Raw genomic sequence first — 56,447 nt, 5'->3', positions numbered from 1 at the left:
GGGGCGGTCAGGTCCATCGTTACGATATGATGTTCGCGCTTGGCATGGGGTGCGACATTCATCCAGACCATCGCGGAGAACAAGGCGCCGACTGCCAACGCCGAGGCCAGCATCGCGCCGCCGCGCGGGCGTTGCGCCTGCTGGGCGTAGCGGGCGCTGGGCACAAAGGGGGCAGCCGGAGCCGGAGCGGCAAAGCTGAGTCGCGCCTCATGGCCAAGCGGGCCGTAATGGGCGGAAAACTCGGCTTCGTCAGTCACTCGGAAGGCGTACATGGGCTGCCTCATGGGGTCGTTGGATGCTCGCTATTGCTAACGATTAGCAAAAGTACCTCGTCCCAGCAAGGCTTATTGCATCTAATTCGCAATCATATCGACCAATGTCGCGCTCAACACCTCGCTCCCGTCCTCCATCACCCAGCGCACTGAAAGCCCCCGTCGATCCGCCAGTTCCCGCCCCCGGTCCGGCCCCAGCACGCTCATCGCGCTGGCCCAGCCATCGGCGATCATCGCCTCTGAGTGGATCACGCTGCAGGCCAGAACCCCGCTTTGCGCCGGGCGACCGGTGGCCGGATCCAGATTATGCCCGCCGCGGACATAGGTGCCCGAAGTGGCCACCGCCAAGCCATGCAGCGCGATTCGCAAGGGCGCCACGCCCGCCGGATTTTCCAGATCGACCCACCATGGCTGGCCATCGCTCTGCACGCCCCAGCCGGACAGTTCCCCGCCAACCTCGACCAGCCCATGCCGCACCCCCATCGCGCGCAGCATTGCGGCCAGCGCATCGACGCCGTAGCCTTTGGCGATGCCCGACAGGTCGAGCGACACGCCCCCCGGTTGGCGCAAGCGCGCTGCCGCCCCATCCCACGCCAGGCGCGAAACATCGCAACTGGGGCGCAGCGCGGTAATCTCCCCATCACCGGGCGGCGCGGCCACAGGGCCGGGCGGGCCAAAGCCCCAGCGATCAACCAGCCGCCCCATGGCCGGGCTGAACGCGCCCCCGCTGGCCTGCGCCAGATCGAGCGAGGCGGCCATCACATGGGCGAAATCCGGCGAAAGGCTCGCCCATTCCCCGCCTTGCAAATTGTTGAAAAGGCAAAGCTCGCTGTCGGCCTGCCAATGGCTCATCTGGCGCACCAGATCATCGAGCCGCGCGGCAATCGCCTCGCGCAAATCCGCCGAGTCTAGGCCTTGGGGCCAAACCGCGCGAACCCGCCAGACCGTCCCCATCGTCTGGCCCGAAAGCGCCACCACGGGCGCCTTCGGGTCCAGACCGCGCAGGGCATTATCATCAATGACTGGCGGCAGGGCGACACGGATCATCAGGGCGCCATCACCTCGACCGTGGCGGTGTAGGTCATCCGGCGCTCGGTGGCGCGCGGGGTGGTCGGCTTGTTGTCGGTGGCGCTGATGGTCATCCAATACATGCCCGCGCCGGTCCATTTGACGGTGGCCACGCCATTGGCATCGGTGGTGACATCATAGCCGCCCTCGGCATCGCGATAGCGCTTGCCGCCCGGAATGACGGTCAGCTTGAGACCCTTGGCGGGCTGGCCGTCGATCAGGAAGCGGAACTTGCCCGGTTCATTGGCCACCAGATCGTCGGGATGGGTCAAGGGATCGAATTCCAGACCCTTGCCGCTGGGCTTGAACAGCGCAGTGGTGGGCGCGCCGCGCGTGACGAAGATCTCGTTGCGGCTGATTGCTTCGGTCAGCTTCAGGTCGGTGGCATTGGCCGGGATGGCATCAAGCGCGACCGATTCCACCGGCGCGCGGCCCGGAGCACCACCCGGCCCCATCGCGCCCGGCGGCGGGCCGGGGCGACGGCCGACGCGCTTTTCAACGCCGTCCACCTTGAAACTGCCCATCACGTTAAATCCCTCGGTGCCGATCTTCCACGTGCCCGGCTGGGTCAGGTGAACGTCGAAGGTGCTGCGATGGCGAGCGGTGATGCCGTGTTCGATGGCGCCTGCTGTGCCGTCCGGCGCGGTCACCTTGATCTGCGCCAGTTGTATCGGGAAATGGTCGGGAAAGAACAGGTCGTTTGACACGGCGGCATCGACACTGGCCCAGGGATCTTCGCCCGAATAGGTGGTGGCCACCGGCAAAAGCCACTGACGATGAGCCGAAGCCGTCATCGGCAGCGCGAGGGCAGAGGCGCCGACCAGCAGGGCAAGCGACTTGAACATGATGAAATTGGCCATGGAGAAGGCTCCTGTGGGGAAGAGACGGATCAGGGGAGGGTGACGGCAACCGCGCCGATTTCGCCGCCCGCGCCATTGCCCGCGCCCTTGCCGCCGGTGCGCGGCAGGGTGAAGGGCACGCTGACCAGTTCGCGCCCGCCGGTTTCGCGTGCGGCCTCGACCTTGAGCGTATAGACGCCGGGTTTCAGATCGGCGGGCAGGGGGATCGTGTGGTGGCCCGGCGCGCGGGTGGCGCCCGAAATGCCGGAGGGCGGCGTGCCGATATTGCGCCCGGCCACGCGCCACCATCCGCGCAGGTCCGACAGCCATTTCGTGCCCGGATCGCCGCGATGGTCGGCGTCATACCAGACGGCCACGGTGCGCGGCTGGATGCCTGCGCCCTCGATCCAGATGGCGACATAGGGGCGGTGATATTCGGCCACCGACAGGCGCGACAGGTCGATAGAGATCGAACCGGCCATGGCGCTTGCCGGGGCAAGAGCCAGCACGGGGGCAAGCAGGGAGGAGGGTTTCATCGGATATTCCTTTTAGGGAACAAGGAAATGGACAAGCAGCAGCGGCACGATCAGCCCCAGCCCGACCAGCGGCCATGTCGAGGGGCGGCGCTTGGAATGGAGATGCAGCAGCAGCAGGCCGGTGAGCGTAAAGACCACGCAGGCCACCGCGAAAATGTCCAGGAACCACACCCACGGCCCGCCCGCATTGCGCCCCTTGTGCAGATCATTGGCCAGCGAGAGCAGGCCCCGGTCGGTCAGTTCCGCCGTAATCGCGCCATCGGCCGGGTTGATCGAGACAAAGCCGTCGCCGCCCGGACGGGGCAGGTTGACCGTGATCGCATCCTCGGCCCATTCGGCGTCATGGCCCGAAACATCAATGTGGACGGCCTGTTCGACCGCGGCGGCGACCGGCGCGGGCAGGGGAGCGTTGGGGCCATGGTGCGCGCGCAGCAGCACCAGCGCGCCGACCGACAATTGCCCGCTGCGTTCGACCACCTTGGGGCTGGCGGCAAAGGCGCCCGCATGGTTCAGCGTGATCCCGGTGATGGCGAAAAACAACATGCCGATCAACGATATGGCCGCGCTGATCCAGTGCCATGTGTGAAACTGGCGCTGCCACCACTGTTTGGCCGCGCCATTCTTTTTCCTGCTCATGCCGGGGCCATGTCCGTCGATAGAATCTGGGCGGCAAACCGACGCAGCCATGCTTCCTCGCGCCCGTTCAGCCACTGGGCCATCTGGCGGCGGAACCGTGCATGGCCAAGGCGCGCCGCCTCAGCCAGCCAGCGCTGCGCCGAATCCATCCGCCCATGCGCGATTTCCATGCGGGCATGGTTGAAACAGCCGCGAAAATCGCCGCCCTCGGCCGCGCGGGCATAGTGATAGGCAGCCACGTCCAGATTGACCGGCACGGCCCAGCCATCCTCGTGGAACGATCCGATCATGTTTTGCGATTTTGCATGGCCCATGGCGGCGGCGCGGCGGAACAGGACCAGCGCCCGCGCCCGGTCCTGCGCCACGCCCCGGCCCAGCGAGAGCGCGGTGGCGTAATTGTAGAGGCCCCAGGCATCGCCCTTGTCAGCGGCGGCGGCAAACCATGATGCGGCAAGGCGTGGCGTCTCATCCACGCCCCAGCCCTGATCGAGGCAGCGGCCCACCATGTTCATCGCCGGTGCCAGACCCGATTGTGCGGCCTGAACAAACCAGCGGAAGGCGCCTTGCGGATCGCGCGCCACGCCGCGCCCGTCCAGCAGGCATTGCCCGTAATGCAGCGCGGCATGGGCGTCCCCGCCGCGTGCCGCATCAAACAGCGCAGCGGCGGCGCCGGCAGGATCCCCCGCCAGCACCGCCTGCCACTCTTCCACCGTCAGCGGGGAATGGCTCATGCTCAATACTTCAGGCTCAGGCTGGCCAGAATGGTGCGGCCCGCCGCCTGATGGGCATAATGGCTGACATAGGTGGCATCGTAATAGAGCTTGTTGGTCAGGTTCAGCGCCGAGACCTTGACGCCGATATGGTCGGTCAACTGATACGCGGCATTGGCATCAAAGCGCCAGTAGGACGGCGTATAGACCGCGCGCACCGTCGAGGCCGTGCTGCCGAAGGAATAGCCGCCATACACCTTGCCCATATAGATCGCGCCGCCGCCAAGCGTGAACTTGGGCGTGACCTTGTAGGTCGTGGTCAGGCTGATGCTGTCGAGCGGGGTGTTGGGCGCGCGCTTGCCGGTGATGGCGGCGGGCACATAGGCGGTGCCCACCAGCGTATAGCCGCCGTTGAGCATGACCGAGGGCATATGCGCCCAGCCGCCGAACAGGCTCCACTTGTCGGTGATATTGCCGCTGATGCCCAGTTCGATGCCGCGCACCCGCTTGTCGCCGATAAAGCCCACCGTGCCGTCGCCCAGATTGGCGCGCACATTGGTGGTGCGCGTCTGGAACACGGCCAGCGAGAGCGACAGGTTCTCGTCAAACAGGTTCCACTTGGTGCCCGCCTCATAGGTTGTGCTCTTTTGCACTTTCAGCGCGTCCACACCGATGGTGGTGGCGGTCAGCGTGTTGTCCTCCAGCCCCTGCGACAGGAACGAGCCGGGCGCGATGGCCGAGGTCGAGGTCGAGATATAGAAGCTGCCGTTCGGGCGCGGCTTGTAGACCAGACCGGCCTGATAGGTGAACAGATCGTCCACCCGGCGCTGCCATGTGCGCGCCGCCGTATAGGGCGCGGCCGAACTGGCGCTGACATGGGTGAGATAGCGGTCATAGCGCCCGCCCAGATTGATCATCCACTTGTCCGACAGCGTGATCGTGTCAAACACATAGGCCGACAGCGTGGTCCAGTCCGAGAAGGTCTGGGAATTGTTCGGGCCCTTGACGACGGGCACGTTGAAGGCGTCAAACGGATTGGGGTTGGAAGCGCTGGTGCAGATGCCGTTGGTGCCCGTCGTGGCCGTGGGGCAGGCAATGGCCAGCGCGACCGCCGTGCCGCTGGTGTCGGACAGGTAATTGCCGATGGCCGATTTCTGCCAGTTGAACTCCAGCCCGGCGGCGAAACTGTGCTGGATGCCGCCGGTGTTGAACTTGCCCGACAGGTCGAGCTGATCGACCAGCCCGTCCTGTTTGCTGTAGCGTGCGTTCACCCGGCGCGAGATCGTGCCATAGGAATAGAGATTGCCGCGCGAGTCATCGGGCAGGGTCCAGAGATAATCCTGCTCGGTGTTGCTGTAGCGCACGGTGTTGCGGATTTTCAGGTCCGGGCTGATCTTGTGTTCAAAGCGCGCGGTGAAGGCGTCGGTGTTGCTGGTGCGGAAATCGCGGTTGACGAGGCCATAGAACGTGCCGCGCTGGCGCTGGACGGTGCCGCCATTGGCCGTGGTGAAAGGATCGGTGCCCAGCGGGGCGACTTCGTAATAGCCGGCGCCAAAGCTGGAGGCGATCCGCGTATAGGGGATGCCCTGATCGGGCAATTCGCTCGACTGCATGTGATACCAGTCCAGTGTCAGGCTGGTGGGGCCGGTCATGCCGATCTTCAGCGAGGGCGCGATGCCCCAGCGGCGTTGCCACACGTAATCGCGGCCCGCGACGCCCTGATCGTGATACATGCCCGACACGCGCAGGCCGACGAAATCGCTGATCGGCTGGTTGATGTCGGCCGTGAAGCGCTTGTAATCCTTGGTGCCATAGGTGGCGTCCGCATTGATGAAGCGGCGCTTTTCGGGGCTCTTGGACACGATATTGATCGAGCCGCCCGCATTGCCCGAACCATTGGTGATGCCGTCCGAGCCCTTGGTAATCTCGATGGATTCGACCGCAAAGGTTTCGCGGCTGGTGGCGGCAATATCGCGCACGCCGTCCAGATAGATCGCGTTCGACGAATCCGAACCGCGCAGGAAGGGACGGTCGCCCAGCGGGTTGCCGCCTTCGCCCGAACCCAGCGTGATGCCCGGCACCGTGCGCAGCGCCTCGGCCAGCGTGGTCGAGGACGTGTCCTCCAGCACCTGACGCGTCACCACCGTGATCGAGCGGGGCGTGTCGACCAGATCGGCGGTCGCCTTGGGCGAGGACTGGCGCTCGGTCTTGTACGTGCCGCCCGTGACGGCGGTATCGGTGACGGCAAAGCTGCCCAGATCGGCCTGCTGGGGCGTTTGTTCGGCGGCCAGCGCGGGATTGGCGATGGCAGGCGCAATCAGCGATGCGGCGCCGAGCAGGAGAGGTTTGCTGCCGGAGTTCATGAGCTTTCCTTATTGCGATTAAGTTGCAAGAGCCTATTGAGCAAATGCGAATGCGTTGCAATAGGAAAAATGAATAAAAATTCATGGCCCTTTCCCCGCCGGAGCGCCCCCAAATTTTAACGGGCGATAACCAGCGCCACCCGCGCCCTGTGCGAAATCGGTGCCGAACAGGGCTGCTGGCCGCTCGTTTTGCGCAACAGCCGCCAAGGGTTTCTGCCTAGATCCAGCCCCTTCGGATTTTAGAAATTTGTCGCCAATTGCGAAGTTTCGCGTCGCAACTCAGACAAAAGTCCACACAGACCCATGCTCAAACGGATTGATCCCCAGCAGGCGCAACTTGGCATGTTCATCCACAAGCTGGAGGGCAACTGGTTCAGCCATCCCTTCTGGCGGGGGCGCTTTTTGCTGGTGGACGAAGACCGGCTGGCGCGGCTGCGGGCCAGCGATGTGGCCGCCGTGATTATCGATACCGCGCGCGGATGCGATGTGCCCGAGGGCGAGCCTTTGGCCGCGCTGCCCCCGGTCACGCCCCGGCGGCGGCGCCAGATGTTGCTGGAGGAGCAGAAGGCCGACCGGCGCCAATCCGCCCATACGCTGACTCCGCGCAGCATGGCCCGCGAATTCGGTCGCGCCGAACAGGCCGCCGACATGGGCGTCAAAGTCATCTCGCGCGCCTTTATCGAGGCCCGGCTGGGCAAGGCGATCCAGCCTGAGGTGGTGGCCCCGGTGGTCGAATCGGTCTTTGCCTCGGTTCAGCGCAACCCCCATGCCTTCAACGGGTTGATGCGGTGCAAGCGCGACATGGAATATCTGTTCCGCCATGCGCTGGCCACATCGGCGCTGATGATCTCGCTGGGGCGGCAGATGAAACTGTCGCATGAACAGATGCATGATGCCGGCCTTGCGGGCCTGTTGATGGACAGCGGCATTGCGCTGCTCCCCATGCCCGAGCGATGGCAGGGCGACTGGCGGGATCTGCCCGAGCGGGCCGTGCGCGAGCATGTGTTGTTCGGGCGCGATTTCGTGGCGACGGGCGGTTTTGACGAAGTGGTCGTGCGCGCCTGCTATGAGCACCACGAGCGGATGGACGGCGCGGGCTATCCCGAAGGCGTAGCGGGCGAGGGGATCAGCCTGCTGGGCCGGATGGCGGCGATCTGCGATGCCTATGACGATCTGGCCAATCCGTTTGACGGGGACGGCGTATCGGACCCGGCCCGCGTGATCGAGATGATGCAGGCCGACGCAGGGGCGTATGATCCCGATATTCTGCGCGAGTTCATTGTCGCGGTCGGGGTCTATCCGGTGGGGTCGATCGTGCTGCTGGCCTCGCATCGGCTGGCGATGGTGGTGGACCAAAACCCCGACGATCCGGCCATGCCCACCGTGCGCTGCTTCTATTCGCTCAAACTGGGCCGGGCGGTGGCGCAGGAGACGGTCGATCTGGGCAATTGCTACGGCAAGGACCGCATCGTGGGCGCGGCCGACAGCGCGCTGCTTGCGCAGGCCAATCTGCCCAATCTGAGCCAGATGCGGATGAAATTGCTGGCGGCGGCCTGCGCTGGATAAACGGGCTATTTCTGATAGGCCAGTGCGGCAAACCCCTGCTGGATTTCGCCCAGCACCAGATCGGCGGCATAGGACAGCGTGCGCGATGTGGCCGTGGTCATGGCCAGCACCAGAGGTTTCAGGATCGGATCGGCCAGAGGGGTAAAACAGAGCGTTCCGGCGCGCACCTCGCTGGCCACATCGACCCATGACAGGACGCCCACGCCGACGCCTTCCTGCACCAGACTGGCGATCATCTGGATATTGTCGGATGTGAAGATGCGGTTGAGCGGCACCTGCGCCGCGCCTTGCAGAACGGCCACCTGATCATGCACCGCCAGAGGCCGCGCGGGCAGGATGACCGGCAGATCGGCGGCCATCGAAAAGCGCGCGCGGGGCAATTGCGCGATCGGGTGGCCGGGCAGAGTAATGAAGCCCAGCGGCACATCGGCAAAGGCGCGCACGGTCAGGTCGCGGATCGATTGCGGTTCAAAGCCGATGCCGAAATCGACCTCGCCATCGGCCACCGCATCGCGCATCGCCGCGCTGTCCAATATGCGCAGCGCCACGGTGATCCCCGGATAGCGCCGGTGGAGCGCGGACAATACCTGGGGAATATAGCCCTTGGTCAGCGCATGGATGACGGCGATCTCGACATGGCCGCGTTTCAGTCCGCGCAGATCCTCGATCCGCGCCCGCGCATCGGCCAGCGATTTTTGCCAGTTGCCGCCCGCCGCCATCATGATCTCGCCCGCGGCCGTCAGGCGCAGGCCCGAGGGCAGACGCTCAAACAGCGGCATACCGATCTCGGCCTCGGCGTTCAGGATTTGCCGGTCGATGGCCGAGGCGGAGACATGCAGTTCATCGGCTGCCTTACGAATGGAGCCGGTACGGCCCACCACCATGAAATAGCGCAGGAAACGGGAGAAGGCGGGCATGGATGGACTCCGGGAAGGGTGCGCTCATTTTTGCAACGCTGCGTCTAAATCATTGCGTTTGATTGTTGCACGTCAAGCCCTAAATTCGCCGCCGAAGGGGTCAGGGGACCCTTTGACGGGGACAAATCTTGAACATTTCCGGTGGCAGGCGGCGGTTGGGCGCCTCGACCTTGCGTATGCGCCGGTCTTTGGGACTTTGCATACTGGCCGGGGCCGCGCTCCTCCCTCACGCGGTTCTGGCCGGAACCACCGCCGCCCGCGCCCATTCCTCTCCGCAGCGCGAGGCGGCGGTGGCGCAGATGATGGCGCGTGCGGCGCAGAGCCCGACGCAATTGCGCGTATTCCTGCGCGCCATGCCCAAGGGCGGCGATCTGCATAACCACCTGTCGGGGGCGATCTGGGCCGAGGATTATCTGCTCTGGGCGGCGCAGGCGGGCTTTTGCGTCACGGCCGATGGCTTGAGCGTCGAACCGCCTCCGCCCGGCGGATGCGCGAGCGAACGCCGGATTGAACGTCGCGATGGGCAGGAAGCGCCCTCCTATGCCCGGCTGGTCGATAGTTTCTCGACGCGCGGCTGGCAGGCGGGCGTGGGGCGCAATGAACGTTCGGGTCATGCGCAATTCTTTCAGACCTTTGCGCGTTTTGCCCCGATCGCCGCCATCTCGACCGGGCCGATGCTGGCCTCGGTGCGGCGCCATGCCGCGCTGGACCGGGTTGGCTATCTGGAGCTGGATCACAACACCAACGCCTTTTCCCATGCCATCATGGCGGCGGGCGATGCGCCGATGGGCGAGGGCGATATTGCCGCCGCCTTTGAGGCTGACCGCGCCCTAATAGAGCCTTTGCTGGCGCAGGCGAGCGCGGAATTGACCCGCGACGAGGCGGAGGCGATCCGGATCCTGCAATGCGCCACGCCGCAGGCCGAGGCCGGATGCAAGGTGCGGGTGCATTATCTGTTTCAGGCCTTGCGGGCGCTTCCGCCGCGCATGGTGTTTCGCTCGCTGGCGGCGGCCTTCATGATGGCGGACCGCGATCCGCGCTATGTCGGCATCAACATCGTCATGCCCGAGGATCATCCGCTGGCCCTGCGCGATTACACGCTGCACATGGCGATGATCCGCTTTCTGGCGGCGCGTTATCCGCGTGTTCATCGCACGCTGCATGCGGGCGAGTTGGGCGCGACGCAGGTGCCGCCTTTGGCCCGTACCGACCATATCGCGCAGGCCATCGCGGCGGGCGCCCAGCGCATTGGCCATGGCGTCGATATTGCCGGAGAGGAAAATGCCGCCACCATCATGGCGCGCATGGCCCGCGCGGGGATTGCGGTCGAAATCAATCTGACCAGCAATGATGTGATCCTCGGCGTAAAAGGCGAAGCGCATCCGCTGGGGCTCTATCGCCGCCATGGCGTGCCCTTTGTGCTCAGCACGGATGATGCGGGCGTTTTGCGCGGCGACATGACCGGCGAATACGTCCGCGCCGTGCGCGAACAGGGGCTGACCTATCGGGACCTCAAACAGGCTTCGCGCAACAGCCTGACCTATTCTTTCCTGCCGAGCGATGAAAAGGCGGCGGCGCTGGCCGCGCTCGACCGGGAATGGGACACTTTTGAGCGAGACCGGATGGCCGGGGCGCCATGATGCGGATCATCACAAAATAAGCCGGACAGGCATCGGGAAGAGGACAGGGAACAAACACAGGGCAGGCGGCGCAAGGGCGCGGCCGGCCATCACACATGGGGGCAAGTATGATGGAATCCAACGAGAAATTACGGCTGCGTCGCGTGACATTGGCGGCCGTTCTGCTGGCCGGGTCGGTGCTGTCGACCACCGCCTATGCCGCCGACGAACCGGCCGAGGAAAAGAAGGAAATCGTCGTGCAGGGCTCGCTGGGCGCGCTGCCCCTGAAGGATGTCGGCACGATTTTCGGCTTCAACAAGAATCTGGTGGAAACGCCGCGCTCGGCCTCGACCATTTCCAAGGAGCAGATGGAGCGGTTCGGCGCGACCGAGATCTATGACCTTGTCGCGCAATCGCCGGGCGTGTTCACCAACTCGTTCTTTGGCGTGGGCGGGGCGCTTGATATTCGCGGCACGCCGGGCGAAATCTATTTCCGGGGGATGCGCCGTCTCGACAATCCGGGCAATTATCCCACCCCGCTGGGCGCATCGGACCGGATCGACATCGTGCGCGGGCCTTCCTCGCCGATCTATGGCCCGTCCAAGACCGGCGGCTATATGAATTTCGTGCCCAAGTCGGCGCGCGCAGGCAAGGGCAAGTTCCTTGACCATGCCGAGGGCGAGGTGAACTACACCGGCGGTAGCTGGAGCAAGAATGTGCTCTCCGCCTCCATCCGCGGGCCGGGCCATGTGGGTTCCAAGGAATTCGGCTACAGCCTCTATGGCGAGGTCGAGGACAGCGGCTCCTATTACCGGAATATGGGGACCAAGCAGACGATCCTTCAGGCCAGTTTTGAAATGGACCTGACGCCCACGCTGCGCCTCGAATTTGGCGGCATGTATCACAATTACAAGGGCCAGCAGAACGGCGGCTGGAACCGTCTGACGCAGGCGTTGGTCAATAACGGCACCTATATCACCGGTACGGCCAAACCGCTCGACACCAATGGCGACGGCCTGATCCAGGCCAGCGAATTTACCAGCGTGGGCAATTTCAACCCCTTCTTCCCCAATCCGGCCAGCGTTACGAACAATAGCTTCAAAAATCCGGATGGTTCGCTGATCTATCCCTGGCTGGCGCTCAACAATGTCGGCACCGCCACGCTCAGCCGCAAGAATGTGCTGACCGGGCCGAATGACAAGCTGTGGAACAAGGCGATCACGCTTTATGCGGATCTCATCTGGAACCCGTCCGACACGCTGGAAATCAAGAACCAGCTTTTCTATGACGGCTATGACAACATCAACGAGAACGCCTATGGTTTCTCGCAATTCCACAATTCCTATGTGATCGAGGACAAGATCGTCGCCACCAAGACGGTCGAGAACAGCGCGGGCAAGTTCCAGCTCCAGCTCAGCCCCTCGGTGCGCTATACCGATTTCCTGCATGGCGATGATTTCACGTTTGAATATTTCCACCGCGTCGATCTGACGCAGGGCTATACCGCGCTTTCCGCGCGCCGCCTGTCGACCCAGTGCGATTGCGAATATTCAAACTATGTGCGCGGTTATTACACCGATGCGGCCTTTGCCGCGCTTGCCGATCTGGATTTCAAGTTCGGCCTCGATATCACGTTGGGCGGCCGCTATGACAGTATCAACGTGCGCACCAGCAATGACCTGAGCAAGCTGCGCGTGTCGGCGGGCGTGACGCCTTCGGCCTCGGCCACCAACGGCATCTGGAGCTGGACCGCGAGCGCCAATTACAAGCTGCCCTTCGGCCTGGTGCCCTATGGCACGGTGTCGCGCCAATCGACGGTGATCGCCGGGCAGGGTGCGGAAATCTACACCTCCAACGTGCTGGGCAATGCATGGACCACCGCATCGCGTATGTGGGAGGCCGGGATCAAGGGTTCGTGGCTGGGCGGGCGCCTCTATGCCGCGATCGACACCTATAACCAGAAGCGCACCGATTTCTCGATCCAGTCCTCGACCGTCAACCAGTCGGTCGAAACGCGCGGCATCGAGGCCGAAGTGCGCTGGTCGGTGGACAAGCACCTGCTGATTTCGGGCAATTACACCAAGACCAAGGTGTACAACCTGTCCTTCCTGAATGCGGGCAGCACGTTCAGCTTCCTTGGCATCGAGGACTTGAAGGGCGTTGACCCCTCGCTGATCCTTGGCGGTCAGCCGGGCGGGTTGATCTCCACCAATACGATGGACAAGTCGCGCCGGGCGGGCATTCCGACCAACACCTATTCGGCCACGGCCACCTATGCTTTCGACAATGGCCTCGCCTTTGCCGTCAGCGCTTCGGCCTTCGATTCGGTGTTTTCGGGCCAGTCGCAGGCGGTGCGCCTGCCCGCCTATACGCTGGTCGATCTCTCGGCCAGCTATAAGACCGGGCCGTGGCTGTTCCGTGTGGTGGTGAAGAACGCCACCGATGCGACTTATTTCCGCGCCAATTTCACCGAATTGTTCGGCTCGACCATCGTCCTGCCGGAAAAGCCGCGCAGCGTGCAGGGTTCGGTGGTTTACAAGTTCTGATGATGGGACGGGGCGCTCGGACCTTTGGCCTGCGCGCCCCGTTCGTTTGGGGAAGTGATTTATGGTAATGGCCCGTTACAAGGCTTTGTTTCTGGCGCTGACGGCTGCTCTGGCGGGGCCGGTGGTGGCGGCGCCTGTGTCTCCGCGCGCCGCCTTGGGGCAAATCGCCAAATGCGCGCCCGCCGCGCCTTGCGCCGCGCATCTGCCGGTGCGGGTGGTGGTGGTCACGCTGTTTGAAATCGGCAAGGACGAGGGCGACCGGCCCGGCGAGTTCCAGCTCTGGAAAGAACGGGCGAAGCTGACCGAGCGAATCCCTTTTCCGCAGGGCTATCACGACCTCTATTACAATCCGGACACGCAGGTTCTGGGCATTGTGACCGGCATGGGCAATATCAAGTCGGCCACCGCCGCGCTGGCGCTGGGGCTGGATCAGCGGCTCGATCTGTCGAAGGCCTATTGGCTGGTGGCGGGCATTGCCGGTATCGATCCGGCGGCGGGATCGGCGGGCAGCGCGGCATGGGCGCGCTATCTGGTCGATGGCGACATGGCGCATGAGATTGACGCGCGCGAAATCCCCAAGGGCTGGAAATATGGCTATTTCCCGATCCACGGCTCGACCAGGGTGGAGGGCGACCCGCTGGCCGGGCCTGCGCCTGTGGCGGCCAATGGCGAGATGTTCGCGCTCAACGCCGGGCTGGCCCAATGGGCTTACGGACTGACCAAGGATCTGAAACTGCCCGACGATGCCTCGATTGCCGCCCAGCGCGAGCTGTACAAGGATTTTCCGGAGGCTCAGAAGCCGCCCCACGTGATGATGGGCGATCAACTGGCCGCGATGACCTATTGGCATGGCGAGAAGATGACCCAATGGGGCCGCGACTGGGTCAAATACTGGACGAATGGCAAGGGCACTTTCGTCACCTCGGCGATGGAGGAGACGGGGATTATCCAGAGCCTCGAATATCTGACCAAGGTGGGCAGGGCGGATCGTAATCGGGTGATGGTGCTGCGCGCGGGGTCGAATTTTACCATGCCGCCGCCGGGCATGGGCGCGGCGGAAAACATGGCGCGCGAGAATGCGGGCTATTCGGGCATGACCGCCGCGCTGGAGGCACTCTATGCCGCCGGGTCAAAGGTGGTGGGGGAAATCACCACGCATTGGCCGCGCTATGAAAAATCCGCGCCTTCGGCCCCTTAACCCTTGCGTTTGAAAAATCCCTCGGCGCGGGCGGCGAAATCCGCCCCGTCGAAGGCGGAGGCGAACAGGGCCAGCGAGGCTTCGTCCTCCTGCCTTTGCCCGGCGATCACCCGCGCGATGGTGTGCAGCGTGGCGCCATGGGTAAAGGCGGAATTGGCGGCGATGGCGCGCAGAGGGTCATGCGCGCTTTCGGCGATCTCCTCGATCAATCCGATGCGCAGCGCTTCCTCCGCCCCGATCAACTGGCCGGTCAGCATCAGCCGCCGCGCCTGACCCGGCCCGACCAGATCGACCAGCAGCGCGGTGTCATGCAGCGGATAGGCCAGCCCCAGCCGCGCAGGCGTTATGCCAAAGCGCGCTCGCGCGGTGGCGACCCGCATATGGCAGGCCAGTATCAGCCCGCATCCCCCGCCGATCGCATCGCCATCAACCATCGCGACCAAAGGCTTGGGGCATTGCGCCAGCGCCGATTGCGCCTCATTGATCGCCCCCTGCGTGGCGGCGCGCAGCACCAGATCATCACGCGCGGCCAGCATTTCGCCAATATCCGCGCCCGCACAAAACAGGCCCGGCGTGGCCGAGGTCAGCACAATCGCGCGCACATCCGCGTCATCCACTGCCTGCGCCAGCAAAACCGGCAGCGCCTGCCACATGGCAAGGTTCATCGCATTGTGGCGCTCGGGGCGGTCGATCAGCAGGCGCGCGATGGCGCCATCCTTGTCCAGTTTCAGCATGGGCGCCTCTTATCCGATCATGCGCCCCGGCAACAGCGCGCCGATAGTCGCAGCGCGGATAGAGGCTATGCAACCCCTCAACTCATCGCCAGCACCATATTGCGCACCTGCGGATAGACCTGCTTTTCCCATTTCGATCCGGCAAACACGCCGTAATGGCCCACGCCCGGCTGCAAGTGATGCCGCCGCAGATGGGGGCGCAGCGAGGAGCACATCTGATGCGCGGCGGCCGTCTGGCCCACGCCGCAAATGTCGTCGCGCTCGCCCTCGACCGTCAGCAAGGCGGTATGGCGGATTGTCGCGCAATCAATGCGGCGGCCGCGGTGCATCATTTCGCCCCGCGCCAGAGACGCCTGTTGAAACACCTGATCGATGGTTTCGAGATAGAATTCCGCCGACAGGTCCAGCACCGCCATATATTCATCATAGAAATCGGCGATCTTCTTCGCCTCGGCCTCACGCTCGTCGACAAGAGCCTGATAGAGCTTGCGGAATTGTCCGAAATGGCGGCCAAGGTTCATCGACATAAAGGCGGTCAATTGCAGGAAGCCGGGATAGACCCGCCGCCCCGCGCCCTTATACCGGGAAGGCACGCGCGAGATCAGATTGGCCTCAAACCAGTCCAGCGTATTGGCATTGGCCAGTTCATTGACCACCGTGGGCGCCTCGCGCACATCCAGAGGCCCGCTCATCAGCGTCAGGCTGCGCGGGGTGCATGGATCGCGTTCGGCGCTCATCACCGCCACCGTGGCCAGCGCCGATACGCAGGGCTGGCACACGGCCAGCATATGGCTGCGCGGGCCCAGTTCGCGCAGGAAATGGATCAGGTAATCGGTGTAATCCTCCAGCCCGAACCGCCCCTCGGCCAACGGCACATCGCGCGCGTTCTTCCAGTCGGTCAGATAGACATCGTGATCGCGCAGCAGGACCTCGACCGTATGGGAGAGCAGCGTGGCGTAATGGCCGGACAGGGGGGCAACCACCAGCATCTTGGGCTGGGGCGTCATCACCTCGTCCTTGGCGAAATGGATCAGATTGCCAAAGGGGCGCTCAATGGCCACTTCCTCACGCACGGCTACGCGGGCATTGCCCACCCGCACCTCCTCAATCCCAAAGGCGGGGCGGCTGTGGGTGATGGCCGAGAGCTTGTGAGTCGTGCAAAGCGCATGGATCCGGCGCGGCCAGCCCCATACATCGGCCCATGGCCACAGGCGGTCGCGCGCCTCCAGCGCCAGCGCCGCCATCCGCCGCGATGGCTCCATCATGTCGCAATAGGTCTGATAGGCCTGATAAAGCATGGGTTCGGTTCCGCCAATCTTTCCGCCCGGTGCATGATTCGCATGAGTGCCGGGATGAAATAATAGGGTGATGCTGCGCTGCGTCATTGCGCTTGGCAAGAGTTTATGCTGCAAAAGCGAGAACAGCCTAGAGAGGAAGCGAGTCATGGCCAAGGCAACGCTCACCATTTCCAGCAAGACCTATTCGGCATGGTCGCTGCGCGGCTGGCTGCTGACGCAATTGGCCGGGCTCGAGGTCGATGAACAGCGGGTGGAAAATGACGCGGCCGACCGCGCCGAACTGCTGCTGCTCAGCCCATCGGTGCTGGTGCCGCGCCTGACGCATGAAGGGGCGAGCGTTTGGGATACGCTGGCGATTGCCGAATATCTCAACGAGCTTTACCCGCAGGCCCAGATGCTGCCCGCCGACCGGATCGCGCGCGCCCATTGCCGCTCGATCAGCGGCGAGATCCATTCCGGCTTTACCAATCTGCGCTCGGCCCTGCCGATGAACCTGAAGGTGCAGCACGAGAAATTCCCGGTCTTTTCCGGCGCCCGCCCCGATATTGAGCGGATCGAGGTGATCTGGCAGGAGTGTCTGAGCAAATATGGCGGTCCGTTCCTCTTCGGCGCCGCGCCCACGATTGCCGATGCGATGTATGCTCCTGTCACCACGCGCTTCCTCTCCTATGCGGTGGGCCTGAGCGCGCCCAGCGCCGCCTATTGCCAGACCATCGCGGCATGGGCGCCGATGATAAAGTGGCGCGAGGCCGCGCTGGCCGAGGCCGAGGAGTTCGAAGATCTGGATGTCGAATTCTGAAACGAGCCTCCCGATAAAACTACGCAGGGGTCATCCTCCGGCATTTTAGGGCTTTGGATTGTAGCATTGCCCCCCTAGAGAGCGCGCCCATTGGGGGGAATGTCGGGTGATGAAATTCAGGGTTCTTGCCGTATTGGGCCTGTTGGGCTGGTCTGCGGATGCGCGGGCCGATGACGGCGTGCAAATTTCGGGCAGCATTCGTGCGCGTTACGAAACCATCGAGGGGCAGGCGCGCGCAGGCGTGAATGCCAGCGACCAGTTGCCGGGCCTGCGCACCACTTTGCGCGCTGAATGGAAACATGGGCCGATCCAGCTTGTCGGCGAAATCTATGACAGCCGCGAATGGAACGCCAATCCGGGCACGCCGCTCTCCACCAATGATGTCAATGTGATGGAGCCTGCGCAGGCCTATATCATGGCCAATCTGGGCTCCACCTTTGGCAAGGGCACCAAGACCACCATTCAGGCCGGGCGCATGATGGCGCGCATCGGTTCGGGCCGCCTGATCGCCTCGGACGATTATCGCAATTCCACCAATTCCTATACCGGCGCGATTGTGACCACGGCAATGCCGCGCGGCTATACGTCCACGCTGATCTATCTGATGCCGCATCTGCGTCTGCCCGATGATGGCGTTTCCTTGCGCGACAACCGTTTTGCGCTGGATTCGGAAAATGTGAACATCGCGCTGACGGGCGGATTGCTGGCGCATCAGGCCAAGGGCAGCCCGTTCCTGTCCGAAATCAGCTTCATCCATTTTGGCGAGCGCGACGCGCCCGGCCACCCCACGCGCGACCGTTCGCTCAATAATCTGGGCCTGCGCGCCAGTGCGGACCCGCGCCCCGGCCATGTCGATGGCGGGGTCGAGGGCATCTATCAATGGGGCCATGTCAGCGCCAGCACCGCCGCCAACGCCGCCATGCTGACCGCCAGCGCGACCTTCGTGCGCGCCCATCTGGGCTATAGCTGGGCGGGCAAGTGGAAGCCGCATGTGCTGGCCGAATTCGACCGGGCCAGCGGCGACGGCACCTCGGGCACCTATGGCCGTTTCGACACTTTGTTCGGTTTTCGCCGCGGCGATCTGGCGCCCAGCGGCCTGTACAATGCCATCGGGCGCGCCAATATCCTCTCGCCCGGCCTGCGGATCGAGGTCACGCCCAGCGCCCGCGTGGATGCGTTTATCGGCTGGCGCGGCATGTGGCTGGCCGACAGCCATGACAGTTTTTCGACCACCAACGTGCGCGATGCGTCCGGGCGCAGCGGCAATTTCGCCGGGCATCAGTTCGATACGCGGCTGCGCTATTGGATAAAGCCGAAAAAGCTTCGTTTTGAATTTGATGGGGTCTATTTGGCGCGTGGATCGTTTATGGAAAACGCGCCCAATGGACGGCGCGGCGATACGCGCTATGTGTCGTTCAATCTGACCGGATTTTTCTGATTCTGGCGGCATGGTCGGGCCGCCTGTCGCAGGGGGCTGTTAAGACATGTCGGTGGGTTTGATCGCGCTGCTCGATGATGTGGCGATGATTGCCAAGGCGGCGGCGGCCTCGCTGGACGATATGGCCGCCGGCGTGGCGCAGGCGGGCAGCAAGGCGGCGGGCGTGGTCATCGACGATGCGGCGGTGACGCCTGCCTATGTCGCCTCGTTTACCCCCGACCGCGAATTGCCCGTCATCGCCCGTATCGCGCGGGGCAGCCTGTTCAACAAGCTGGTGATCCTGCTGCCGGTGGCGTTGGCGCTCTCGGCGCTGTTGCCATGGGCGATCACGCCGCTGCTGATGCTGGGCGGGCTGTTTCTGAGCTATGAGGGCGCGGAAAAGCTGCTGGAGAAGCTGGGCGGCGAGGGACATGGCGAAACGCCCGACGGGCCGGTGGCCGATGGCAAGGCCTTTGAGGCCGCGCGCGTCAAGGGCGCGGTGCGCACCGATCTGATCCTCTCGGCCGAAATCATGGCCATCGCTCTGGCTGAGGTGGCGGATAAGCCCTTGGTCGAGCGGGCGGTCATTCTGGGCATCGTGGGCGTGGGCATTACGGTGCTGGTTTACGGCGTGGTGGCGCTGATCGTGAAGGCGGATGATATCGGCCTGCATCTGGCGCGGGGCGGAACGGGGCTGCGGCTGACCATCGGGCGGGCGCTGGTGCAGGGCACGCCGCCCTTGCTCACCCTGCTGGCCAATGTGGGCACGGCCGCGATGCTGTGGGTGGGCGGCGGCATCCTGCTGCACGGAGCCGAGCAACTGGGCCTTGCCGCGCCCGCCCATTGGCAGCATGGCGCGGCCCATGTGGTCGAAATGGCCGCGGGCGGAGCGCTGGGCTGGATCGCGGGGGCAGGGATTGCCGGGCTGGTCGGGCTGGCGATCGGCATGATCGTGGCGGGGGTGCTGCACGGGCTGCCCGCTCTGTTGCGGCGGGCATGAAAAAGGGGGCTCTTGGCCCCCATTGATCAATTCGGCAATTCTTCGCTTTCCTCGCGGTCATAGCGATTGTTGATTTGCGTCAGGCGGTCGGTTTCCGACCTTTCGCGCTGGCTGGCATGGCGCAGCACCAGTTCCTCGAAAATATCGGGATGCAGCGGCCGGTCGAATTCCAGCCCCGCGCTCTGTCCCATCAGCCACACCACAGTCGCCTCCTTGGGCGCCAGCGAGGGCAGGCACAGCGTCACCTTGTCTCCACAGCGCAGCCCTGCGATGCCTTCGACCCGCGCCCCGCCGCAGGTCAGGTTCTTGAGCAGGGTTGGCCCGCGATCCTCGCCGAACCGGTAGCGGACCATCAGGTCAAAGCTGATACGTTCGGCGCGGGGGACGTAAACTACTGTATCGTCGATCGTATTGAGCAGCATGGTGTGGCTCCGGCTTTTCCTCTCGGCATGGATAGAAACGGGGATCGGCGGGGAAAATTAAGATCGGCGCCATGATTTTTGGGCCTGCCGGGCCAGTGCTCAGAATTCGGCCCAGTCGTCGGCTTCATTGGCCGCCTCGGGCGTCGGCTGAATGGCCAGCGCGCCCTCGCTGCGCGGCACGGGGACCAGTTTGGGGGGCGATTTGGCGCGGTGCAGGGGGATCGGGGCGGGCGACAGCTCGGCCAGCGAGGTGAGGCTACTGCCCGCCGTGCGCTCGATGCGGAAACGCGCGACCAGTTGGGCCAGCTCCTGCGCCTGCGAGGCAAGGCTGCGCGCGGCGGCGGTGGCTTCTTCGGCAATGGCGGCGTTGGCCTGGGTGTTGCGGTCGATATCGCCCACCGATTCGTTGATCTGCACCAGATTGCCCGCCTGTTCCCGGCTCAGGCTGGCGATGGTGATGGCAAGGCTGGCGATATCGGCCACCTTGCCGGTGATGCGCGTAAAGGCCTGGCCCGATTGATCGACCAGCGAGACGCCGCGCGTCACCTGATCGACGCTGGTGCCGATCAGGCCGCGAATGTCCTTGGCCGCCTCGGCGCTGCGCTGGGCCAGCGCGCGCACTTCGTTGGCGACAACGGCAAAGCCCTTGCCCGCATCGCCCGCGCGCGCCGCCTCGACGCCCGCGTTCAGGGCGAGCAGGTTGGTCTGAAAGGCAATGCCGTCGATGACATTGATGATCTGGGTGATCTCGCGGGCCGAGTTTTCGATGCTGGCCATGGCGTCCACCGCCTCGCGCACCACTTCGCTGCCCTTTTGCGCCTCGTCCTGCGCCTCGGAGACGCTGGCCTCGACCCGGCTTGCGCCTTGCGCGGCATCGCTGATGCCATGGGTCAGGCTGTTCATCGCGGCGGTGGTTTCCTCCAGCGTGGCGGCCTGATGCTCGGTGCGGGTTGAAAGATTGTCCGACGCGCTGCGGATTTCGGCCGAACCGGCGCTGATCGTTTCCACCGCCGCCGTGACGCCATTGAGCGCGGCATTGACCGCGCGGCGCATGGCCTCAAAATCTTCCTGCAATTTGGCATAGCCGGGCGGCAGGTCGGTCAGCGAATGGGTCATGTCGCCATTGGCCATGGCCTCCAGCGCATGGGAAAGGCTGTCGACCACGCTCTGGCGCTTGGCTTCCTCGGCGCGGAAATAGGCGCCCAGCGCGATATCCATGTCCATGATCGCCAGTTTCACCAGCGTGGCAATATCCTGCGCCATCGCCCGCCCGCCCAGGCGACCTGCCAGCGATTGCCCCACCATGCCCTTGATCACATCCTGAAGGATCGTGGCATAGGCGCCGGTGTACCATGTCGGCTCCAGCCCGATGCGGGCGTGGACATCGCCAATATGGCTGGCGCGCTGGAAATAGGATTGGGATAGCCCCCCGGTGTTCTTTTCAAACAGATCGACCCAATGGGCATATTGCTTGTCGCGCGCGCTGCGGGCCGAAGTGCTGGTAGGGAAAAAACTGGCGATGGCCGGGGTGTTGGCCACGCGGCCATAGAAACGGTCCAGAGCGGCCGGAGCGAATTTGCGCAGCGATCGGGCGATGCGGGAAAACGCACCGTAATCCTCGTGCCGCACCTCAAAAAACTCGACCCTCAATTCGAGGGTTTCGGTTGCGCTCTTCGGATGGTTTGACCGGGGATCGTTCATCTCTTTTCCTTGCGATCAATCGTTTTAAACGAATGGATTTCCAAAAGGAGCGCGTTTTAAACGAAAGGGTTGGTCGGGTCGGAAATCCTTTACAGTAATCGCGTTTAACATCCTTGGGGCGCGTTTTACGGGTAATTGCCCAGAGCGGCGGATTTTCCCCATTCTCCAAAATACGCTGGAATACCGAGTTCGTGTTCAGCCGAATGTAAAAAGCCAAAGGGTTACTCAGGCGCAGCAACAAAGAGTGCAGACTTGCGAAGGGGAACCTAATGGCCCTGCCATCCAAATCGGCGCCATGCTGGCAAAAATTGGCCAATGGCGGATTGAAAAAACTGCGCACCACCAATCTGGGCGCGCAAATGCTCAGCCAACGTCTGGAAATGAGCAAGCTCACGCCCGCGCAAAAAGCTGATGAAGTTTATGATTTCTTTGTAAAATGGGAAAGAGGACTGGCCAATGAAATCGCACAGCTTAGCTCCATCTGACTTCGCTGGCGCGATGGCCGGGCGCATCAATGCGCTGGTTGCGCTGGACGATGCGATTGCCCTGATCCGCGCGGGCGCGCCTTTGGCCATCGCTGGGCGCAAGGAAGCGCTTGACCAACTGCCCGCGGGCAACTGGATCGGGGGCACAACGCCCTATTTCCTGACCGCCGAGGGTGGCGAAATAATTGATGCCGGGAGGGTTTTCGTTACCGATTTCTCGGGTCTGGGCGCAGTCACCTCGCATCATTACGGCGCCGATGCGCTGCAGGATATCACCGAGGAAGCGCCCGAGCATGGTTTTGCCCTGGCCATCCTGCCGTTTCAGTCGCAGGCCCATCAGCGCTTTGCCAAGGAAGCGGGCCAATATCCGCTGGCTTTCCTCAAGCCCACCGTGGGCTGGATCGCGGGCTTCGACCTGGGCGAGGAGGGGGCCGGTGCCTATGTCTATGACGGATCGGGCAGCGGCGCGCAAAGCGATGGCGCGGCGGTGCTGCAAATCCATCTGCCCGAAGGCATGATGCCGATCGTCGAGATCGTGAACATCTTCTCCTCCGACGGTGTCGACATCCTGCGTTTCGAAGAAGCCAGTTTCTCACCCCATGACGTGATCGTGAACGGGCAAAAGCGCCTGTTTGCCGACTATATCCGCGAGCGCGGGTTTGAAGGCGGGCAATTGCCGCTGGTGGGCGATTATTCGGGCGCGCGCATCAATGCCTCGCTGCGCGCGGTGGGTGACAAGACGGTGGATCTTTATGCCCCGGTGTTTCCCGGCATCGATTATGCCTTTGCCGCCCCGGTGGAGGATTATCCTTCCGCCTTTGCCGCGCAATTTGCCGAACATGACCATGATGGTGCGATGTGGTCGTGCAACTGCATCCTGAACTATCTGTTCGGCGGTCTGGAAGGCAAGACGGTGGGCGGCGTGGCCGGTCCCGTTACCTTTGGCGAAATCGCCTATCAACTGGTCAATCAGACACTGGTGCAGGTGCGCGTCATCTGAACCCTTGCATCTGATGCGAAAAGGGGCGCGGGACTGTCTCCCCTCGCGCCCCTTTTTTGCATTTCATCCAATCTGTTCCAGCAGGTTTTTGGCAAAAAGCGTGAGCGTGTCGTCGCGCGCGCCCATCACCACGATACGGTCGCCCGGCCGCGCCTCCTGCGCCAGATAGGCCGCCACGTCATCACGCGCGGGAATATAGCGCGCCCGGCCCCCGATCAGATCGACGATCCGCTGTGAACCCTGCGTACGGTCCACCGTTCCGCCGAAATAGACCGGATCGCACAGGATCACCTGATCCTCGCCCTCCAGCAGGCGGGCGAAGGTCTGGGCCAGTTCATGCCCCATTTGCCGCAGCGGACCATAGCCATGCGGCTGGAAAAACGCCAGAATACGCCCCGGATGCGCTTTGAGCGTATGCAGCGTGGCGCTCACCTTGTCCGGGTTATGGCCGAAATCGTCGATCACGGTGACGCCGTTCGCGCTGGTGCCGACAATATCGAACCGCCGCGCAAGACCTGTGAAGCTCTCGATGGCGGCCACGCCTTGCGCCAGCGCCACGCCTGCCGCATCCGCCGCCGCCAAGGCCGCCAGCGCATTGGCCAGATTGTGCCGCCCCGGCACGCGCAGCGCCAAGGCATAGGTCGCCCCATCGCGCCGGTCGATCAGCGTGGCGGCGATCGTCGTGGGCGTTTCCGCAATCGATCCGGGCGCGATGCCAATATCGGCCTGTTCATTGCTCAGCCCGAATGTCACCACGCGCCGCGCCCGACCGATCAGGGCCGCGCTTTCCGCATCGTCGATATTGACCGCGGCCACATCGGCGCGGGCCAGAAAATCGCCAAACAATTCGCGCAATTCTTCCAGACTCTTGTGATCGAGGCTGACATTGTTGAGCACCGCCACGGTGGGATTATAGAGCGCGATCGAGCCGTCGCTCTCATCCACCTCCGACACAAAGACGCCGCCCGCACCCACTCGCGCGCTGGCAAAGGGTGCATCGGGGGCGACGAAATTCTTCATCACCGCGCCGTTCATGATGGTGGGGTCGCGCCCGGCCTGCGTCATGATCCAGCCCGCCATGCCGGTGACGGTCGATTTGCCGCTGGTGCCGCCGATGGCGATGCGTGCGGGCGCCGCGTTGAACAGGGTGGAGAGCAGCTCGGCCCGGCTCATCCGCGCGCAGCCCAATTCGCGCGCGCGCACCACCTCGGGCACGCTGTCCTCCACCGCCGCGCTGGCGACAAGGATCTGCGCCCCATCCCGCATCCCGCTGCCGTCCTGAGGGAACAATTCAAACCCAAGGCTTTCCAGCCATGCGAATTTTTCCGGGGTGCGGCCCTGATCCCGGCTGCGGTCGGACCCGGCCACCTGCGCCCCCATGCCGCGCAGGATCAGCGCTAGCGGCAACATGCCCGATCCGCCAATGCCACAGAAAAACCACAGGGTCGAAATGAGCGCGTCCTTGTCCATCCGCGCGGGTTAGGATGTGGCGCGAACAGAAGCAACCGGCGTCTTTGCCTGTCACATCGCTAAAGGCAAAAAACCGGTTCCCACTTTTTTGCGCGATGCTTTATGCCCTCGTCCATGACCCGAATTGCCATTTGCGCCCCCGCTTGCCCGATCACGCCTGAAGATGCCGCCCGCGTCGAGGCCATCGCGGGCGATTATGGGGTGAGTGCTTATTTCCACCCGCAATGTTTTGCCTCGGCCGGGCATTTCGCGGGGGATGACGCGACCCGGCTTGCCGCCTTCCTCGATTGCGCGAATGATCCGGGCTTTGATGCGGTCTGGTTCGCGCGCGGCGGCTATGGCAGCAACCGCATCGCCCAGAGTGCGGTGGCGCAATTAAGCGCTGCTGCGGGGCATAAGCGTTATATGGGCTATTCGGACATGGGCTATCTGCTGGGCGCGCTCTATCGCGCGCGGGTGGGATTGGCGTGCCATGGCCCGATGGTGGCGGATGGTCGTCGCATGGGCGGAGAGGCCGCGCTGCGCCGCGCACTGGGCTTTTTCGCCGGGGAAAAGCAGGGGCTCGAACCCTCGCTGGCCGGAGAGAGGCATCCGGTGGTGGCCCTCAACCTGACCACGCTAGCCATGCTGGCGGGCACGCCGATCATGCCGGGGCTGGCCGGTCATGTGGTGATGATCGAAGAAGTCAGCGAATATCTCTATGCCATTGACCGGCTGATGTTTCATGTGACGGCGCATTTGGGCGGTGTGGCGGGGGTCCGGCTGGGGCGGGTGTCGGATGTGCCTGATAATGACCGGCCCTTTGGCACGGATGCACAGGCCATCGTGGCCGACTGGTGCGCGCGCCATGCCATTCCGTTTCTGGGCGAGGCGGATATCGGCCATGATGCGGACAATTGCATCGTGCCCTTTGGCACGCAGACATAAGGCGTGCCGTTTGGCCTTGCTTCTGGCGTCCATCCGCAATAACCCGCGCCCACTTTGCATTTATCAGGGATTATCGCGCAATGCGGGCTTTCGTTTTTCCGGGTCAGGGCAGCCAGAAGGTTGGTATGGGCGTCGAGCTGGCGGCGGCCAGCGCTGTGGCCCGCGAAGTGTTCGAAGAGGTCGATGACGCGCTGGGCCAGAAGCTCTCCGCGATCATGGCCGAAGGGCCGGAAGACGCGCTGACGCTGACCGAGAACGCGCAGCCCGCGATCATGGCCAATGCCATCGCCACCTTGCGCGTGCTGGAGGCCGAGGGCGGCATCCGTCTGGCCGACAAGGCCGATTTCGTCGCGGGCCATTCGCTTGGTGAATATACGGCGCTGTGTGCGGCGGGGGCTTTCTCGCTGGCCGATACGGCGCGGTTGTTGAAGCTGCGCGGCCAGTCGATGCAGGCGGCTGTGCCAGTGGGCGTGGGCGCGATGGCGGCTCTGTTGGGCGCGGATATTGAAAAGGCGTCCGCTCTGGCGGCGGCGGCTGCCGAGGGCGAAGTCTGCACCGTGGCCAATGACAATGATCCGGGTCAGGTCGTCCTTTCCGGCCACAAGGGCGCGATTGACCGCGCCATCGCCTTGGTGAAAGAACATGGCATCAAGCGCGGCGTGGCGCTGCCGGTGTCGGCGCCTTTCCATTGCCCGCTGATGCAGCCTGCTGCCGATGCCATGGCTGATGCTTTGGCGCGCACCGCGCCGGGCGCGCTCTCGGTCGCACTGTTTGCCAATGTGACCGCCGATGTCGTGACCGATCCGGCCTTGGTGCAAAAGCTGCTGGTCGAACAGGTCTGCGGCCGGGTGCGCTGGCGCGAAAGCGTAATCGCCATGCAGGCAGCGGGCGTCACCGAATTCGTCGAACTGGGCGGCAAGGTGCTGGGCCCGATGATCGGGCGCACCGTCAAGGATGTGAAGATTACCAGCGTGGTGACGATGGCCGACATCGAAGCGCTGCTGAAGGAGATTTGAGCGATGTTTGATCTGACGGGTATGACCGCGCTGGTAACGGGCGCGAGCGGCGGCATCGGTTCCTCGGTGGCGAAGGCTTTGGCCGGGCAGGGCGCGCGTCTGGCGCTGTCGGGCAGCAATCAGGCCAAGCTGGAAGCCTTTGCGGCGGAGCTGGCCAAGGACTCTTCAGCCGATCACATCTGTCTGGTGGCCGATCTGTCGGACAAGGACAGTGTTGAGGGGCTGATCCCCGCCGCTGTCGCTGGTTTGGGCAAGCTCGACATTCTGGTCAACAATGCCGGGATCACGCGCGACAATCTGGCTATGCGCATGAAGGATGATGAATGGGATGCCGTCATCCGCATCAACCTTGAAGGCGCCTTCCGCCTGATGCGCGCTGCCACCAAGCCGATGATGAAGGCCCGTTTCGGCCGCATCATCAACATCACCAGCGTTGTGGGCGCCACGGGCAATCCGGGCCAGATCAACTATGCTGCCGCCAAGGCGGGCCTTGTTGGCGCGTCGAAATCGCTGGCGCAGGAATTGGCGAGCCGCAATGTGACGGTCAATTGCGTTGCCCCCGGCTTCATCCGCACGGCGATGACCGATGTCCTGCCCGATGCGCAGAAGGACGCGCTGAACAGCCGCATCCCGATGGGCCGCATGGGCGAGGGCGAGGATATCGGCGCTGCTGTGGCCTTCCTGGCCTCGAAGGAAGCAGGCTATGTGACCGGCCAGACGCTGCATGTGAATGGCGGCATGGCGATGTTTGCCTGATAGGCTGATGTTTGCCTGAGATTTGGGGCGGGGGCGTTTGCGCGCTTCCCGCCCTATTCCTTTCTGACGCTGCCCTCGGCCACGTGCCACTGTGCCGCCTTGCCCTTCAGCGCATCAAAGGGCGCCAGTTCCGTGCCGGTCATCCACACCTGCGCCGCGCCTGCCTCCAGTCTTTCGAACAAGGCGCCCCGCCGGATCGGGTCAAGATGGGCGGCCACTTCATCCAGCAGCAGCAGGCGCGGGCGGTCTGTATCCCCCGACAATTCCGCATGGGCCAGCGTGATGGCGATCAGCATCGCCTTTTGCTCGCCGGTCGAACATTCGGCGGCGGGCTGATTCTTGGCCGCCATGGTTACGCCAAGGTCATCCCGATGCGGGCCGGTCAGTGTGCGCTGCGCCGCGCGATCCCGGCGGCGTTGCTCGCGCAGCGCCTGCGCCAAGGCGTCCACATCAGTCGGTCCGCCCGCCTGATAGATCAACGCGGGCCGCGCAAAGGGCGAGGGGGGCAGGGTTTCGAGTTTGGCGTTAAGCGCCTCGATCAGCCGCGCCCGCCCGCTGGCCAGCGCTCCGCCCGCCTCGGCAATCTGCGCCTCGATAGCATCCAGCCAGCGCGCATCAGGCTCCTGCGGGGCGGAGAGTAGGCGGTTGCGCTCGCGGATCGCGGCCTCGGTGCGGGCGGCATGGGCGGCATGGGCCGGGTCCAGCGCCAGCGCCAGACGATCGACAAAGCGCCGCCGCCCGCCCGGCGAATCCATGAACAACCGGTCCATCGCCGGGGTCAGCCAGAACAGGCCCAGCCATTCCGACAGCGACAGCGCGCTGGCATCCGCGCCATTGACGCGCACGATGCGGCGGCCCGGCTTGTCCGGCGCGGTGCCTGTGCCAAGGCGCACGCCCGCGCCATCGCGCAGCAGGTCCCCCGAGACCGCAAAGGCGCCGTCGCCGGCTTGCCCGGCCATATCGGGCAGGGCGGCCCGGCGCAGGCCGCGGCCCGGCGCGAACAGTGAGATGGCCTCAAGGATATTGGTCTTGCCCGCGCCATTCTCGCCCACCAACAGGTTGAACTTGCCCGTTCCCTCCAGCGCGGTGGCGCGGTGGTTGCGGAACCAGCCCAGACGGATGCGATCAAGCGCCATGGGCCGGGCTGTAGCCGGATTGGGCCGCCGGGGCCAGCCTTGGTGAAAAATGCGAAGGCTTGGGATTTTGCGCCATATAGGATGCCGCAGGAATGGCCGTTTTTCGGGCGTTTCGCCAATTGGCACGGGCCATGCAATTCCCTCTGCACAGGCGGCGGCCACCGACCGGCCCCGCACCAAGGAGAAAAACCATGAACAATTACGACCCGATCCGCCCCACGAATGGCTTTATGCTCGACCGCCGCAACAAGAAGATCTTTGGCGTCTGCTCGGGGATCTCGGCCTATTTCGGGCTGGATGTGACGCTGGTGCGCGTGGCCTTCGCGCTGGGGGCGATCCTGGGGTTTGGCTCGCTGTTTCTCGTTTATCTGGCGATTGCGTTGATTGCTGATTGATGGGTGGGGTTTGGAGGAGTGCATTGCCTCCGGCGGGCAAAGGGTCTCGACCCTTTGCAATCCCGTTACTGTCTATAGTGTGTTTCGGGTTTGGCGGAGGCTGAAATTTGCAGCGTTTGAATGGTAAAGCCTGCGGCGCTGAAAAGCGTTTCCTAGCCGCGCCGCAGGCTTGCAAAGCCCAGCTCTAAACATCATGTTACCAACACCACCCCATTAATGGGATTGCAAAGGGTCGAGACCCTTTGCCCGCCGGAGGCAGACTCTCTTTAAACCTTTAAACCTCCGCCGCCTTGGCAAAGGGCGAGAATTTGGTGTCCGTATCGAACACTTCCACCCCTTCGCGCTTTTTGAGGAAGCCCACGACCCAGTAGGTCGCGGGTGTCAGGATCACTTCCCAGCTCACCTTGATGGCCCATTGGGTCCATGCCACCTGCATCACCTGCGCGCCGGTCCAGCCATCGGCGGCGTAGAAGGCGAGGGGGTAGAAGAGCGCGCTGTCCACCGCCTGACCAAAGACAGTAGAGCCGATGGTGCGGGTCCACAGCTTTGATCCGTTGGTCAGGATCTTCATCTTGGCAAGGACGAAGGAATTGACGAATTCCCCCGCCCAGAAAGCCGCGACCGAGGCAAAGACGATGCGCGGGGTTTGGCCGAACACGCTTTCATAGGCGGCTTGGCCGGTCCATCCCGCGTCGGGCGGCAGGGCGACCACGACCAGGCTCATGAACACCATGAAGAGCAGCGCCCAGAAGCCGACCCAGATGCAGCGGCGCGCATTGGCATAGCCATAGACCTCGGTCAGCACGTCGCCGATGATATAGCTGATGGGAAAGAACATCACGCCCGCGCCAAACGGCCATGGGCCGATAAAGGGCAGATCCACCACCGCGCGCTTGCCTGCGCCGATCAGGTTCGAGAGCAGCAGGATGGTGACAAAGGCCGCCATCACATAATCGAAATAGCGGAAGTGGCGGCGCGCGCCTGCGCTGCCTTCGAGGCGGAAGAGGGGGGATTGGCTCATGGCGCCAAGCTAACCTGCAATATTGCGTTTGCGCAAGAAAAAGGGCGCCCCGGATGGAGCGCCCTTTGGTTCATCAACCCTGATCCGTCATCAGAAGTTGAAGCGCACGCCCCCGGTGAACCGGCGGCCGAAACGTTCCCATTCGGTGGTGTAGTTCTGGCTGAAGCCGGCCGAACCGCCGCTGGCGTTGATCAGCCCGCTGGGATCGACAAAGCGGCGGCCGGGCTGGTTGAGCAGGTTTGAGGCATCGAAATAGATCGAGAAGCGCTTGTTGATCTGATAGCGGGCCGAGAAATCCATTTCATCATCCGCCGCCCAATAGCTGTCGCCGCCCGCCGAGAGATCGTCGCCAATGGCATCGAGCCATTTCGAGCGATACTGATATTGCAGGCGCAGGGTCAGGCCGTATTTCTCATAATAGCCGCCAAGGTTGTAAACCATGTCCGAGGTGTTGGGCAGGCGCACCTTGCGGGCGGCAAAGCCGTCATAGGCCGCCTTGGTGACCGAACTGTCGTTCAGCATCAGGTTGGCGTTGATGCCGAAACCGCCCATCCAATCGGGCAGGCCCGCCTTTTGCGTCCAGGGTTCGAGACTTTGCTGAAAGGCCACTTCCAGACCCATCAGATGGCCGCTGCCCGCGTTGTTGATGCCGCGGAACGTGTAGTTCGAACGGTCCACCCCGCCGCTGTTGAGCGAATCCGAGCCATAGGTCCGCACCGAAGTGTAGAGGACGTTCTCGACCTTTTTGTAATAAAGGCCCGCCATCAGGAAACCGCTGGGGCGCATATACCATTCGAAATAGGCGTCCACGCCATAGGCGCGCTCGGGCTTGATGGCGGGATTGCCGCCCGAAATGGCCTGATTGGTGTCGCTGATCACCACGTTGGGGCGCATCTGGTCATAATCGGCGCGCGCGGCCCCGGTGGTAAAGGACAGGCGCAGCTTCTTGGTCTGATCGACGTTATAGTTGAGATGCAGGCTGGGGAAGGCCAGCAACTGGCTGGATTTGGCGTTCAGGTCGCGGGTGCTGACCGCGCCGGTGGTGCTGGTGATCGTGGCCACGGCATTGCCGGTGTTGGTGATGTTTTCAAGGCGCACACCGGCAAGGATGCTGCCCCAGTCATAGCGCAGCGTGCCCATCAGGAACCCGGCATAGACCTGTTCACGCACCCGGTAATTGTTGTCGGTTACGGGCACGCGGGCATAAAGCTGACGCGCCTTGTTCGAGGCGTCGCGCATCTTGGCGGTGTCGAAATAGTGGAAGGTGTAACCCATCGCGATCTTGCCCATAAAGGGCTGATTGGACAGGAAGCTGCTGTAATCGCTCAGCCCCAACGCGGCCAGATTCGAGGCGCCCGAGACCGAAATCTGCATTTCATTGGCGGTCTTGGTGCGCTGGTCATACTGGAAACCGGCCTTCAGCGTCAGATTGCCGCCCAGAAACTCGGTCTGCTTCGACAGGACCAGGCGGCCCGTATAGGCGCGGGTCATGTCGATGGCGTCCAGCAGAGTGAAGGAGGAAGCCGGTTTGGTGAACGTGTCGATGTCGGTCACGCGCGTGCCCGCCGAGAGCAGGCCGCCCGAGCTGTTGGTGGTGTAAAGGTTGAGCGTCGAGATATTGGGATTGGTGTAATCATAGGACACGGTCGGCCGCGCGGTCAGCGTGCTGGGGCTGTCCCAACCCACTTCGCCCACGACCGAGCGGTCATCCTTGCTCTCGGTGTAATTGCCCGCCCAATTCAGTTTCCAGCCGCCGTCGAATTCATGGCTGCCTTCCAGCGTGTTGGTGAAGATCGACTGGCGATAGGCGCGCAGGGTGGAGCGCTGGCGGATGTCGATGCCATAGATCGTGCCCTTGGTCGGCGTGTTGCCCGAGCAGACATCGGCATAGGCCGAGGTGGCATAGGAGGTCTTGACCGACGTGTCGCAGGCCGCGCTGGCGTTACTCAGCGAGGATTGCTTGTCATCCATGTCGAAGCGGTAATTGTCGCGCGCCTCGTCATCGGAAAAGATGGTGTAGATGCTGCGGAAAGAGATCGTGTTGCGCTCGTTGGGCTTGTAATCCAGCCGCCCCGACACCGACCAGTTCTTGCGCGTCAGGCGATAGAGCTTGTTCTCGCTTTCGGCCACCCAGATGCGGTTGGCATTGCCGGGGCGCTTGTCCTGCGACACGTTTTCCCAGTCATTCTCGAAATTGTCGGTCACCATGTCGCGCTGGTAATAGCTGCCTGAGAGCAGCACGCCCAGTTCGCCTTCGCCCACCTTGAAACGGTCGGAAAGCACCAGCGAGCCTTCATATTCCGGCCGGCCGCCATATTCCTGCTGGCCATACCCGGTCTTGCCGTTGATGTGCAGACCATTGAAATCAAAGGCCGAGCGCGTGACGACATTGACATTGCCCGACACGGTTTCGCCCGGCATTTCGGGCGTCACGGCCTTGTTGATGATGATCTTGCCCGCAATGGCCGAGGGCACCGAGTCAAACCGGCTGTCGCGCCCTTCGGGGCTGACCACATTGATGCCGTCGAACGACAGCGTGGTCCAGTTCTTGGGCCCGCCGCGCAGGGAGATGTAGCGCGCCTGCCCCTGATCGCGCTCCACCGCCACGCCGGGCAGGCGGCCTGCGGCCTGGGCGATGTTCTGGTCGGGCAGGCGGCCCACCGCGTCCGATGCGGCCACGGTCACCAGCGAATCGGACAATTGCTGAACCTTGAGCGCGGCGGCTTCGGATTCGGCAATCGGGCGCGCGCCCTGCACCACGATGGACTGGCCATTATCGGCGACATCGGCGGCGGCGGGATTGGCTTCGGCGGCCTGCGTTGCCATCGGAAGGAACATGGCCGAGCAGAGCAAGGCAAAGCGCGCGCTCCGCATGGCGCGGCGCGCGGTGAAAACAGACGTCATGATATGCCCCGTTATTTGGTCAGAACTCGAGCGGGGGGCTAGGGATGGATTTTGACAATTCTGTTCCGGTCCTGTGACAGGAAATGTCATAAAAGATGATTTTATGATCTTTATATATTGTTGAATTTATATGTTTTTTATAGTAAAGGCGCCAGTGTCCACATCGGGTCGCGATCCACCTTTGCGCATTGCCACCTTTGCCGCTATGGGGAGGGCGTCATGCGGCGATCCGCCCGTTCATGACATGCGCGCCCGTAGCTCAGCTGGATAGAGCACGAGCCTTCTAAGCTTGGGGTCACAGGTTCGAACCCTGTCGGGCGCGCCAATTTCAAAGGGTTAAGTTCAACTGGTCAGGCGCTGAACCATCGCGCGGATGACCGACAATTGCGCCCCGTTCTGCGTCTGGAAATTCAGCCCGCTATAGCCCCACCAGTCCCAGCAGCCCTGCGGATTGGCCGGAAAGGTGCTCTTGTTGACCTGGGGATAGAGCGTGATGATGCGATTGGCATCGGCCCACGCGTTATAGCCCAGCCGGTTATAGACCGCATCGCCCACCAGATCCGCGCTCTGCAGACAGCCATGGAAGACGACATGCACCGCGCAAGGGCCGCCGCCGTCGCGGCAGGCGGAGGGCACATAGACATAACCGGTGGGCGCCATGCCGCTGCCGGTGGCGCCGGGAAACTCGCTCTGGTCAAAGGGGATGGGCTGGGCCGAAAGGGTCGCGGGTTTGGGGCGCAGGGGGCCGTAAATATGCGATAGGATTGCGCCGGGTTGATCGTAATACTGCGCGCCCACCTTGCATTCATTGACATAGGGCGCGGCATTGGCTCCGCAGACGCTGCCGAAATTGCCCGACAGGAAAGCATGGCCCGCGGGCGTATTGCGGACATAGCGCAGGCTGGCCGCAGGCACGCGCGCGGCGGCGTAAAAGTCGCGCACCGCATTCATCGCGCTTTGTTTGACCACGATGTCCTTGGTGCCGCTGAACAGATAGACTTTGTGTTTGGCGATATTGGCCACAGGATCGACCATGCCGATGGCGGCAAAGCTGCTGGCCGCGCCATAGGAGGCCGCGCCGCTGGGGGCGCCCTGCATACAGGTGGTGATGCCGCCCAGATTGACCCATGCGCAATTGTATGGCCCTCCGGCGACCACGCCGACGCCGATCACGCTGCCTGAAAAGGCGACATCATATTGGACCGCCATGAAGGCGCCCGAGGACAGGCCCGAAACCGAAACCCGCGCCGGATCGGCGTGAAGGGCGGGCAATTTATCGGCCGCCGCCGCCATGGAGGCAAAGGGAAATAGAATGAAAAAGGCTGTTCGACCCATGCGCATGATGACCTCCACAAGAAAAGGATCAAGGTTGCAGGTAATTCGATTCGCCGTTTCATCCATCCTCTTATGGCGCCAGAGTAACACCGGCCCATGACGGCACAAATAAGGGAATGCGCCCCGCCCTTGTTAACTGAGCGCGGCGGCTTCCTCCCATCGCGCGGGCAGGGTGATGCGTACCCGCAGGCCCCCTCTGGCGCGGTTTTCGGCAGTGATCGTGCCTTCATGCACGATCACCGCCCGCTGCGCGATGGCCAGGCCAAGGCCAAATCCGCCCGTCTCGCCTTCGCCCCGGTGAAAGGGTTCGAACAGGCGGTCGATCTGATCGGGGGCCACGCCGGGGCCTTCGTCCTCGATGGTGACGACGATCCGCTCGGGTTCCTCGGACAGGGTGACGCCGATCGTGCTGTCTCCGGGCGAAAAGCGCAGCGCATTGCGCAACACATTTTCAAACGCCCGGCGCAGCAATTCGGCGTCGCCCGTCACATCGGCATGGAAACCCTCGGGCATGCTGGCATGGCGCGACAGGTCGATGCGGACATTCTTGGCCTCGCTCTCAAAGCGGACATCGGCCAGAATATCCTCGATCAGCGCGCGCAGATGGACGAAATGCTCCGGGCTGGCGCTGGCGCTTTCCAGCCGCGAGAGGGTGAGCAGACTGCCCGCCATGGCGTCGAGACGGCGCGCTTCCTGCTCGATCCGGTCCAGCGCCGTGACCGCCCCTTCGGGCTTTTGCCGCGCCAGCGCGATGGCCAATTGCAGCCGGGCCAGCGGCGAGCGCAATTCATGCGACATGTCGTCAATCAACTGGCTGCGCGAAAGCACCAGTTGCTCGACCTTTTCGGCCATGCCGTCAAAATCGCGCGCCAGATCGGCGATTTCGTCGCGCCGCCGCCCCATCCGCGCGGCCAGACGCACCCCCAGATCGCCGCGCGAAAACCGGTCGAGCCCCTCACGCAGCGCCCGGATCGGCAGCGAGAGATAAAGCCCCAGAATGGCCGCAAAGATCAGTCCGGACAGGACGCCGCTGATATAAAAGATCAGGGGCGGGGCAAAGTGGTCCTTGTCGAACCTTTGCGGCAGGCGATAGAAAATGCGCCAGCGGCGGCCATCGGGCGCGGTGGCCTGCGCCGTGGTGGCGCGCACGCCTTGGGGCGCCCGCACCCCATCGGGCGCAATCACCAGCGTGGGCATCGGCCCGTTCAGCAAGCCTGCCGGGATGGCCTGCGGCCCCTCATGCGTGATGATTGCGGCGGCCATCTGTTCCAGCCGGGGCGCGGCATAGCGTTCCAGATTGTCGGCCCAATAGGGATGATCGCGTTCCAGAACGAGGAACAATGTCCAAAGGCCTGCCAACTGGGCAAAGAACACACAGCAAAAGGCGGTGAAGATCTTCCAGAACAGCCGCCCCTTCACGCCGCCTGCTCCAGCCGCCAGCCGATCCCGCGCAAGGTGGCGATGCGCAGGCGCTCACCGCTCGCCCGCTCCAGCTTCTGGCGCAGGTTCGAGATGTGGACGTCGATAGAGCGGTCATAGCTTTCCCGCCGCCGCCCCAGCAGGCGCAGCGACAATTCATCCTTGGTCGACACCCGTTCGCCCGCGCGGATAAGGATTTCGAGCAGGTTGAACTCGGTCGCCGTCAATTCCAGCGCCATGCCCTCCCACCCGGCCCAGCGCCGCGCCGCATCCAGCGAAAGCGCGCCCAGCCGCAGATGATCGCCATTGGCCGCCCGCCGCGCCGGGCGGCGCAGCACCGCGCGCAGCCGCGCCACCAGCTCGGGCGGGAAATAGGGCTTGGCCACATAATCATCCGCGCCCAGCTCCAGCCCGATCACCCGCTCCGTATCGTTGCTTTTCGCCGTCAGCATGATGACGGGCACATCGCTGGTGCCCCGGATATGGCGCAACAGGTCGATGCCATTGCCGCCCGGCAGCATCACGTCGAGGATCACCGCATCATACAGGCCCGACAGCGCCGCCTCGCGCCCACCCGCCGCATTGTGCACCGCGCGGCAGGCAAAGCCTTCGCCCTCCAGATACTCGGCGAGCATCTGGGTGAGGGCGGCATCATCATCGACCAGCAGAATGTTGAAGGCGGGTGTTTCCATGCGGCTTTGCTTTTGACGGTTTGCATCGCGCTTGTCCCGCCCGATTTACACAAACCTTACACTTCACTTGCGAAGTCCTGACCCGCAAGGCCCGCGCGCGCTGGCATAAGCGGCGCCATGATGCGACGTATTCCATCCCTCCTGACGCTGCCTGCGCTCGCCCTGCTGGCCGGGTGCAGCGCGAGTTCCGTGTCCCGGCCCAACCTGACGCTGCCCCAGCGATTCGCCGCTCAGCCCGAGGCCCATGCGCCCGGCGCCGAGGCGCTCGACCGCTGGTGGCTGCTGTTTTCCGACGATCAGCTTGCCGCGCTTGAAGGGGAGGCGCTGGCCCATGCCCCCGATGCGCGCTCGGCGCTGGCTGTGCTGGACGAGGCGCGGGCGACCCGGTCCAAGGCTCTGCTGGCCTATGACGTGCAGGGCAATGCCTCCGGCTCGATCACGCGGGGCCAGACCACGATCAGCGGAATGAGCGGGGCGGGGGCTTTCCTGATGACCCCCACCGGCGCGACCACCACCAGCGCGGGAAGTTTCTCACCCTCGTGGGAGGTGGACCTGTTCGGCCGCCGCGATGCCGCGCGTCAGGCTGCCGATGCCGACTTGACCGCCGCCACTTTCACCTATCACGCTGCGCTGCAAAGCCTGACCGCACAGGTGGCCAGCAATCTGTTCCAGGCGCGCGGCCTCTCGCTGCAACTGGCCGAGGCGCGCGACAATCTGCGCGTGGCGCGCGAACTGGCCGATATTGGTCAGCGCAAGGCCAAGGCGGGCATCGGATCGCAGGTTGACGCCGACAGCCTGCTGGCCGACCGCGCCACCGCGCAGGCCAATGTGCTCCAGCTTGAGGCGCAACTCTCCGTCTCGCGCCGGACCTTGCTGGTGCTGATCGGGCGGGCGGGGGCGGCTCCTGAAACGCTGGCGGTCGATGGCGCGCTGGGCGCTCCGCCCGATGTGCCCGATGCCACGCCCGCCACGCTGCTGGTGCGCCGTCCCGATGTGATGCAGGCCGAGGCGCGGCTGCGTTCGGCCATGGGCACGCTACGTCTCGATTCGCTGGCCCTGCTGCCCAAATTCACGCTGCAAGGCACCACCAGCATCAGCGCCATTGCCGGGCCTGCGGGCTATACCACCTCGCTGTGGTCGCTGGCCGCCGGGGTGGCCATGCCGGTGTTCGACCGCGCGCGCCTGCTGGGCGAAAGGCGGGCGCAGCGGGCAAGGGCCGAGCAGGCCGCCATCGCCTATGAAAAGGCCGTCCAATCCGGCTTTGGCGAGGCGCAGAACCAATTGGCCACCTATGGCGCCGACCGCGCCCGCCTTGCCCTGCTGACCGAGGCCGAGGCGCGTGCGCATCACGCCTTTGACGGCCAGAACGCGGGCTATCGCGCGGGCGTGGTCGATCTGACCGCGCTGCTGACGGCCGAGCGCACATGGCGCAATGCGCGCACCTCGCTCTCGGCGCTGCGCGCCACGACGATGAGCGATGCCGTCAATGTTTTCAAAGCGCTGGGCGGGGGCTGGACCCCGCTCGACCCGAACCATCCTGTGACTTCTTTCCCGGATCAAAAACCATGAACGCCCGTCCGCTTGTTCTCGTCGCCCTCATCGCGCCTGCCTTTCTGGCGCTGGCCGCATGCAGCAAGAGCGAGGCGCCGCCCCCTGGCGCCGACACGCCCCGCGCTGTGCCTTTTGCCATGGTGGCGCGCGTGCCTTTGGGCGCGGGCATCAATGTCAACGGTCGCCTTGTCGCGCGCGAAGAAGCCGCCGTTTCCAGCCAGCTTTCGGGCTATCTTGTGGCCCGCGTGCTGGTGGATCAGGACGCGCTGGTGCGCGCCGGCCAGCCTTTGGCCGAACTCGACGCCACCTTGCTGCGCGCCGATATCGCGCAAAGCCGCGCCGCTCTGGCCCAGACCCGCGTGGCCGCCGACAAGGCCGATCAGGAATCCTCGCGCGTGACCGCGCTCGACCACACCGGCGTGCTCTCCGACGAAGCCATTGCCCAGCGCCGCCTTGCCGCGCGCACGGCCCATGCGCAGGTCGACCAATCGCAGGCGCAATTGTCCGCGCAACTGGTCAAACAAGGGCTGATGGTGGTGCGCGCACCGGTTTCGGGCCGCATCCTGACGCGCACAGTGCGTCCCGGCGATGTGGCCTCGCCCTCGACCGTGATGTTCACCATGGCGCGCGATGACCGCGCCGAACTGGACGCGGAAATCCCCGAGGAAGTGCTGGGCGGCATCCATGCGGGCGATCATGCGCGGGTGCGCCTCGCCTCGGGTCGCTGGGTTGATGGCACGGTCCGCCTTGTGGCCGCGCAGGTCGATGCGCAGACGCGCCTTGGCCGCGCCCGCATCCTGCTGCCGGTGGACCGTGAAATCCGCCCGGGCGGCTATGCCCGCGCCGAATTGGCAGGAAAGCCGATGCCCGTGCTGGCCGTGCCGGAAGCGGCGGTGTCCTATGACGGCAATGGCGCCTCGGTCACGGTGATCGAGGCTGGCGACAAAGTGCGCCGCGTGCCAGTGAAAACCGGCGCGCGCGGCGGCGGCATGATCGAATTGACCCAGGGCCCGGCCGCAGGCACCCGCGTGCTGACCGGATCGCAGGACTTTGTGCTGGACGGCGAAAAGGTCCAGCCGGTCCGGAAGGGAAACTGATCCCATGAAGATTTCCGCATGGGCGATCCGCCACCCCATTCCCGTCGCCGTCATCATGATCGCGCTGACGCTGGCGGGCATTGCGTCCTATATGATGCTGCCGGTTAAGCGCTTTCCCAATGTCGAATTTCCGGTCGTTTCGGTCACCGTTACGCAAAGCGGCGCCGCGCCCAGCGAGATGGAGCAGCAGATCACGCGCCCCATTGAGGACGCGCTGACCGGTATTGCAGGCCTGCGCCATACGACATCGAGCGTGCGGCTGGGATCGTCCTCCACCAGCGCCGAGTTTGAAATCGGCACCGACATGCAAAAGGCGGTCGAGGATGTCCGCACCGCCGTGGAGCGCACCCGCCCCGTTCTGCCCCAGGGCATTGATGCGCCCAGCGTGCAGCGCGTCGATATGTCCTCGGCCCCGATCCTGACCTACGCGGTCAGCGCGCCGGGGATGAGCGCGGTCGATCTGTCATGGTTTGTCGATGACACCGTCGCCCGCGCGCTGCAGGCCCAGCGCGGCGTGGCGCAGGTGAAACGCATCGGCGGCGTGGCGCGCGAAATCAATGTCAATCTCGACCCTGACCGGATGATCGCGCATGGGGTCACAGCCTCGTCGATCAACACCGCGCTGGCGCAATTCCACCGCGACGACAGCGGCGGCCGCGCCGAGGCGGGCGGGCGCGAACAGACGATCCGTGTGCTGGGCTCCTCGGCCACGGTCGATATGCTGCGCGAGTTGAATATCCCGATCAGCGCGACGCAATATGTCCGCCTTGGCGATCTGGCCACGATCACCGACAGCCATGCCGAAGAGCGCGGTTTTGCTCGCCTTAACGGCCACCCGGCCATCGCCTTTCAGGTGAGCAAGACCACCGCCGCCAGCGACGTTTCGGTCGAGGACGGCGTGGACCGCGCGATTGCCAAGCTGAGCGCGGAAAACAAAGGCATTGCCATCACCAAGGTCGTTTCGACCGTGGCTGATACGCGCGCCTCCTATCAGGCGACGGTCCATGTGCTGATCGAGGGCATGTTGCTGGCCGCGCTGGTGGTGTTCCTGTTCCTGCGCGACTGGCGTGCGACGGTGATTGCCGCGCTGGCCATGCCTTTGTCGCTGGTGCCCACTTTTGGCGCGATGATCCTGTTTGGTTTCAGCCTGAATATCATTACGCTGCTGGGTCTGACTTTGGTGATCGGCATTCTGGTCGACGATGCCATCGTGGAAATCGAGAATATCCAGAAACGCATTGAGGGCGGGGCATCGCCCTATCGCGCCTCGCTGATCGGGGCCGATGCGATTGGTCTTGCGGTGGTGGCGACCACGGCAACGATCATCGTGGTCTTTGCGCCTGTCTCCTTCATGGGCGGGCAATCAGGCCAGTTCTTCCGTGAGTTTGGCCTGACCGTGGCGGTGGCGGTGTTCTTCTCGCTGCTGGTGGCGCGTTTTGTCACGCCCTTGATGGCGGCCTATTTCCTCAAGCCTTCGACGCATAGCGAGCCGCCGCACCGGCTGCGCGGCGCCTATCCCAAGGTTTTGGACTGGGCGTTGGCCAATCCCAAATCGACGGTGGGCATCGGCATCGGCGTGTTTGTCGGCGCGCTGGCGATCGCGGCCACGATCCCCATCGGTTTTCAGCCGACCGGCGATCCGGGTTATTTCTACCTCTCGATGCAGGGGACGGCGGGCGCCACCCATGACACGATGGACAATGCCGTGCGCGATGTGACCGCACGGCTGCGCAAGATGCCCGATGTCGAGCGCGTCTTTGCCCAAGTCGGTTCGACCACCACCAGCGGGCCGGGCGGCGGCGGCAGCGGATCGGATCTGCAGACCGGCACGCTGACTGTGGTGCTCAAGCGCGACCGCTCGATGACGACGGACCAGTTCCAGCGTTCGATCACCGGCCTGTTGCGCCAGATCCCCGAAGTTCGACTCAACAATCAGGGCGGTTTTGGCGCGGCGGGCGTCGAGGTGGTGCTGGCAGGCCGCGATGGTGATGCGCTGGCCCGCGCTCAGGCCGCGCTGCTGCGCGAGATGCGGGGGATGAAGACCACGCTCGACCCGCGCCCTGCGCCGCCGCCATCGGCGCCTGAACTGATCATTCGCCCTCTGCCCGATGCGGCGGCGCGGCTCAATGTCTCGTCTCAGGCGATTGCGCAGGTGGCCCGGATTGCCACGATCGGCGATATCGACGCCAATGTCGCCAAATTCTCGACGCTCCAGCAACGCCTGTCGATCCGTGTGCGTCTGCCCCATGATGCGCGCGTCGATCTGGATCAGATCGGCAATCTTCAGGTGCCCACGCTGAATGGCAAGATGACGCCTTTGCGCACCGTGGCGGACCTGTCGATCGCTTCCGGGCCGGGTCAGATCCAACGCTATGACCGCGAACGCCGCGTCTCGGTTCAGGCGGATCTGAACGGCACCACCATCGGGCAAGCGCTGAATGAAGTGTCGAAGCTGGACGCGATGAAGCATCTGCCTGCCGGCGTGCATGAGGCCAAGACCGGCGACAGCGAGGCCATGGCCGACCTGTTCGGCGGGATCGTGGGGGCCATGGCCTCGGGCATTCTGATGATCTATTTCGTGTTGGTGATGCTGTTCCACAGCTTCTTCAAGCCGATCACGATCCTTTCGGCCCTGCCGCTGACCATGCTGGGTGCCTTTGTGGCGCTCAAAGTCACCGGCATTGCGATCACGCTGCCGGTGCTGATCGGGATGCTGATGCTGTTGGGTCTGGCGGCGAAGAACTCGATCCTGCTGGTCGAATTCGCCATCGAGGACGAGCGCGCGGGGCAACCTCAGCGCGAGGCGATCATGAACGCCTGCCGCGAGCGTGCGCGCCCCATCGTGATGACCACGGTGGCCATGGCGGCGGGCATGTTGCCCACGGCGCTGGGCATCGGCGAGGGTTCGACCTTCCGCCAGCCCATGGCGATTGCGGTGATCGGCGGGCTGATCAGCTCGACCATGCTCTCGCTGGTGATGGTGCCGGTGGTCTATGAATTGATCGACACGCTGGAAATGCGGCTGCGCCCGCGTCTGGCGCGCCTGATCACGCCGCGTGCGCCGGGCGATGATGATCCCATCGAGCCGGGTCAGGTCACGGTGGTCAGCATGACGCCGGACCGGGCCTAGGCCGCCCACCGCCATGTGTTGCGGCCCTGCTGTTTGGCCAGATAGAGCGCGGCATCGGCGCGGGTGATAATGTCGCCCACGCTGCGGTCGCGCTCTGAACCGATGGCCAGACCGGCGCTGGCGCCGATGCGGATGATCTGGCCGCGATAGCCATAGGTTTCCATCATGGCGCGGAGCACCCGGTCCACCGCGCGGCGTGCATCGGCGCCATCGGTGTTGCGCAGGATGACCGCAAATTCATCGCCGCCAAGGCGCACCACCGCATCCTCATTGCGCACCAATTGGCGCAGCCGCCCGGCGGCCTCGACCAGAATGGCGTCGCCCGCGGCATGGCCATAGGCGTCATTGGCTTGTTTGAAATGGTCCAGATCGAGCATGATGATCCCGACCGTGCTCAGATCCGTGGTCGCAATGGTTTTGACATAGCGCTTCATGCCCCGCCGGTTCAGCAATCCGGTCAGAGCATCGGTCGAGGCCTTCTTTTCCAGATGCACGACCTGCGCGCGCTCGTCGGTAATGTCGATCACGCTGCCGATCACCTGTTCAGGACGGCCATGGTCGTCCAGCAGCATTTGCCGGTGGCAACGGAACCAGCGGACAGAGCCGTCATGGATGCGGATGCGATATTCGGTGACGCTGCGATCCACGGCGCCCGAGAGCAGGGGGCGCAGGCTGGCCGCGCGGCGGTCCGAGGCGTCGACAAGACATGCATGTTCGAGATAGGTCTGCGCCGTCGCCTGATGGCCGCCGACCAGCCGGATAAACTGCTGCGATGGGGTAAAACGGCGCGTGGCGATGTCATATTGCCAAATGCCGCAATCCATCATTCCCATTGCCAGCGAGAGCTTGGCATTGGCCTGGGCCAGCGCGTGTTCGGCTATTTTCCGCTCGCTGATATCGACGATCTGCGAGACGAAAAGCTGCGCCTTACCATCTGCATCGCGCACGATCGCCACGCTCAACACGCCATGGGCGATGCTGCGATCCTTGCGGAAATAGCGCTTTTCCATGCTGTATGTGTCGATTTCTCCGGCGATGACGCGGCGGAACTGGGCTTCGTCGGCGTCAATATCCTCCGGGTGAGTGATGGCGCGGAAATCCATATTGGTGATTTCGCCCGGATCATAACCCAGCATCCGGGCAAAGGCGCTGTTTACCGCCAGCAGGCGCCCTTGCACATCGACCAGCGCCATGCCGATCGCCGCGACTTCAAAGGCAATGTCGAACATCGATTTGCCCAAAACCGGGGTGGCAGTGTCTATACTAAGCGCGCCCATTTCCCTACCATGCGATCATTGACAGTTATGTTGATAGAACGTCTTGGTTATCGCGTGGTTAAGGCAAAGTTGTGCGGGGTGATGGCAAAGTGCCTCCGGCGATTTTCTCCTGGTCGGTTACAGGCTGTAAAGGCGGCCTGCTGTCGCCCTTCGCGCCGGGCGCCATCGCGGCGCCCATGCCGTGTTAGTGCATAGTTTGCCTTGCCTTGGTGGGCCTTATGGTCCTACTCGCGCGTCTGAATGGGATTGCGGCGATGGAGGCTGCGGCGGCGCCTGATCGCTGCGGCCCCATCGTAAGAAGGCAAAGGGATCAGCATGTTCAGTTTCTTGAAGCGGTTTTTCGGCAACATGGTTCGCAAGGTGCAAAACCTGCCCATGGACCCGGATCAGGCGACCTTGCAGGAAACGCCCCCTTCGGCGGTTTCACCGCCGGTCGAGCCTGCGCGCGCGCCGGTGATCGCTGCCGAAGCGCCGCCGCCTGTCTTCGCGCCTGCGCCCGCCTTTGCCCCCGCGCCCGCGACGATTTCGGAGGATTTCCTGCGCGGCTCGATCTTTGACGATGATGACGAAGAAGAAGTGCTGCCCGGCGACAAGCCCAATCTGGGCATGGTGCCCAGCATCGGCAATCCCAATGCCTATATGATCGGACTGGTGGGCGAGGATCAGCACCGCGAGGCGGTCAACAGCCTGACCGAGGGCATGCCGATCACGCTGCAGCTGGAACCGGACAATCCGCATGATCCCTCGGCCATTGCCGCGGTTGAACGTTATGGCCGCGTCATTGGCTATATCAGCCACGACTGCTGGGTGCGCGAGGCGGTCTATGGCGGCGGCTCGGGCTTTTCGGCCTGGGTGCTGGCGGTCGAAATGGGCGACCGGGGCTATCGCGAGGTGGTTCTGGAGGTGGAACCCAGCGAAAGGCCGCTGCGCGAAAGGTCTTATCAGGGCTGAGCGCTTTACAATTTAGCCTGTCTGACGGGTCTGGCAGCGATGCCGGGCCCGTTTTCTAATCGCATGGTGCAGACACAAAAAAGCGCCCCGCCGGATGGACGGAGCGCTTTCTTTTGGGCTGATTACCAGTTCAGGCTCAGCTTGGCATAGAGATAGCGGCCGTTGAAGCCCCACGGCGCATAGTAGGGGAACGCCACGCCGCCATTGGTGGCCAGCAGGCTGAGGGGCGTCTTGGTCGGATAGATGTCGAACAGATTGTTCGCACCGATCGACAGGCTCGCCATGGGCAGAACCTTGTAGCGCGCTTCCAGATCGATGATCGTCTTGCGGCCGGTGCTCAGGTCACCGGCGGCTGTCGAGGACGGCTGGATCACATTGCCATAGTAGGACGCACGGGCCGTCGCGCCGAGCTTGTCCAACGACCAGTCGACCGAACCGACCAGCTTTTCGCCCGGCGTGCCCTCGGTGATCGTCAGGATGCGCTGGCGCGCAAACAGCGTCGAGAGCGACGAGGTGGGATAGCTGTCAACGGTGATCTTGTTGATGTTGGCCGCCGCCGTCAGGTCAAAGATACCCACCGATGCGGTGCGCAGCTTGTAATGGCCCACGATGTCCACACCCTTGGTCGTGGTATGCAGCCCGTTGATGAAGAAGCGGGCGGCCTGAACGCCATAGAACGCCTGATCGGTCGCCGAGAGATTGATGTTTTCCGACAGGCCAAGCTGGTCGCGGATCTTGATGACATAACCATCGATGGTCAGGTCGAAACCGCCCTTGCGGAACACCGCGCCGGCCGAGAAGTTCGTCGACTTTTCAGGACGGAGCGCCTGACCACCCAGCGAACGGGCGATGTTGCTGGTCGAGGGGAAGGTGCCGGTTTCCACGATGCTCGGCACGGTCTGGCCGGGCAGCGTGGTCAGGACCGAAGCGGTCGAGGTGAAATACTGCTGCTGCAGCGAAGGGGCGCGGAAGCCGGTCGACACCGTGCCGCGCAGCGCGAACCAGTCGGCCAGATCGGCGCGGGCCGAAAGTTTGCCGGTGGCAATGTCGCCAAAGTCGGAATAATGCTCGCCGCGAACGGCTGCACCAAAGGTGAAGATGCTGGGCAGCTTGGCTTCGAGATCGAGGTAGATCGCGTTGCTGATGCGGCTGGTCTTGAGAGCATTGCCCGCCTGGAAGCCGATGAAGCCCTGCGCGCCGCTGGTCAGCACCGAGCCGCCATTGGGGCTGTTGTTGACCGGGCCGCGGTTGTACGAGGACGGTTCGCCCGCGTTGATGCGATAGCCTTCGCGGCGCACTTCGACGCCCCAGGCCACGTTCAGATCCGTGCCGCCCAGCTTGTAGAGCTTGGCCAGATCCATGCCGCCCAGCGCCTGATCATAGATCATCGCGCCGTCATAGAAGCTGGTCTGCGAGGCCGCGCCATAGGTCGAGTTGAGCGAACCCTGCGTGCGATAGTCGAGACGGTTGCGGCCGTAGGAAGCCTTGATCGTCGCGTTCCAGTCGCCCATCTGGCCGCGCACGCCAGCCGTAACGGTCAGGTCCTTCGACAGAACCTTGATCTGGGGCAGGAAGCCGTCGGGATAGATCGAGAGCACATTGTTGACGTTGCCCGGCTCGCGCGCAAAGGCCGAGCTGGTGCTGTCGCGGAACTGATAGCCGCCAAAGGCAAACGCGGTCCAGTTGGTGTCGCCGATCGGCAGCGCGGCGTTGACATAGCCCGTGCCCTGCAGAACCTTGGGATCGCCGATGCGCGAACGCACCACAGCCGGGGTGGCGGGGGTCAGCGCGGTCGCCGTCTGGGTGCGCGTATCGAGGTCCGAACGGCCCGTCAGGCCGCGATCCAGATATTCGCCGGTAACGGTCAGGAAGCCGCCGTTGTTGCCCAGCTTGAAGCCCTGCCATGCGCCCAGCGTCAGCGTGCCGCCGTCCGAGATATGACGCGAGGAGCGCGCACCGTTGAACTGCGTTTCATACTGGCCATAGGAAGCCGTCGCGCCGCCGCCATGGCTGGCTTCGCGCAGGCGCAGGTTGATCACGCCAGCGATGGCATCCGAGCCATACTGAGCCGAGGCGCCGTCGCGCAGCACTTCAACCTGCGAAAGGGCGAGGGTGGGGATGGTGTTGAGGTCGACCGCCGCCGAACCGCGACCCACCGAGCCATTGACGTTGAGCAGCGCCGAAGTGTGGCCGCGCACGCCATTGATCAGCACCAGCGTCTGGTCGGGCGAGAGGCCACGCAGCGTGGCGGGGCGGATCGAGTCGGTGCCGTCGGTGCCGGCCGGACGCGGGAAGTCGATCGAGGGCGCAACCGCCGCCAGCGAAGCACCCAGTTCGGTCGAGCCCTGACGCGAAAGCGTGTCAAGCGAGAGCACATCGACGGGGGCGACGGTGTCGAGCTTGGTGCGGTTCTGGGCGCGGGTGCCGGTCACGACGATGGTGATGTCGGTGTTCTGGTCTGCGGCCCATGCGGGGGTGCTGACGGCCACCGCCAATGCGGAGCCGACGCCAGCCAGAAGGGCTTGGCGGAAGTGGGTCATAGGAATGTCCTCATTCACTTGGCGAAGAATTTATGTTTATCGATTGCCGGCCGGGGGGCGGCCGACAACCGGTATCTCCCCTAGACCCCGATTGTCCCGCTGGACAACCAACAAAACATGGCAAGCTGTCAAGGAATCGCCGCCAAGCGGAAAAAGACGTACAAGGTGACATTTTTGCCGCATCTTTTGGGTGTTAGGCCCGGTTTTTGCCGTCTTTCTGCGTAAATCGCTATTTGGAATATGGATAGAAGCAGAGCTTGTATGAACGGCGTGACAGGTTCGGCGCAGGTTGTTCAGCCCAGCACTATTGTGTCGCCCCGCGCCTCATATTTGGCGCTCAGCCCGGCCTCTTCATTGCACCAGCGCATATAGGCCAGCACCTTTGCAAAGCGCGGATCGGTGGCGGGCAGGGGCTCGGCCTGCGCATCATCATTGATGAAGGCGGGGCGAAAGGCGGTGCGGGCAATACCCTCGCGCGTCAGGTCGCATTCCACGATCAGGGTCATGCGGCTGTCGGGCGGGAAATTATACATGCTCTCGAAATTGGGCTCCCATTCGGGGGCTAGTTTCTGGATTTCCCTAAAGCCCTTGGATTGCGCATGTTCGCGCGTCATCGGCAGGTCGATGGCGAAATTGCCCAGACTGTAGAAGATCGGACGCCCGCGATAGATGTCCACGCCTTTCAGGATATGGGCATGGTGGCCAAGGATGATATCGGCCCCGGCGTCGATCACGGCGCGGCCCACCTCGAACTGATAGTCGGCAATCGTGGCGGGCACGAAATGGATGCCCCAATGCAGGGAAGCCACCACCACATCGGCCTGCGCCCGCACGCTGCGCACATCGGCCAGAAAAGCGGCCAGATCATCGGCATGGGCATAGGTGTGGATGCGGGCAGGGGTGCCGGGCTGGTCGATCTCGATCTGTTCATACAGCGTGTGGGCGCGCATCGGCACGCATCCGGCGCGGCGTTCATCAGCCCAGAAGCCGGGCGGCAGGATCGAGCAGGCGGCAAGGAAAGCCACCCGCACCCCGTTCACCTCGCGGATGACGGGACGGCGCGCCTGCGCCATATTCTGCCCCACGCCCACCACATCCAAGCCCGCCGCGCCCAGATGAGCCAGCGTGTCATTCAGCCCTTCCGGCCCCCAGTCCATGCAGTGATTGCCCGCAAAGGAGATCACATCATAGCCCGCCTCGGCAATCGCCTGCGCGGCGGCGGGGATGGCGCGATGGGTGTGACGCACCTGGGGCAGGCGAAAGCCCCTTTCGGAAATCACGCATTCCAATTGGCCAAAGGTGATGTCGGCCTCTTGCAGCAGCGGGGCGGAGGGCGCGAAACATTGCGCCGGGTTGGGGCGGTTGGGGCCGATATCGCCCGTTGCCCGAAACAGGACCGTCATGACAAACTCCGTTGATTTAGCGGCGACGCAGACGGGGCCCCACCGAAAGCAGCAACACCGCGATCAGCAGCAGCGCGGCCCCGACAAATTCCGCCTGGCTGGGCCATTTGCCGCCATAGAACTGGGCAAGGATTACCGTGCCGCCCACGCCCGCCAGAATGCTGGCCGAACGCTCCAATGGCACGCAAAAGCTGTTTTCCCGCCCGTCGAGGAGGATGAGGCCGGAAAACACCCCGGTCGCACAGACCATCAGCCCGGTCAGGATCATCGCGGGCAGATGTTCGCTGCGCCACGCCTGCGTAAAGCCCCAGAGCAATTGTCCGCCCGCGCCGCCGGGCGTCCGATCCGTCCATGCGATGGCGGCCAGCGAGAGGATGGCGATGGGAAAGGCCACCAGCTTTTCCTCGCTGAAAAAGCGGCGCAGGCGGATCGGATCATCATCCTTGGCCACGCGCGTCATCACCCAGAGGCGGCCGAAATAGCCCGCCGTATAGATCAGCAGCGTGAGAAGCGCCAAAACCGGCAGCGCCAGCCCTCCGCGCGCGCTCAGCGTATGAAACAGCGCCAGCGCCACCAGCACCAGCGCCCCCCACGACCACCAATGCACCCGCCGCCCCAGCAGGAGATCGACCAGAGGCGCGATGATCAGAATGTCGCCCCGCATCAGCAATTGCATGAAAGGGATCGAAACATCGCGGAACGTATAGGACAAAGGCACCGTGGTCAGCACAAAGACCGTGCACAGGCCCGACCAGAACGTGGCCCGCGTGGCCCCCGGCAGCGACAGGCCGCCCACGCGCACCCGGTGCATCAGCCGGCCCCAGCCCGAAATCCAGATGAAGCCATAGGTCGAGACCGCCGCGCTGATCAGCATCACCGGCAGGATATGCAGCCCGGTCAGCGGGTGGCCATGGCCGTCCATGCCGTTGGTGGCCAGATAGCGGGTAAGGATGACATAGGGCAGATAGGAAAGCAGATAGGACAATGTCACCAGTTCAATGGCCGAATGCTTTTGCCGGGTCAGATGGCCCTTCGTCACATGGCTCTCCCTCGCCATTTCCTGTTCTTTTCGCACGATAGGCGCGCCACCCCTATTCTGCAAGCGCTTTCAAAAACCGTGTTGCATCGACTTATGGAACTGCCGGAGGGATGGTCGATTGCATTTATCAGGCTTGACAATCATGGGCCCATGACCGTCAAACCGCCACCCATAATCCAAGCAGGACAAGCATCATGAGCCAAGCCGAATTCCGCCCGATCGCCTATCTTAAGGATCGCTGCCCGTGGTGTTTGAAGTTCCGCCTGTTCCTGCTGGAATCGGGCCTGCGGGGCCATTTCGATTTCCGCGAATTCGTGCCCGGCGATGACCGCGAGGCCGCGATCCGTGCGGAACTGGCCCCGCATTTCCCCAAGCCCAGCTTCCCCACGGTCCAGATCGCGCCGGGCGTGTACATGCGCGAATCCGACGATCTGATCGCCCATTATGCCGCCGCGCATGGGGTGGACGTGGGCGATCTGCCCACGCTGGACCAATATATCCGCGGGCCTTTGGTCACCATTGCCGAATTGCGGGCCGAAATCGCCGAACTGCGCGGCTGAGCCTCAGTCCTGCGCCAGAAAGGCCCGCAGGTCGGGCATGAAGGCGTCGAAACGGTCGTGGTGCGGCCAATGGCTGGCCCGGTCATATTCGATCAGGCGCGCGTTGCGGAAATGCCCGATCCGGCCATCCTGCGCCGGGTTGGGCATGAAGCTCTCGCTGCCCTGAATGAACAGGACCGGACAGGCCACGGCCTGCCACAGGCTCTCGATCTCTTCCTGCTGAAAATCGACCAACGGGAAGATGTTGAGCCGGGGATCGAATTTCCAGCGATAGGTGCCGTCTTCCTGCACGCGCAGGGCGTGATGGGTCAGGTGATGGACCTGCTCCTCATTGAGATGGCCGTTCTTTTCGCGCATCCGGGCGCAGGCCTGCTCCTCGCTGATATACGAGCGCGGGCGGCGGCCGGGCGCGGCGCGATGCTGGGCCACCCATGCGCGCATCCGCGCCGCAAAGGGCGTGATGGCCAGCAGCGGGTCGGCCGCGGTGGGTACGCTCAGCCCTTCGATATTGATGAATTTGGCCACCCGTTCGGGATAGAGCCCGGCATAGCGCGTGGTGATCATCGCGCCCAGAGAATGGGCGCAGATCGTCACCCGGTCCGCCCTGATGGCCTCGATCAGATTGACGAAATCAAGGATATAGGCCGCCATGTTATAGGCCGCATCAACCGACCAGTCGCTGTCGCCATGGCCGCGCAGGTCCGGCGCGATGACATGCCAGTCCGCCGCCAGTTCGCGCGCGATCCAGTCCATCGAGCGCGCATGATCGAACCCGCCATGCTGAAGGATCAGCACCGGCGCTTCCCGGTTGCCCCAGTCCAGATAGTGCAGGCGCAGGTTCTGGCTGGTGAAATAATGCGAGGTGGGGGAGGGCGCCGCGTTCATGCCGGCGGCCATGGGCGCGGCGGCGCGGCGCGTCAACCGCGACGAAGGGCGCTCAAGGTTAGCGCCTGTGTAACCCATTGCAAGGCAGGCGGCGGGCGATTAGTCTCAACGCCTTCTTGAAGGGGGAACAGAGATTCTGGGGCAAACTCTGGCCGAGGCGTTTCTTGCCGCACCTTTTTCCGAGGATGGCTGGGATCACGCGCTGCGCGCTCTGGCCAGTGCCACCGGGTCCTCGCGCGGTCATCTGATCGCGATGAATGACCGGCATGCGCGCTTCAACTGGATGACCGATGCGCCGCTCGATTATGGTCAGGTGTTTGTCGATATCGAGGCCTATCGGCCCGAGGTGAATTATCGCATCGGCGCGATGGCCGCGCCCATGACTGTTACTTTCGAGGCTGATTATGATGCCTATCGGCAGAAATCGGGCACCAACGAAGTCTATCTGAGCCATGCGCGCGATCTGGACGGCGAATTCGGCTGCCAGTCGGTGCTGATGCGGGGCGAGGGCTTGATGATCGGGTTGGCAATGCTGCATGGCAATGCCGACGGACTCTCTACGCCCGAGCAGCGCGCGATTTTTGCCGATTGCCTGCCCCATGTGCTGGCCGGGGTGCGGTTGCAAAATGCCATCGACCATCAGGGAACGGAACTGCTGCGCGGCTCGCTCGATATGATGCGCACGGCCGCGATGATGGTGGACGGGGCGGGGCGGGTCTGCGCCTGGACGCGCCCGGCCGAGGATGTGCTGTCGGGCGGATTGCTCTCGATCGCGGGCGGGCAATTACAGGCCGCGCACAGCGGTTTTGACGCTATGCTCCAGCGCGCTGTGGGGGCGGCCATCGCCTCGCAGCCGGTCCCTTTTCCGGACCTGTGGGTGCCCCATGCCTCGCCGCCGCTGCTGGTCGAGGTCAATCCCTTGCCCTTGCGGCCATGGAGTTTCGGCTTTGCCCCGGCCGCAATCATCACTTTCCGCTCGCCGTTACGCAGCGATATGCTCGATGGCGCGGTTCTGGCGCAGGCGCTGGGGCTGACGCGGGCCGAGGGGGATGTGACCGCGATGGTGGCCATGGGGCAAAGCAGGCAGGCGATTGCCGCAGTGCGCTGCACCAGCGTCCAGACCGTGACCGCCCAGATGCGCTCGATTTTTCAGAAATGCGGTGTGCGGCGCGAGGCCGAGCTGGTCGCCATCGCGCTGCAGATCGGGCAATTGAGCCGCAACGCGCGCGAGACATAAAAAAGCCTTCCGCAAAAAAGCCTTCCGCGCAAGGGGGCACGCGGAAGGCTTCTTGGGAAGTTCAGGGAAATCAGGCCGCGTTCTTGCCTTCCACCACGGTCAGCGAGGCGGGGCCTGCGGTGCCGATGGCGATCTTCTTGGGCTTCATCGCCTCGGGCACTTCGCGGATCAGGTCGATGACCAGCAGGCCGTCTTCAAGATTGGCCGCCTCGACCCGGACGAAATCGGCCAGTTCAAAGCGGCGCTCAAACCCGCGCTGGGCAATGCCGAGGTGGAGGAATTCGCTCTGCGCGGCGCTTTGTTCGTCATGCTTGCGGCCCTGAATGACCAGCAGGTTCTGCTGCGCGACGATTTCGATATCGGCGGGCTTGAACCCGGCGACGGCCAGCGTGATGCGATAGGAATCCTCGCCCTTGCGCTCGATGTTGAAGGGGGGATAATTGTCGCTCGCCCCCGCACGATTGGCGTTTTCCAGCAGGTCGAACAAACGGTCAAAGCCAACGGTGTTGCGGCGATAGGGAGTGAAATCAAAACGGGTCATAACAAAAATCCTCGTTCAAAATGAGCAATTTTCGGTTTCGTCAAAGCCCTTGTCGGCGCTTTGCATTTGTGGTCATGCCCGGTGCGGCGCATGACACGCATCTTGAGATATGTTAGCCGCCACCTATTTCAAGACCCCGATACACGACAAAGAAGGACTAGCCCGATGACCCCCCCCAAGGTCGAGATCTATACCCAATGGGGCTGCCCCTATTGCGTGCGCGCCAAGGCGCTCCTGGACAGCAAGAAGGTGGCCTATACCGAGATCGACGTGACGATGGACACCGCCAAGCGCCGCGAGATGGCCGAGCGCAATCCGGGCGCGCGCACCGTGCCGCAGGTCTTCGTAAACGATCAGGCGCTGGGCGGCAGCGACGATATCCACGCGCTGGACGCGGCGGGCAAGCTTGACCCGCTGCTGGGCCTGTAATATGGCCCGCGTCGCCCTGCTTCAGATGACGAGCGGGATCGATCCCGCCGTCAATGCCGCCGCAATTGCCGATGCCGCGCGCGCGGCATCGGCGGGCGGGGCGACGATGCTGTTTACGCCGGAAATGTGCGGTCTGATTGACCGCGACCGCGCGCGCGCCGCGCCGCATATCGTTGCGCCCGAGGAAAACCCGGTGCTGGCCGCCGCGCGTGAGGTTGCCGCGCAGGAGGGCATCTGGATCGTGCTGGGCTCGCTGGCCGTGCGGGTGGAGGGCGAGGAGCGCGCGGCGAACCGAACCTTTGTGATCGACGCCAAGGGGGGCATTGCCGCCCATTACGACAAGATCCATATGTTCGACGTGGACCTTGCCACGGGCGAAAGCTGGCGCGAGAGCCGGGCCTATCGTCCGGGCGACCGCGTGGTGACGGTGGACACCCCCGCCGGGCGGCTGGGGCTGGCGATCTGCTATGACCTGCGCTTCCCCGCGCTGTTCGAGGCTTTGGGGCGGGCGCGCTGTGATCTGATCGCGATTCCGGCCGCCTTTACCGTGCCCACGGGCGCGGCCCATTGGCATATCATGCAGCGGGCCCGCGCCATCGAGGCCAGCGCCTATGTCCTCTCCGCCGCGCAGGTGGGCCAGCATCAGGACGGCCGCGCCACCTACGGCCATTCGCTGGCGGTTGATCCGTGGGGCGATGTCCTGCTCGATCTGGGGGGCGAGGCAGCGGGACTTGGCTTTGCCGAGATCGAGCCGCAGCGCCTTGCCGAAATCCGCGCCCAATTGCCCAGCCTCGCCAACCGGCGGCCTATTTCCGTGACGTGACTTTCGATGATTGTGTTCGATCTTATTTGCCGTGACCACGGGCATCGTTTTGAGGGCTGGTTCGCCTCCTCGGAGGATTTTTCGGCCCAGCAGCAGCGCGGCCTCGTGACTTGTCCGCAATGCGACAGCCATGATGTGATCAAGGCCCCGATGGCCCCGCGTCTGAACCGCAAGGGCAATCAGCAGGGCGCGGCCGTTCCCGTACCGGCGCCTGCGGCCAGCCCGCCGCCGCCCGCCCTTCCGCCTGAGGCGCGTGAGAAATTGCAGGCCGCCTTTGTGGCCATCGCCCAGGCGCAGGCCGAGGCGATCAAATCCTCGCGCTGGGTCGGCAGGAATTTCGTCGAGGACGCGCGCGCCATGCATTACGGCGACAAGGAACCCGCCCCGATCCATGGTCAGGCCAGTCCGCAGGACGCCAAGGCCCTTGTCGAGGAAGGGGTTGAGATCATGCCCTTGCTGATCCCTGTGGCCCCGCCTGACGAGATTAACTGAGGCTTTGTGCGCGCCGGTGGTTGCCAGAGCGCGCAGGCCCCATTATGGCCTCTCCCGCGTGCATCCGTAGCTCAGCAGGATAGAGCATCAGATTCCTAATCTGAGGGCCATGGGTTCGAATCCCGTCGGGTGCACCAATTTTTTCAGATGCTTAGTGGTGATCCGAGTTGGACTTGGATCGCCGATTTTGTTTCCAGGCATCAGATAGGCATCAGGCGAAGCATTTTCGCGGAGTGGCGATGATTCGACTGTAGCTGCATGGTATGGCGATCAGCTTTCAGAATGGCTTCGGCGTCAAGGCCGATCCGCTACTGCGGATGTAGGCGGCCTATGAGCTCGCGCAGGTCCGCGCGCATGAGGGTGAGATTCAGGTCGAGCGGCTGGTGCTGGCGGCTTGACGACGGCACGGCATAGGTGAGGAGGCGGGTGAAGTCGGGCCGCTTGGGATATCGATGGCTGTTGGCGGCGCTGGCTTAGGGCACTGTGTTGACATCGCAGGGGTCGGAAGTTCAGGCGCTGACACCGGGTAATCTGTTTCACGCTGTTGCTGCGTTGTAAGGCGGCCTCCAGTGTCGTTCACTGGGCACCGGGAAGGAGATGGCAACATCAGCGCTATTACCTGAAACCGTCAGCACTAGGCCGCTAGACGCGCCATGCTTGTTTGCCATATATCAAGCAACCGGAACGCTGCATCGAGGTCTGGGGCTTTTCCCAGCACCTTAATGCCTTTGGACAGCTGGCTGTCATCGGTTTCAAACAAAAAATAGCCATCAAAGCCTAAATGCTCGACTTCAAGAGCTGACAAGCTGTGAGGAGAAAGCGTCCCCAAATGCAGCGACCTCTTTTCATCTATGCGGACAGTACCTAGTATTTCATCCATGGCGAATCACCTCTCTCCTAGTGCACCGCGCATTTCGGTAAATGACCTCGCGCTTTTCATGGTTTCATCCGATACTGCTCGCTTTGGCATCATTCGTCGTGCCAAATCTCCGCAAAAACCGCCGATCATTCGCTATCGTGATGTTCGTGGTCCCATTTGCGAGTACCTAGCAAGCGGTACGCGTAATGTGAATCCGCTAATTTCCGCTGAATCCATGTTCCAACATCGGGGTACGGATTCTAGCCTGTCGGCCTTGATGCAGGATGATGCGCGCAACTCTATTGAGGTAATTCGCGGCATTCAGCGGATGCAGAATCAACTCGGGCAATACGCATTTAGCAGAGCACCGGAGCGCCAGCCCAAATTGACCATAGAGGGGCTGGAAATTTCCATAAGGGCCGATCTTCTGGTTTCTGGGACGAACCGCCGGGGCGAGGCAATGGTCGGCGCCGCCGTTCTGCGAATGACGCAAAGTGGCGAAACATCGGAAAGCGCTCTTTTCAAGCGCCGCGAGATGGGGCTTTACGTTGCAACGCTTGCCAAAGCGCACGTTGAACAAAACCTAGCTCAAGGTTTGCAGCCATCAAATAACCTCTGCATGTCGATTGACGTGCAACACGGCGACGTGTTTTGTGCCCCCGTTTCTGCCACCCGTCGAATGAACGATCTGATGAACGCGTGTCGATTTATTGTCGCGCTTTGGCCACAAGCGTAGCTCATCGATGGGCTCAGAGTTAAGGCCAAGCCACCCCGCATCATCGCTGATCGGCGGGATTTACACCCTGCTTCATACCAACCTTCGCAGGTCCGCTCGGCCAGTTTTTCTGTAGGGCGACGTGCGTCCGCAAACATGATGGCCGCATGTGGCTAATTCCGCCACACTTGCCCGAGTTCTTCGTCAAACCACTGCTCGGCATCGTACAAAGCCCCAGTCGATGTGCGGAAATTCAGATAGTGGGAATAACCCTTCTGGCCCAGCCATGTGCAAAACGCGCTGAAGGATGGCATGTGAGCTTGCCCGCGCTGGATACCGTTCTCTCGCGCCCAATCGGTTACCAGTTTCCGGATGGCTCGTTCGCAGTCAGCTTTCTTTTCCATGAAACCCCCGTAAGCTATGCCTCGATCAGGATCGTAGCAAATCGCATTGCGCTCACAAGTTCATGAACAGGGCCACAGGATCATGACCGCACACTTGATTGCCCAGAAATTCCGCCGCTCTTTGCGGAATAAGACTGGTTGTGCCTTTTCCTATGCCCAACTGGTGGAACTGGCGGCGATGGGCGTTTTGGATCTGCTCTCCAAGGCAGAGAATGCCGAGCTTTGGCCTGCTGCCGGTTTGATGGACACCGAGATAAGGTGTTTTCATCAACCGGAGTGATCGATGCAACGAAGGAAGTTCAGCCGCGAGTTCAAGC

Annotated in this window: 50 protein-coding genes and 2 tRNA genes (1 of these 52 running past the window's edge); 25 read left to right on the top strand and 27 right to left on the bottom strand. The window is 63.5% G+C overall.

Going from position 1 to position 56,447, the window contains the following annotated elements:
- From BGP00_RS14270 to BGP00_RS14240, 7 genes are all read right to left on the bottom strand, one after another.
- A protein-coding gene (locus BGP00_RS14270) for an energy transducer TonB (protein WP_292691197.1) crosses the window boundary here: on the bottom strand, window positions 1–284 show its beginning. 505 nt of this gene lie to the left of the window's left edge; only the first 284 of its 789 coding nucleotides appear in the window; it begins with the start codon at window positions 282–284; its stop codon lies beyond the left edge, outside the window.
- 69 nt (window positions 285–353) lie between these two features.
- Window positions 354–1,319: an FAD:protein FMN transferase gene (locus BGP00_RS14265; protein ID WP_292691198.1), complete on the bottom strand. Its 966-nt coding sequence runs from the start codon at window positions 1,317–1,319 to the stop codon at window positions 354–356.
- Window positions 1,319–2,200: a DUF4198 domain-containing protein gene (locus BGP00_RS14260; RefSeq protein WP_292691199.1), complete on the bottom strand. Its 882-nt coding sequence runs from the start codon at window positions 2,198–2,200 to the stop codon at window positions 1,319–1,321. Before BGP00_RS14260 ends, BGP00_RS14265 begins: the two co-directional genes overlap by 1 nt.
- A gap of 29 nt (window positions 2,201–2,229) precedes the next feature.
- On the bottom strand, window positions 2,230–2,715 hold the full coding sequence (locus BGP00_RS14255) for a DUF2271 domain-containing protein (RefSeq protein WP_292691200.1): 486 nt from the start codon (window positions 2,713–2,715) through the stop codon (window positions 2,230–2,232).
- A gap of 12 nt (window positions 2,716–2,727) precedes the next feature.
- Window positions 2,728–3,351, bottom strand: coding sequence for a PepSY-associated TM helix domain-containing protein (locus BGP00_RS14250; protein WP_292691201.1), 624 nt, complete (start codon window positions 3,349–3,351; stop codon window positions 2,728–2,730).
- Window positions 3,348–4,082 (bottom strand): tetratricopeptide repeat protein, encoded by a 735-nt coding sequence (locus BGP00_RS14245; RefSeq protein WP_292691202.1) that lies wholly within the window; start codon window positions 4,080–4,082, stop codon window positions 3,348–3,350. The genes BGP00_RS14250 and BGP00_RS14245 overlap by 4 nt, the downstream gene beginning before the upstream one ends.
- Before the next feature lie 2 nt (window positions 4,083–4,084).
- Entirely contained in the window at window positions 4,085–6,424 is a 2,340-nt protein-coding gene (locus BGP00_RS14240; RefSeq protein WP_292691204.1) for a TonB-dependent receptor, read from the bottom strand.
- A gap of 303 nt (window positions 6,425–6,727) precedes the next feature.
- Between BGP00_RS14240 and BGP00_RS14235 the strand changes: the two genes are divergently transcribed.
- Complete coding sequence (locus BGP00_RS14235; RefSeq protein WP_292691205.1) at window positions 6,728–7,990, top strand: HD-GYP domain-containing protein; 1,263 nt, start codon at window positions 6,728–6,730, stop codon at window positions 7,988–7,990.
- A gap of 5 nt (window positions 7,991–7,995) precedes the next feature.
- Here the strand turns inward: BGP00_RS14235 and BGP00_RS14230 are convergent, their stop codons facing one another.
- A complete protein-coding gene (locus BGP00_RS14230) occupies window positions 7,996–8,907 on the bottom strand; it encodes a LysR family transcriptional regulator (protein WP_292691206.1) in 912 nt (303 codons plus the stop codon).
- Between the two features lie 128 nt (window positions 8,908–9,035).
- Between BGP00_RS14230 and BGP00_RS14225 the strand changes: the two genes are divergently transcribed.
- From BGP00_RS14225 to BGP00_RS14215, 3 genes are all read left to right on the top strand, one after another.
- Window positions 9,036–10,547 (top strand): adenosine deaminase, encoded by a 1,512-nt coding sequence (locus BGP00_RS14225; RefSeq protein WP_292691207.1) that lies wholly within the window; start codon window positions 9,036–9,038, stop codon window positions 10,545–10,547.
- A gap of 107 nt (window positions 10,548–10,654) precedes the next feature.
- Window positions 10,655–13,072 (top strand): TonB-dependent receptor plug domain-containing protein, encoded by a 2,418-nt coding sequence (locus BGP00_RS14220; protein WP_292691208.1) that lies wholly within the window; start codon window positions 10,655–10,657, stop codon window positions 13,070–13,072.
- A gap of 67 nt (window positions 13,073–13,139) precedes the next feature.
- Window positions 13,140–14,270, top strand: coding sequence for a purine nucleoside permease (locus BGP00_RS14215; RefSeq protein ID WP_292691209.1), 1,131 nt, complete (start codon window positions 13,140–13,142; stop codon window positions 14,268–14,270).
- On the opposite strand, the gene BGP00_RS14210 is transcribed toward BGP00_RS14215, so the two are convergent.
- A complete protein-coding gene (locus tag BGP00_RS14210) occupies window positions 14,267–15,004 on the bottom strand; it encodes an enoyl-CoA hydratase/isomerase family protein (protein WP_292691211.1) in 738 nt (245 codons plus the stop codon). The two genes, BGP00_RS14215 and BGP00_RS14210, sit on opposite strands and share 4 nt — an antisense overlap.
- A gap of 77 nt (window positions 15,005–15,081) precedes the next feature.
- The gene (gene phaZ / locus BGP00_RS14205) at window positions 15,082–16,302 is read right to left on the bottom strand and encodes a polyhydroxyalkanoate depolymerase (RefSeq protein ID WP_292691213.1); all 1,221 of its coding nucleotides are present in this window, start codon (window positions 16,300–16,302) and stop codon (window positions 15,082–15,084) included.
- 145 nt (window positions 16,303–16,447) lie between these two features.
- Here phaZ and BGP00_RS14200 point away from each other — a divergent pair, with 145 nt between their 5' ends.
- From BGP00_RS14200 to BGP00_RS14190, 3 genes are all read left to right on the top strand, one after another.
- Entirely contained in the window at window positions 16,448–17,101 is a 654-nt protein-coding gene (locus BGP00_RS14200) for a glutathione S-transferase (protein WP_292691215.1), read from the top strand.
- A 109-nt stretch (window positions 17,102–17,210) separates the two neighbouring features.
- A complete protein-coding gene (locus BGP00_RS14195; RefSeq protein ID WP_292691217.1) occupies window positions 17,211–18,539 on the top strand; it encodes an alginate export family protein in 1,329 nt (442 codons plus the stop codon).
- A 46-nt stretch (window positions 18,540–18,585) separates the two neighbouring features.
- Window positions 18,586–19,518: a DUF808 domain-containing protein gene (locus BGP00_RS14190; RefSeq protein ID WP_292691219.1), complete on the top strand. Its 933-nt coding sequence runs from the start codon at window positions 18,586–18,588 to the stop codon at window positions 19,516–19,518.
- A gap of 26 nt (window positions 19,519–19,544) precedes the next feature.
- Here BGP00_RS14190 and BGP00_RS14185 read toward each other — a convergent pair whose 3' ends face one another.
- Both BGP00_RS14185 and BGP00_RS14180 read right to left on the bottom strand, forming a co-directional pair.
- Window positions 19,545–19,940, bottom strand: a complete 396-nt coding sequence (locus tag BGP00_RS14185) for a hypothetical protein (RefSeq protein ID WP_168603638.1) — start codon at window positions 19,938–19,940, stop codon at window positions 19,545–19,547.
- Between the two features lie 99 nt (window positions 19,941–20,039).
- A complete protein-coding gene (locus tag BGP00_RS14180; protein WP_292691220.1) occupies window positions 20,040–21,641 on the bottom strand; it encodes a globin-coupled sensor protein in 1,602 nt (533 codons plus the stop codon).
- 269 nt (window positions 21,642–21,910) lie between these two features.
- Between BGP00_RS14180 and BGP00_RS14175 the strand changes: the two genes are divergently transcribed.
- Together BGP00_RS14175 and BGP00_RS14170 are read left to right on the top strand one after the other, a co-directional pair.
- A complete protein-coding gene (locus BGP00_RS14175; RefSeq protein WP_168603636.1) occupies window positions 21,911–22,126 on the top strand; it encodes a hypothetical protein in 216 nt (71 codons plus the stop codon).
- Window positions 22,127–22,139: 13 nt separating this feature from the next.
- Entirely contained in the window at window positions 22,140–23,126 is a 987-nt protein-coding gene (locus BGP00_RS14170) for a hypothetical protein (protein ID WP_292691223.1), read from the top strand.
- A 63-nt stretch (window positions 23,127–23,189) separates the two neighbouring features.
- Here the strand turns inward: BGP00_RS14170 and BGP00_RS14165 are convergent, their stop codons facing one another.
- Window positions 23,190–24,596: a Mur ligase family protein gene (locus tag BGP00_RS14165; RefSeq protein WP_292691225.1), complete on the bottom strand. Its 1,407-nt coding sequence runs from the start codon at window positions 24,594–24,596 to the stop codon at window positions 23,190–23,192.
- A gap of 114 nt (window positions 24,597–24,710) precedes the next feature.
- Between BGP00_RS14165 and BGP00_RS14160 the strand changes: the two genes are divergently transcribed.
- The 3 genes from BGP00_RS14160 (at window position 24,711) to fabG (ending at window position 27,295) form a co-directional block, all read left to right on the top strand.
- On the top strand, window positions 24,711–25,523 hold the full coding sequence (locus BGP00_RS14160) for an LD-carboxypeptidase (RefSeq protein WP_292691226.1): 813 nt from the start codon (window positions 24,711–24,713) through the stop codon (window positions 25,521–25,523).
- 80 nt (window positions 25,524–25,603) lie between these two features.
- The gene (gene fabD / locus BGP00_RS14155) at window positions 25,604–26,539 is read left to right on the top strand and encodes an ACP S-malonyltransferase (RefSeq protein ID WP_292691229.1); all 936 of its coding nucleotides are present in this window, start codon (window positions 25,604–25,606) and stop codon (window positions 26,537–26,539) included.
- Between the two features lie 3 nt (window positions 26,540–26,542).
- A complete protein-coding gene (gene fabG / locus BGP00_RS14150) occupies window positions 26,543–27,295 on the top strand; it encodes a 3-oxoacyl-[acyl-carrier-protein] reductase (RefSeq protein ID WP_292691231.1) in 753 nt (250 codons plus the stop codon).
- A gap of 53 nt (window positions 27,296–27,348) precedes the next feature.
- Here fabG and recF read toward each other — a convergent pair whose 3' ends face one another.
- Entirely contained in the window at window positions 27,349–28,431 is a 1,083-nt protein-coding gene (gene recF, locus BGP00_RS14145; RefSeq protein WP_292691232.1) for a DNA replication/repair protein RecF, read from the bottom strand.
- Between the two features lie 191 nt (window positions 28,432–28,622).
- Here recF and BGP00_RS14140 point away from each other — a divergent pair, with 191 nt between their 5' ends.
- Window positions 28,623–28,826: a PspC domain-containing protein gene (locus BGP00_RS14140; RefSeq protein WP_183621546.1), complete on the top strand. Its 204-nt coding sequence runs from the start codon at window positions 28,623–28,625 to the stop codon at window positions 28,824–28,826.
- Window positions 28,827–29,100: 274 nt separating this feature from the next.
- Here BGP00_RS14140 and BGP00_RS14135 read toward each other — a convergent pair whose 3' ends face one another.
- Window positions 29,101–29,847, bottom strand: coding sequence for a queuosine precursor transporter (locus BGP00_RS14135; RefSeq protein ID WP_168603628.1), 747 nt, complete (start codon window positions 29,845–29,847; stop codon window positions 29,101–29,103).
- 90 nt (window positions 29,848–29,937) lie between these two features.
- A complete protein-coding gene (locus BGP00_RS14130; RefSeq protein ID WP_292691236.1) occupies window positions 29,938–32,751 on the bottom strand; it encodes a TonB-dependent receptor in 2,814 nt (937 codons plus the stop codon).
- A gap of 248 nt (window positions 32,752–32,999) precedes the next feature.
- Between BGP00_RS14130 and BGP00_RS14125 the strand changes: the two genes are divergently transcribed.
- Window positions 33,000–33,076 (top strand) — tRNA-Arg (locus BGP00_RS14125).
- Window positions 33,077–33,093: 17 nt separating this feature from the next.
- Here the strand turns inward: BGP00_RS14125 and BGP00_RS14120 are convergent.
- From BGP00_RS14120 to BGP00_RS14110, 3 genes are all read right to left on the bottom strand, one after another.
- Window positions 33,094–34,092: a PHB depolymerase family esterase gene (locus tag BGP00_RS14120; RefSeq protein WP_292924443.1), complete on the bottom strand. Its 999-nt coding sequence runs from the start codon at window positions 34,090–34,092 to the stop codon at window positions 33,094–33,096.
- A gap of 126 nt (window positions 34,093–34,218) precedes the next feature.
- Window positions 34,219–35,505, bottom strand: a complete 1,287-nt coding sequence (locus BGP00_RS14115; protein WP_292691238.1) for an ATP-binding protein — start codon at window positions 35,503–35,505, stop codon at window positions 34,219–34,221.
- Window positions 35,502–36,197 (bottom strand): response regulator transcription factor, encoded by a 696-nt coding sequence (locus BGP00_RS14110; protein ID WP_292691240.1) that lies wholly within the window; start codon window positions 36,195–36,197, stop codon window positions 35,502–35,504. The genes BGP00_RS14115 and BGP00_RS14110 overlap by 4 nt, the downstream gene beginning before the upstream one ends.
- A 117-nt stretch (window positions 36,198–36,314) precedes the next feature.
- Between BGP00_RS14110 and BGP00_RS14105 the strand changes: the two genes are divergently transcribed.
- Genes BGP00_RS14105 through BGP00_RS14095 form a run of 3 tightly spaced genes read left to right on the top strand, consistent with a single transcriptional unit; the run spans window position 36,315 to window position 41,975 of the window.
- Entirely contained in the window at window positions 36,315–37,766 is a 1,452-nt protein-coding gene (locus BGP00_RS14105; RefSeq protein ID WP_292691242.1) for an efflux transporter outer membrane subunit, read from the top strand.
- Entirely contained in the window at window positions 37,763–38,845 is a 1,083-nt protein-coding gene (locus tag BGP00_RS14100) for an efflux RND transporter periplasmic adaptor subunit (protein ID WP_168603623.1), read from the top strand. Before BGP00_RS14105 ends, BGP00_RS14100 begins: the two co-directional genes overlap by 4 nt.
- Before the next feature lie 4 nt (window positions 38,846–38,849).
- Entirely contained in the window at window positions 38,850–41,975 is a 3,126-nt protein-coding gene (locus tag BGP00_RS14095; RefSeq protein WP_292691243.1) for an efflux RND transporter permease subunit, read from the top strand.
- Here BGP00_RS14095 and BGP00_RS14090 read toward each other — a convergent pair.
- Window positions 41,972–43,204 (bottom strand): diguanylate cyclase, encoded by a 1,233-nt coding sequence (locus tag BGP00_RS14090; protein WP_292691244.1) that lies wholly within the window; start codon window positions 43,202–43,204, stop codon window positions 41,972–41,974. The two genes, BGP00_RS14095 and BGP00_RS14090, sit on opposite strands and share 4 nt — an antisense overlap.
- A gap of 363 nt (window positions 43,205–43,567) precedes the next feature.
- On the opposite strand from BGP00_RS14090, the gene BGP00_RS14085 reads away from it, so the two are divergent.
- A complete protein-coding gene (locus BGP00_RS14085; protein ID WP_210428487.1) occupies window positions 43,568–44,203 on the top strand; it encodes an HIRAN domain-containing protein in 636 nt (211 codons plus the stop codon).
- A gap of 122 nt (window positions 44,204–44,325) precedes the next feature.
- Here the strand turns inward: BGP00_RS14085 and BGP00_RS14080 are convergent, their stop codons facing one another.
- From BGP00_RS14080 to BGP00_RS14070, 3 genes are all read right to left on the bottom strand, one after another.
- Window positions 44,326–46,743 carry a TonB-dependent receptor gene (locus BGP00_RS14080; protein WP_292691245.1) on the bottom strand — a complete coding sequence of 806 codons (2,418 nt, stop codon included), beginning with the start codon at window positions 46,741–46,743 and terminating at the stop codon, window positions 44,326–44,328.
- A gap of 293 nt (window positions 46,744–47,036) precedes the next feature.
- Window positions 47,037–48,146, bottom strand: a complete 1,110-nt coding sequence (locus BGP00_RS14075; protein ID WP_292691247.1) for a CapA family protein — start codon at window positions 48,144–48,146, stop codon at window positions 47,037–47,039.
- Window positions 48,147–48,162: 16 nt separating this feature from the next.
- Window positions 48,163–49,185: a hypothetical protein gene (locus BGP00_RS14070; protein ID WP_292691249.1), complete on the bottom strand. Its 1,023-nt coding sequence runs from the start codon at window positions 49,183–49,185 to the stop codon at window positions 48,163–48,165.
- Window positions 49,186–49,379: 194 nt separating this feature from the next.
- Here BGP00_RS14070 and BGP00_RS14065 point away from each other — a divergent pair, with 194 nt between their 5' ends.
- Window positions 49,380–49,745 (top strand): glutathione S-transferase N-terminal domain-containing protein, encoded by a 366-nt coding sequence (locus BGP00_RS14065; protein WP_292691251.1) that lies wholly within the window; start codon window positions 49,380–49,382, stop codon window positions 49,743–49,745.
- A gap of 3 nt (window positions 49,746–49,748) precedes the next feature.
- On the opposite strand, the gene BGP00_RS14060 is transcribed toward BGP00_RS14065, so the two are convergent.
- Complete coding sequence (locus tag BGP00_RS14060; protein WP_292691253.1) at window positions 49,749–50,630, bottom strand: alpha/beta hydrolase; 882 nt, start codon at window positions 50,628–50,630, stop codon at window positions 49,749–49,751.
- A 253-nt stretch (window positions 50,631–50,883) separates the two neighbouring features.
- Here BGP00_RS14060 and BGP00_RS14055 point away from each other — a divergent pair, with 253 nt between their 5' ends.
- On the top strand, window positions 50,884–51,867 hold the full coding sequence (locus tag BGP00_RS14055; RefSeq protein ID WP_292691255.1) for a LuxR C-terminal-related transcriptional regulator: 984 nt from the start codon (window positions 50,884–50,886) through the stop codon (window positions 51,865–51,867).
- A 70-nt stretch (window positions 51,868–51,937) separates the two neighbouring features.
- Here the strand turns inward: BGP00_RS14055 and BGP00_RS14050 are convergent, their stop codons facing one another.
- Window positions 51,938–52,408 carry an Hsp20 family protein gene (locus BGP00_RS14050; RefSeq protein WP_168603614.1) on the bottom strand — a complete coding sequence of 157 codons (471 nt, stop codon included), beginning with the start codon at window positions 52,406–52,408 and terminating at the stop codon, window positions 51,938–51,940.
- Between the two features lie 165 nt (window positions 52,409–52,573).
- Here BGP00_RS14050 and grxC point away from each other — a divergent pair, with 165 nt between their 5' ends.
- From grxC to BGP00_RS14030, 4 genes are all read left to right on the top strand, one after another.
- Window positions 52,574–52,837, top strand: coding sequence for a glutaredoxin 3 (gene grxC, locus BGP00_RS14045; RefSeq protein WP_292691257.1), 264 nt, complete (start codon window positions 52,574–52,576; stop codon window positions 52,835–52,837).
- A gap of 1 nt (window position 52,838) precedes the next feature.
- Window positions 52,839–53,660: a carbon-nitrogen hydrolase family protein gene (locus tag BGP00_RS14040; protein WP_292691259.1), complete on the top strand. Its 822-nt coding sequence runs from the start codon at window positions 52,839–52,841 to the stop codon at window positions 53,658–53,660.
- A 6-nt stretch (window positions 53,661–53,666) separates the two neighbouring features.
- The gene (locus BGP00_RS14035) at window positions 53,667–54,152 is read left to right on the top strand and encodes a DUF1178 family protein (RefSeq protein WP_292691260.1); all 486 of its coding nucleotides are present in this window, start codon (window positions 53,667–53,669) and stop codon (window positions 54,150–54,152) included.
- 60 nt (window positions 54,153–54,212) lie between these two features.
- Window positions 54,213–54,289 (top strand) — tRNA-Arg (locus BGP00_RS14030).
- 497 nt (window positions 54,290–54,786) lie between these two features.
- Here BGP00_RS14030 and BGP00_RS14025 read toward each other — a convergent pair.
- Window positions 54,787–55,032: a hypothetical protein gene (locus tag BGP00_RS14025; RefSeq protein ID WP_292691262.1), complete on the bottom strand. Its 246-nt coding sequence runs from the start codon at window positions 55,030–55,032 to the stop codon at window positions 54,787–54,789.
- On the opposite strand from BGP00_RS14025, the gene BGP00_RS14020 reads away from it, so the two are divergent.
- Window positions 55,031–55,747 carry a hypothetical protein gene (locus BGP00_RS14020; protein WP_292691264.1) on the top strand — a complete coding sequence of 239 codons (717 nt, stop codon included), beginning with the start codon at window positions 55,031–55,033 and terminating at the stop codon, window positions 55,745–55,747. The genes BGP00_RS14025 and BGP00_RS14020 overlap by 2 nt on opposite strands.
- Before the next feature lie 435 nt (window positions 55,748–56,182).
- On the opposite strand, the gene BGP00_RS14015 is transcribed toward BGP00_RS14020, so the two are convergent.
- On the bottom strand, window positions 56,183–56,447 hold a 265-nt coding region (locus BGP00_RS14015; RefSeq protein WP_292925761.1), incomplete at its 5' end, for a hypothetical protein.

Origin of the sequence: Novosphingobium sp. 63-713, from assembly GCF_001898925.1 — a bacterium.
GTDB lineage: Bacteria > Pseudomonadota > Alphaproteobacteria > Sphingomonadales > Sphingomonadaceae > Novosphingobium.
The sequence above is the reverse complement of the archived record's forward strand: the minus strand, read 5'-3'. Positions and strand labels throughout refer to the sequence as shown.

What these genes read in the sequence shown, in the direction of transcription:
- BGP00_RS14265 (WP_292691198.1), bottom strand. Translation starts at nt 1,319, where the DNA reads ATGATCCGTGTCGCCCTGCCGCCAGTCATTGATGATAATGCCCTGCGC.
- BGP00_RS14260 (WP_292691199.1), bottom strand. Translation starts at nt 2,200, where the DNA reads ATGGCCAATTTCATCATGTTCAAGTCGCTTGCCCTGCTGGTCGGCGCC.
- BGP00_RS14255 (WP_292691200.1), bottom strand. Translation starts at nt 2,715, where the DNA reads ATGAAACCCTCCTCCCTGCTTGCCCCCGTGCTGGCTCTTGCCCCGGCA.
- BGP00_RS14250 (WP_292691201.1), bottom strand. Translation starts at nt 3,351, where the DNA reads ATGAGCAGGAAAAAGAATGGCGCGGCCAAACAGTGGTGGCAGCGCCAG.
- BGP00_RS14245 (WP_292691202.1), bottom strand. Translation starts at nt 4,082, where the DNA reads ATGAGCCATTCCCCGCTGACGGTGGAAGAGTGGCAGGCGGTGCTGGCG.
- BGP00_RS14240 (WP_292691204.1), bottom strand. Translation starts at nt 6,424, where the DNA reads ATGAACTCCGGCAGCAAACCTCTCCTGCTCGGCGCCGCATCGCTGATT.
- BGP00_RS14235 (WP_292691205.1), top strand. Translation starts at nt 6,728, where the DNA reads ATGCTCAAACGGATTGATCCCCAGCAGGCGCAACTTGGCATGTTCATC.
- BGP00_RS14230 (WP_292691206.1), bottom strand. Translation starts at nt 8,907, where the DNA reads ATGCCCGCCTTCTCCCGTTTCCTGCGCTATTTCATGGTGGTGGGCCGT.
- BGP00_RS14220 (WP_292691208.1), top strand. Translation starts at nt 10,655, where the DNA reads ATGATGGAATCCAACGAGAAATTACGGCTGCGTCGCGTGACATTGGCG.
- BGP00_RS14215 (WP_292691209.1), top strand. Translation starts at nt 13,140, where the DNA reads ATGGCCCGTTACAAGGCTTTGTTTCTGGCGCTGACGGCTGCTCTGGCG.
- BGP00_RS14210 (WP_292691211.1), bottom strand. Translation starts at nt 15,004, where the DNA reads ATGCTGAAACTGGACAAGGATGGCGCCATCGCGCGCCTGCTGATCGAC.
- phaZ (WP_292691213.1), bottom strand. Translation starts at nt 16,302, where the DNA reads ATGCTTTATCAGGCCTATCAGACCTATTGCGACATGATGGAGCCATCG.
- BGP00_RS14200 (WP_292691215.1), top strand. Translation starts at nt 16,448, where the DNA reads ATGGCCAAGGCAACGCTCACCATTTCCAGCAAGACCTATTCGGCATGG.
- BGP00_RS14195 (WP_292691217.1), top strand. Translation starts at nt 17,211, where the DNA reads ATGAAATTCAGGGTTCTTGCCGTATTGGGCCTGTTGGGCTGGTCTGCG.
- BGP00_RS14190 (WP_292691219.1), top strand. Translation starts at nt 18,586, where the DNA reads ATGTCGGTGGGTTTGATCGCGCTGCTCGATGATGTGGCGATGATTGCC.
- BGP00_RS14185 (WP_168603638.1), bottom strand. Translation starts at nt 19,940, where the DNA reads ATGCTGCTCAATACGATCGACGATACAGTAGTTTACGTCCCCCGCGCC.
- BGP00_RS14180 (WP_292691220.1), bottom strand. Translation starts at nt 21,641, where the DNA reads ATGAACGATCCCCGGTCAAACCATCCGAAGAGCGCAACCGAAACCCTC.
- BGP00_RS14175 (WP_168603636.1), top strand. Translation starts at nt 21,911, where the DNA reads ATGGCCCTGCCATCCAAATCGGCGCCATGCTGGCAAAAATTGGCCAAT.
- BGP00_RS14170 (WP_292691223.1), top strand. Translation starts at nt 22,140, where the DNA reads ATGGCCGGGCGCATCAATGCGCTGGTTGCGCTGGACGATGCGATTGCC.
- BGP00_RS14165 (WP_292691225.1), bottom strand. Translation starts at nt 24,596, where the DNA reads ATGGACAAGGACGCGCTCATTTCGACCCTGTGGTTTTTCTGTGGCATT.
- BGP00_RS14160 (WP_292691226.1), top strand. Translation starts at nt 24,711, where the DNA reads ATGACCCGAATTGCCATTTGCGCCCCCGCTTGCCCGATCACGCCTGAA.
- fabD (WP_292691229.1), top strand. Translation starts at nt 25,604, where the DNA reads ATGCGGGCTTTCGTTTTTCCGGGTCAGGGCAGCCAGAAGGTTGGTATG.
- fabG (WP_292691231.1), top strand. Translation starts at nt 26,543, where the DNA reads ATGTTTGATCTGACGGGTATGACCGCGCTGGTAACGGGCGCGAGCGGC.
- recF (WP_292691232.1), bottom strand. Translation starts at nt 28,431, where the DNA reads ATGGCGCTTGATCGCATCCGTCTGGGCTGGTTCCGCAACCACCGCGCC.
- BGP00_RS14140 (WP_183621546.1), top strand. Translation starts at nt 28,623, where the DNA reads ATGAACAATTACGACCCGATCCGCCCCACGAATGGCTTTATGCTCGAC.
- BGP00_RS14135 (WP_168603628.1), bottom strand. Translation starts at nt 29,847, where the DNA reads ATGAGCCAATCCCCCCTCTTCCGCCTCGAAGGCAGCGCAGGCGCGCGC.
- BGP00_RS14130 (WP_292691236.1), bottom strand. Translation starts at nt 32,751, where the DNA reads ATGACGTCTGTTTTCACCGCGCGCCGCGCCATGCGGAGCGCGCGCTTT.
- BGP00_RS14120 (WP_292924443.1), bottom strand. Translation starts at nt 34,092, where the DNA reads ATGCGCATGGGTCGAACAGCCTTTTTCATTCTATTTCCCTTTGCCTCC.
- BGP00_RS14110 (WP_292691240.1), bottom strand. Translation starts at nt 36,197, where the DNA reads ATGGAAACACCCGCCTTCAACATTCTGCTGGTCGATGATGATGCCGCC.
- BGP00_RS14105 (WP_292691242.1), top strand. Translation starts at nt 36,315, where the DNA reads ATGATGCGACGTATTCCATCCCTCCTGACGCTGCCTGCGCTCGCCCTG.
- BGP00_RS14100 (WP_168603623.1), top strand. Translation starts at nt 37,763, where the DNA reads ATGAACGCCCGTCCGCTTGTTCTCGTCGCCCTCATCGCGCCTGCCTTT.
- BGP00_RS14095 (WP_292691243.1), top strand. Translation starts at nt 38,850, where the DNA reads ATGAAGATTTCCGCATGGGCGATCCGCCACCCCATTCCCGTCGCCGTC.
- BGP00_RS14090 (WP_292691244.1), bottom strand. Translation starts at nt 43,204, where the DNA reads ATGTTCGACATTGCCTTTGAAGTCGCGGCGATCGGCATGGCGCTGGTC.
- BGP00_RS14085 (WP_210428487.1), top strand. Translation starts at nt 43,568, where the DNA reads ATGTTCAGTTTCTTGAAGCGGTTTTTCGGCAACATGGTTCGCAAGGTG.
- BGP00_RS14080 (WP_292691245.1), bottom strand. Translation starts at nt 46,743, where the DNA reads ATGACCCACTTCCGCCAAGCCCTTCTGGCTGGCGTCGGCTCCGCATTG.
- BGP00_RS14075 (WP_292691247.1), bottom strand. Translation starts at nt 48,146, where the DNA reads ATGACGGTCCTGTTTCGGGCAACGGGCGATATCGGCCCCAACCGCCCC.
- BGP00_RS14065 (WP_292691251.1), top strand. Translation starts at nt 49,380, where the DNA reads ATGAGCCAAGCCGAATTCCGCCCGATCGCCTATCTTAAGGATCGCTGC.
- BGP00_RS14060 (WP_292691253.1), bottom strand. Translation starts at nt 50,630, where the DNA reads ATGAACGCGGCGCCCTCCCCCACCTCGCATTATTTCACCAGCCAGAAC.
- BGP00_RS14055 (WP_292691255.1), top strand. Translation starts at nt 50,884, where the DNA reads ATGAATGACCGGCATGCGCGCTTCAACTGGATGACCGATGCGCCGCTC.
- BGP00_RS14050 (WP_168603614.1), bottom strand. Translation starts at nt 52,408, where the DNA reads ATGACCCGTTTTGATTTCACTCCCTATCGCCGCAACACCGTTGGCTTT.
- grxC (WP_292691257.1), top strand. Translation starts at nt 52,574, where the DNA reads ATGACCCCCCCCAAGGTCGAGATCTATACCCAATGGGGCTGCCCCTAT.
- BGP00_RS14040 (WP_292691259.1), top strand. Translation starts at nt 52,839, where the DNA reads ATGGCCCGCGTCGCCCTGCTTCAGATGACGAGCGGGATCGATCCCGCC.
- BGP00_RS14035 (WP_292691260.1), top strand. Translation starts at nt 53,667, where the DNA reads ATGATTGTGTTCGATCTTATTTGCCGTGACCACGGGCATCGTTTTGAG.
- BGP00_RS14020 (WP_292691264.1), top strand. Translation starts at nt 55,031, where the DNA reads ATGGCGAATCACCTCTCTCCTAGTGCACCGCGCATTTCGGTAAATGAC.
- BGP00_RS14025 (WP_292691262.1), bottom strand. Translation starts at nt 55,032, where the DNA reads ATGGATGAAATACTAGGTACTGTCCGCATAGATGAAAAGAGGTCGCTG.